Here is a 57,671-nt window from a genome sequence, read left to right as displayed (position 1 = left end):
TATGGATCTATTACCAGGTGAGGACAGCAAATGGTATCCTGACATTGCTTTTGGGGCATTGCTTCAGGCTCCGGATTTTTGGTTTGGTATCAGCAGTAGCCACCTCTCCCGTCCCAATATCGGCTTTCTCGAAGATGGGATAGGAAATAACTTACCTATCAAATGGGCCGTTCATGGCGGTTATGTCAAAAACTTGGATAGAAGGTTGTTTAAAACGGCCGATATGCGAAAGGTTTTTTCTGTCTCATTCAATTATAAAAGACAGGGGACCTTCCAACAAATAGAAGTCATTCCACAAATACAAGTTGAAAACTTTATTGGAGGCTTGGGCTTCCGGAATATCACCAGATTTAATGAGTTGCCTGATCAAAACTCCATCAATGCAGTGCTGGGCTTTAGCCTATTAAATGGCCTCACTATGGCTTATAGTTACGATTATATGTTGAATAAATTTAGCAACCCTGCACATGTTTCTCATGAAGTATCGATTTATTTTACAGACCTTATAAAAAAGCGATTTATGCAAACCATTCTCCCCTGTCCACCCAGTAATGCAGATTGGAGGTATTAAAGAGAACTCAACCCGAGATTTAAAAATTTAATTCTTTTAATTGACTATTAATTTAACCTCAATCCTTTCATCAATAATCAAAGCCCAAAATGACTCTTAAACTGAGAAAAAAACTAAGCTTAGTTGCAGCTTATTTCCTTACCGGCATGCTAAGCATTTTACCTGGACTGGCACAACAAAACCAATCGAAAAATCATAAAGTAAGTGATTTAAAATCCAAAGTAGAGGAAGCTATAAAAAAAGGAGTGTCCTTTTTTTATACTGTCAATACAGAAGGTGGGTACGTGTATTTTGTAACGCCCGATTTGACTAAAAAATGGGGTGAGATACCCCTAGATAATCATACCATAGAAGTACAACCTCCCGGGACACCTGCCGTCGGTCAAGCATTTTTAAGCGCTTATAAGGCCACAGGAGATCAACAAGCCCTCGACTATGCCAAAGAAGCTGCCTATGCATTGATAAGAGGACAAAATAAATATGGAGGCTGGAACCATACCATCAATTTTAAAGATTTGGATATGGATAAAGTGAGCTTTGATGATAACCAAACCCAGTCAGCCATTAGCTTTTTAATGGCGCTAGACCAGGAAGTTGAAGATGAACTAATCCACAAAGCCACTCAAAAGGCATTGAAAATGATGGTTGCCACCCAATTAAGCAACGGTGGTTGGCCTCACAAATACCCTGAACAAGGAAACTATCATGATTATGCTACTTTTAATGATGGAGGAATCAATGATTGTATTCGAGTCATGATAGAGGCTTATCAATTCTATCCCAACGATGAAGCAATTGAAAAAAGCTTGAAGAAGGCAGCGAGATTTATGAATATTTCTCAACTCCCTCCTCCCCAACCCGGTTGGGCACAACAGTACAATGAATTTTTACAACCTGCCTGGGCACGCACATTTGAACCTCCGGCTGTTTGTCCGGCAGTAACCTTAAACAATATCAATACCTTAATTGATTTGTACCTTGCCTTGGGGCATAAAACTATACTTGAGCCTATTCCTGATGCCCTAAGGTGGATGAATGAATCAAAAATGGAAAATGGCAAGTGGGCAAGGTTTGTAGAAATCGGAACCGGCAAACCTCTTTATTATGACAGACCTAGGATTCGTGTAGAAAAATTAGAGGACCTTCACCCGGAACGACGAACAGGATATGGTTACCAATCTGATTTGCAAGCACGTCTTGAGACAAGTACTTCTCGCTACGAAAAAGCAATGACTTTGGGATATAAAGATTTATTAAAAGCAGAAGAAGGTTTACAAACCAAAGAAGAAGTAGCCAAACGTTTGGAAGAAGTCAGTTCAAAAGTAATCCAAATCATCAGCGAACAAGAAAAATCTGGTGCTTGGATTACAAAAAATGACACTTTCAAAAAAAGAATGCCCGATGGGGTCAGATGGAATGGTCAATACTTAACCATGGATCGGATCAGTAGTCAAGTTTTTAATAATAATATAAACCATTTGACCACATATATTGATCTAAGCAATCAACTGGATAAATTTAAATAGTATTAAAACTTGTTTAAATTTGAGAAGGTATTACACAATACATCTATTTAAATGAATTAATTACAAAGGAAGAAAACGCTTTCAATAAATGACTAAAAAAACACTAGGTATAGGAATGGTTGGTGCCCGGTATGGAGCGCGCATGCATCACGCAAACTATATGGGCTTAACTCCTGGTCTGGTTGAAATCAGAGGTATCTGCGCTCTAACAGAAGCAAGCGCTAATTCATTTGCTCAAGATATTGGGGTGTCTTTTATAACAACTGATCTTGACGAATTGCTCGGTAGGGAAGATATTGACCTGATCGATATATGCACTCCACCAGCTTCGCACCATGAGATTGCCATAAAGGCCGCTGAGGCCGGTAAACACATCATCATGGAAAAACCACTCACAGGGTATTTTGGCGAACCGGGAGATGCTGAACCAATAGGTTTTCATGTACCACGAGCAAAGATGAGAGCGGGAGCCAGCAAAAATGCTGAAGCTGTAAGAGAGGCTGTGAAGGCAAACAATGTACTTTTTTGTTATGCCGAAAACTGGGTCTATGCCCCACCAATAGTGAAAATGCGTAACCTGATCGCTGCTTCCAAAGGTTCGGTGCTTGAATTAAGGGCAGAAGAAAATCATTCCGGATCAAATTCCTTCTTTTCCAAAGAATGGAAATACATGGGTGGAGGCGCCTTGCTTAGAATGGGCGCACATGCTGTTGGAGCATGCCTTTACCTCAAGCAATGGGAAGGACAGCAACGCAGAGGAAAAAGTATTTTGCCGGTGTCAGTAATGGCCGATACGGCAGACCTAATTCATACCAAGGCTTCAGAAAATGCCAAAGAGGCCAAGGCCCATCAATGGATCAGCTCTGACCCGGTAGATGTAGAAGACTGGGCCAATGTAGTGATTCGTTTTGATGATGGATCCCGTGCCACTGTATTGGTTAGCGACGTTGGATTAGGAGGACTAAACACCCGTGTTACTGCATTTATGACGGATGGAGTCATCAAGGCCAATATGACTGCGAATGACGTGATTGAAACTTACGCCGTAGACCCCGAAACTTTTGCTAGTGAAAATTTTACAGAAAAATTAGAGACCAAAGCCGGATGGAATCGGCCAAGTTGTGATGAAGACTGGTTTCGTGGATTTTCACGAGAAATAGAGGATTTTATTCACGCAATCCATGAATCACGCGAACCCCTTTCAGGGATAGATTTAGCAGTGGATGTGGTGAATGTAATCTATGCTGCCTATCAATCGGCCGAAGAAGGTAGAGTTATCCAATTGTAATCTATTTTTTTTTATCCGGATGATAATGCCATTGTGGCTTTGGGACTTTGAACCTTGTAAATAGGAACGGCCAAATTAATTGAATCAACCAATCAGCATCAATGATCCCATATTCATTGATGCTGATTGAATAAGATAAAGCTTAAACCTTTTCTCACCTCAGTTAAAGGGCAAATTAGCATATACTTTTGACTAAAAGTTAAAATGATAAATACTGTCCAAAGAGTATTTATCACCATATGTATTGTAAAACTAAAATTTAAATTTCACTTATCTACTTTGATAACCTAATGCATTTAAGGCTCGATTTTTGAGAATCATCTGTTTTGTATGGCAACCCTAACATAAAAGGCAAGGTTGAATAAACTTATCCCTACCAATCCAGTTATTGATATATGGCTTTATTGCAATTCACTGAAAAAGGTATTTATTGTAAAAGGGCAAATGTATACATAGACCCATGGAAACCTGTGGACTATGCCATCATTACCCATGCGCATGCGGACCACTCACGTTGGGGAAACAAGTTTTACCTTTGTCATCATTTATCCAAACCTATTATACAACACCGTTTAGGATCAGATATTCATATTGAATCAATGGAATACCTGGAAAACAAAACCATCCGCGGGGTTTCCTTTAGCTTCTATCCTGCCGGTCATATTATTGGTTCTGCTCAAGTACGGGTTGAATACAAGGGCGAAATTTGGGTAGCTTCTGGGGATTATAAATTGGAAGACGACGGGTTTGCAAGCCCATTTGAGCCTATCAAGTGTAATACCTTTATTACTGAATGTACCTTTGGTTTACCGGTATTTCAATGGCAGGATCAAAAGGAGGTATTCGACGACATCAACCAATGGTGGAACAAAAATCAAGAGGAAGACAAAGTCACCATCCTAACAGGGTATTCTTTAGGAAAAGCCCAGCGCTTAATTCAAGGTATAGATCCTTCTATTGGGAAAATCTTCACGCATGGTGCCATAGAGAAAACCAATGAAATCATCCGAAATATGGGAGTAAAGTTGAACCAAACAACTTATGTAAACCCTGAGATTAATAAATCGGCCTACAGAGGGGCTTTAGTAATTGCGCCCCCATCTGCCTTAGGTACTACCTGGCAGAAAAAATTTCAACCTTTCGAAGTCGGCAATGCCTCCGGTTGGATGAAGCTGAGAGGGCCAAGAAGAAGACGGTCTTTGGATAGAGGGTTTGTATTGTCAGATCATGCCGACTGGGATGGGCTAAATGCAGCCATAAAAGCAACATCCTGTGAAAAAGTAATAGTCACTCATGGATACACCAATGTATTTAGCAAATGGTTAAATGATCAAGGAATAGACACTCAGATTGAAGCTACAGCCTTTGAACCGGAGGCAATGGAAATCGAGAGTAAAGATAATGTAACATGAAAGATTTTGTCCAACTTTTTACTCAACTTGATCAAACTACCAAAACCTTAAAAAAGGTAGCTGCTTTGGTAGAATATTTTGATGGTGCCGAGGAAAACGACAAACTTTGGACCATAGCCATACTGAGTCACAGAAGACCCAAGAGAAGTGTAAGAACTTCCTTACTGCGAGCTTGGGCTGCCTCAGCTGCTAATGTACCACTGTGGTTGTTTGAGGAGTCTTACCATATCGTGGGTGATTTGGCAGAGACCATGGCTTTGATGCATCCTAATCTTGAAAGCAAACATGACAAAAGCCTTAGTGAATGGATTGCATTTATTATCGATTTAAAAAATCTCGAAGACGAGCATCCCACCGAATCGGAAGATGTGTTGGCTACAAAAAAAGAAAAAGTGCTCTGGGCATGGAATCAACTTGATGAAACCGAGCGTTTTATCTTCAACAAGCTAATGACCGGAAGTTGGCGGGTGGGGGTTTCTCAAAAACTGATGACAAGGGCATTGTCCCGGCACAGTGGCATTGATGAAAATACTCTATCCCATAGATTGATGGGCAACTGGAGAGCAGAAACAAGTAGCTATCATCAATTAATCATTGCAACTGATCCTGCAGATAAAATATCTCAACCTTACCCTTTTTATCTGGCTTATGGCTTAGAGACCAATATAGAAGAATTGGGAAAGCCCAATGAATGGCTGGCCGAAAGAAAATGGGATGGAATTAGAGGACAATTGATAATCCGAGAAAACCAGCTTTTTTTATGGTCAAGAGGAGAAGAATTAATAACGGACAAATTTCCTGAATTTGAAATACTTACCGAAGCCCTTCCTCAAGGAACTGTCATTGATGGAGAAATTATTGCTTATCAAAGCGATCAACCACTAGGGTTCAATGTATTGCAAAGTCGAATAGGTCGTAAAAATGTAAGCAAAAGCATCTTGGATAAGGCTCCGGTAATAATGATTGCTTACGATTTATTAGAACTGAATGGGGAGGATATTAGGGAATCTTCTTTGCAATATAGGCGACAAGAATTGGAAAAACTAGTGAAAAACGTAGCCTCCAAAAAATTGCTTATTTCCGAATTGGTGGAGTTTAATGAGTGGGAAGATTTAACCAATGAAAGGGCCGATTCACGGAAATATCATGCAGAAGGCTTGATGCTTAAAAATAAATCCGGCACTTATAAAGTAGGTAGGAAAAAAGGGGATTGGTGGAAATGGAAAATTGATCCATTAACCATAGATGCTGTCCTTTTATATGCCATGAGAGGACATGGAAGAAGGGCCAACTTATATACCGATTACACTTTTGCAGTGTGGAAAGGCATGGAACTAGTACCATTTGCCAAAGCCTATTCCGGCCTAACTGACAAAGAAATTAATGAGGTAGATGCATTTGTAAAACGAAATACCATTGATCGTTTTGGGCCGGTAAGAAGTGTTAAACCGGATTTGGTTTTTGAAATTGCATTTGAGGGAATAGCCAGGTCATCCCGTCATAAATCAGGTGTAGCCTTGCGATTTCCAAGAATGTTTAGATGGAGAAAAGACAAACCTGCAAATGAGGCCAATACCTTAGAAGATTTAGAAAATTTATTGAATTTGTATGGCTGAAACCATATCAAACAAATAAATTAAAAAATATCTTTCCTAGCTCTATTTTTTAGAAAATAAATTCAAAAAAGCGTAATAATAGCAAACTACAAATACAAGAAGTAATATCCGGTGTTTGCACACTTAAGCAACTATTTTTATCTTGATCAAGGCTTTTCGTTAAATAACCAATTAATTTGATACCGAATACTTATAAAAAATGATTGAATCAATACATTAGATTAAAATTCTCTACAATATTTAATGAAATTATCCCTTTCCTAATTTTAGCGCAATTTATGGACCTTAATTCAATAAAAATCGCTCCTATTAATAGCAAGCTTTGCGCAAAACAAAGCCATAGACCCTATGCAGTCTGTTGGATAAAAGAGGGTATTACAGGCATTGAGATTGGCAACCATCTATACGAAAATGTCTCTAATTCTATTTTCTTTTTAAACCCTATTCACCAGTGGGAAATAATTAGAAATAATAATGAATCTACGGGTTTTATCATGTATTTAAGCAAAGAAGTTTTGGATACACCTGTATTAAAAAGCTTACACATCAATAAGGTCAGACTTTTTCATCAGGATGAAATCCCGCTGTTTAAATTAAGTCCGGGAATAGAAAAGAGAATACAGGCAATTCTTGAAATGATTGATGAACTTTCTGGTTCTCAACTTAACCACAAAGAAGAGGCTATTTTGTCTTTACTGAATACATTCTTCGTTTACTGTGATGGGCAGTGTAATATCAAATCTGTGGTTTCAAATAATAATGCCAAAACCAAGATAGTTTATAACTTCAAAAGACTCGTAGACAAGGAAGTTTGCGAATACCATAAAGTAAGTCATTATGCCAGCATTCTAAATATCTCATCAAAATATTTGAATGAATGTGTTCAAGAAATTCTTTCCACAAGTGCAAAAAGTATTATTGTAGAACAATTACTGATGAGGTCACGACATGAATTAAAATTTTCCAACAAAACCTTAAAGGAAATCAGTTTTGGTTTGGGTTTCTCCTCACCTGATTATTTCAGTTTTTTTTTTTAAATCTCATACAGGAATTAACCCTTCCATCCTAAGAAAGGGGTAATTGTTCTTATTATCTAAGGTTTTACCGTACTTTTCACATTGTAAAACATCCATTGCTGCCATAATTTGCATAAAAACTTAAATCATGGACAGGAAAAAATTTATCAAGACTTCAGGCCTAGGATTAGCATTTGTCCTAAAACCGGAAATTTCGCCTTTTCAATCGAATGGCTCAGAAAAAAGCTCCAATGAAAAATCTAAAGTAATTAAAGCTTCAGAAGGGAGCGTTTTAAATGTAATTGGTGATATTCAAACCCACAAATTAGTAGGTATTGAAACCGGCAATCAAATTGTTGAATGGGTAGACAATGTTGAACCCGGCGTAGGAATACCGCCTCATGTTCACAGTAAAGAAGATGAAATATTCCGGATAATTGAGGGTGAAATCGAAATAATGGTGGGGGGTAAAACCTCAGTTTTGAAAGCAGGAGATATAGCGTATGCTCCCAAAAACATCCCGCACTCATGGAAAGTAGTTGGAACAAATAAAGCCAAAATGATCACTTCTGCCTTCCCAGCGGGAATTGAATATATGTTTCAGCAATTAGCAGATTTACCGGAAGGACCACCGGATTTTAATAAAGTGGCTGAAATTTGTCAAAAACACGGGGTTAGTTTCGTTTAGGAAAAATTCTTTAAAAGTAAAATTTTGAGCGATATTGAAACCCGGAATATTCAATTCCGGGTACAATTCCTTTTAATAAAACGCTTCAAGAAAAACACCCATACAGGTTACTTTATGCCCTATTACCATGTCCAGGTCAAAGCGGACATTTGATCCAGCCTGTAATTCCCCACGGAAAGGTGACAATAAAGGCAGAATAAAGGCAATGACGTAATAATACCTACCAACCTATTTCTTGCAAAGATAAATCCAGAATCGTATTTTAGATAACATGAAAAAATAAACAATTAGAATCCCTTCTGATTGACATTTAAAATTTACACCAAAAATATCTTCACAATAAAAAACTCATAAATAGATACAAAAGGTAAATCCATATAAAACTTAAAATCACCCTATATAAACAGAAGCAAAAGTATAGCATAACATTAAGAAATTGGTTTTTCAAATAACGACAATAATTCAAGAAGGACTATTACGATTTTCAGGACCATAATTTATAGCTACTGTTAACCAAATCTTTAACATTTTAAAAAAGCTGGATTTGAAAATCTTTCCTAATTTGCAAGACCAGCATTTTGACCTATATTCACTATTACAAATAAATACCCACCATCGAATCAGCAAAATTTATAACGCTCAATGAAAACCCTAAGCTTTGCCTTTCCTTTTGTAATTATCCTTCTTTGCTCATGTCAACCAAATAAAAATGAAGAAGAAAATACCGTTTATTCCGGAAACCCAGTTTTCTCGGGTTGGTATGCAGATCCCGAAGGAATAATTTTTGATGAAGAATATTGGATTTACCCAACTTTTTCAGATGATTATGAAGATGTGGAGAAAACATCGGAATTGACTGAGCAGCAACTGGAACTTCAAAAAAACACGATCAATCCACAATACCTTAAACAAACCTTTCTTGATGCTTTTTCTTCAAAAGACCTGATCAATTGGGAAAAACATTCACGGGTTCTGGACATCAAAGATGTATCATGGGCAGCCTATTCCATTTGGGCTCCTTCGATCATTAAGGCCAATGAGCAGTATTACTTGTTTTTTGGTGCCAACGATATTCAGAGCAACGATGAAATGGGCGGAATTGGTGTTGCTGTAGCCGACAATCCGGCAGGCCCATTTATTGATGCCATTGGTAAACCCCTGATAAACTCTTTCCATAATGGTGCCCAGCCCATAGACCAATATGTGTTTAAGGATGACGATGGCCAATATTACATGTACTATGGTGGTTGGAAACATTGTAATATTGTCAAACTAAGTGATGATTTATTAAGTCTAGTGCCTTTTGATGATGGAGAAACATTTAAAGAATTGACCCCTGATCAATATGTTGAAGGACCTTTTGTATTTAAAAGAAAAGGTAAGTATTACTTTATGTGGTCAGAAGGAAATTGGACAGGGCCTGATTACAGCGTTGCCTATGCTATAGGAGATAGTCCTTTCGGACCTTTTGAGCGAATAGGCAAAGTATTGCAGCAAGACCCAAATATCGCTACCGGAGCAGGCCATCATTCTGTAATCAACATTCCAAATACAGATGAATATTATATGGTTTATCATCGTCGCCCCTTAAATACTACAAACGGAAACCACCGCGAAACTTGTATCGACAAAATGACCTTTGATAAAGATGGTTTTATTAATCCTGTTAAGATGACTTTAGAAGGAGTAAAAAGAAATTTCTTAAATGATTAAGTTTATTGAAAATATCGAAATATTTAATACATTTTTATAAATTTATTTTATTTGGCATGGTTTTTTATTTAACTGGCAGAAAAAATGGTGAATAATTTTAATATACTTGATTCTATAACTGAATCAATGGCCATTATTAATCGCGAGGGGCAAATTATTTTTACGAATAAAGCCTGGCGCGACTTTTCTGCAGAAAATAGAGGAGATGATGCTAGTACAGGAGTCAACAACAATTATTTATCTACCTGTGAAGCTGTTAAAGGAGAGGAAACCAGAATGGCAATGGATGCTAAAACAGGCATTCAGCAGGTTATCGATAAGGAGCTTGACAAATTTGAATTGGAATACCCTTGCCATTCTCCCACAGAAAAAAGATGGTTTATTTTACGGGTTACTCAAGTGCTGGAAAATCCTAATCTGACCTTAATGGCCCATATTAATATTACCAACAGAAAGATGGCAGAGTTGGAAATTGAAAAAAATTACAAGCAGTCCCTAATTCTTAATGAACGGCTGCAAACAACCTTACAGAAAATTGTCCATGACATTCAAAATCCCTTGGCTTCAATAATGGGATTGATCAATTTATCAAAATCAGAAAATGATAAGGAAAGTGTCAGGGAATATTTGGAACTCATAGGAAAAGGAAGTGCAAACCTAAGGTCCTTTGTCAAAGACACCCTGAAGCATATTGCCTCAATAGGTGATGTACAAGCCATCAGCATGGAGCAAATAGTAACCAAATATTTAGAGACCATACCTCATCTTCTTAAGCAAAACGCCATTGAGTTAAAGTTAGACATACAACAAGACGGCCATTTTTATACCAACGAAAATGAGCTTCAATCCATCTTATCCAATTTGGTAAGCAATGCCATAAAATATTCAGATCCCTTAAAATCTAATAAATTTATTGCCTTGCATTTTAAATCCGATGAAAATAAAGGGGTGCTACAGGTTGCCGACAATGGGCTAGGAATAAAAAAAGAGGACATTCCTAAGCTAATGAATCGCAATTATCAGGTTAACCAAGAATCAAGTGAAGGTGTAGGGTTAGGTTTATTTTTGGTTCAGAAATCGATAAGAAATCTAGAAGGTTTTATTAAAATTAATTCTGATATAGGAGTTGGTACAACGTTCACTATTGAAATTCCAAACAAAATCAAACCTCAAAATTAAAGTAAAAAAAGCGTTACTTATCTCATCAAAGTAACGCTTTTTTAAAGAATTGAATGATTAACTGGCAGGAAAATACTTTGGTACCAATCGCTTGATTTTATCCAATGTTTCTGAAACTGATAATTCGCTCATTCCTCCGGAGGCATTCATATGACCACCTCCATTAAAATTATCTGCAGCCATTACATTAACCGGATTCTCCTGCCCTTTTGAGCGAAAAGAAATCTTCATAATGCCATCTCTTTCTGTAAATACTATGGCGGCCTTCATTCCTTTGATAGTCAAGGCTTGGTTGGCCAGGCTGTCAGTGTCCCCTTTTTGGTAATTATATTTGGCCAATTCTTCTTTTGATAAAGAAATTAATGCCACCTTATGTTCTTCTAGAACTTCCAATTTTTCACTCATTGCATATCCTTGCAAGCGCAATCTACTTTCAGTATTGTTATCACTTAACATTTCATGGATCAAATGATGCTCCACACCTGAAGCCAATAATTTACCCAGTATTTCGTGGGTACGTGGGCCGGTAGAAGGAAACCTGAAGCCTCCTGTATCCGTCAGTATCCCTAAGTATAATGGGGTTCCTATTTTCTTATCAAGTAATGCGCTATTTCCAGATTGTTCAATTAATTCAACGATTAACTCAGCTGTTGAAGAGACTGAAGTTTCTGAAACTAAAATATCCGGAAAATCTTCAGGATCAAGGTGATGGTCAATCATTATCCTTTTGCATTTTAGCCCTTCCAATAAGACTTGCATGTCATGACCTACTCTGTTGGTTCCGTTATAATCAAGACAGAAAACCAAGTCGGTCTTAGAAAAAGCCTCAGCTATCGCTCCCGCTTTATCCGTCATCGTTAAAAATGCTGAAGTATCTAGCCAATCCAAAAACCTTGGAGCAGGATCCGGGTGGCATATGGTGGCATTTTTCCCCAATTTTTCAATAAAATAAAGCAATCCTAAAGAGCTGCCTACTGAATCACCGTCCGGTGATTTATGAGAGGTGATAATTATGTTTGAAGCAGCTTTAATTTCTGCCACTATTTGTTCGTATTTATTCATTTTTTTATAACTATTCAATAATTTATGCATTGAAAATCCATTGCTATAATTGGCTAATTTCCTCCTTCTCGAATCAACTGGATGGCATCAATTCTAATCCGGGCATTAGCGATCAACTCAGTTAACACCGTTTTCTGCTCCAAGGCTGTCTTTATTTCATCCGGTCTGATGGCCTTATTCCTTTTAAACAAATAGGCCAATCTCCCAATCTCATGGTCCATGGTCTGGTTCATGTATTGAAGCCCCATGTCTATTTCTTTGTCCTTCATTTGGTCGGCTATTTCTTCTGCTGTCTTGAGCATTTCAGGAAATATTTCATCTACAAATCGTTCATTGCCTATCAAATCGTTGATTTGTCCGGGTACCAATTGCTTGTTCAACAAACCAATGGGATAACTTTCTGTAACTTCTTCTGCAAGATGGTTTACAATTACGCGCAAAGGTGTATTGGGCAAGAACCTGTCTACATAGACACCTTCTTTTCCTGATGTTTCTAGTACAAAAATCGCTTCCAAAAGTATTCCGGTATTACCTGTACCCTTCAAATGGCCAAAACTAGCGGCTCCCGTACCCATTCCCAGCACCATATCAATGGCTCCAGTCACCATGGGGTGATCCCAACTTATAAAACTGATGTCTTCCCTGCTTAATGCTCGCTTTCGGTCGAAAGTAATCGCGACCCCCTTATCCGGTATGGATGGAAATGCTGTATCGTTGGCCTTACTTGGGCGCAACCAATAGGTTCGTTGGGCCAAATCTTCCATCTCAATACCAAAATGATCAAAAACTTTGGCCATATAATTCTCAAGGTTTAAATCTTTATCCGCAGATCTAATTTTAGTTACCAATTCCTTGGCTACCTTAGGTCTAAAGGAATTCATCTCCAGCAGTCTGTCCCGTCCATTGGCTAAAGTCTGCTTTAGCGCTCCTTGGTAGGTTTCAGTCTCTCTTATTAAAGCTTCTAAATCCGATATAACATCTTTCCTAATTGAAGTCATTGCAAGCTCAAACAAGCGGTCACCAAACATTTGTCCAATTTGGTTACCCCCTTCTATATTTTCCTCAAAAGCATTCAGGCCTTCATGAAACCAACGCGCTAAAATTTCTTGAGTACTCCCTTTCAGGTAGGGTACGTAAATCCGAATGGTTTCCTTTTGCCCTATCCTATCCAAGCGTCCAATCCGCTGTTCCAAAAGCTCGGGATGCATCGGCAAATCAAACAATACCAAATGATGCGCAAATTGAAAGTTTCTCCCTTCACTACCAATTTCGGAACACAGTAATATTCTTGCTCCATTTTCCTCGCCAAACCAAGCCGCATTCCGATCCCTTTGTACAATGTTCAGGTCTTCATGAAACACGCCTACTTTTGCACCGCTAAGGTCTCGCAAGGCATTTTCCAATGCCAATACTTTCGCTTTGCTTCTGCAAATCAAAACCACTTTTTTAGGATTTAACTGATCCAATAAATTGACAAGCCAGGTCACCCGTGGGTCCTTTGAAAAATGATAAGGACGCTTTACATCCCCTGCCGATCCATTGCTTTTGTCCAAAATAAATTCGGCCGACATGCGTTTTGCCCACTCTTGCTGAGAGGGTCCTGTTTTTAAAGGGATTAACTGTACTTTCCTGATAGGAAAACCACTCATTGCCGCTCGGGTATTTCTAAACACTACCCGACCTGGGCCGTGCTGGTCCAGTAAATCTTCTATCAATTGATTTTTACCTATATCCCCTTTTTCCGCTAGTTTTGCTATTCTCTTGTCACCAAATAAATCTTTCAACAGGGTTTTGTCCTTTTTATTTATGGCTTCACTTGATGCCAGTTTCTCCACAATATTGGCAATAGTAGCATGGTCTTGAGATTCATTGATGAAGGTATGGTAATCGGCATACCTTTCAGGATCCAATAATCTTAATCGCGCAAAGTGACTTTCTGCCCCAAGTTGTTCAGGCGTCGCTGTCAATAGTAACAAGCCTTTAGCAACTTTACTCAAAGCCTCAACAATGGCATACTCAAAGCTTATTTTCTTCAATGACCAAGCCAAATGATGAGCCTCATCTACGACCAGCATGTCCCAGTCTGCAGAAATAGCCTGGCCTGCCCTCTTTTGTGATCCAGCCAAAAATGAAGTACTACAGAGCACCAATTGATCATCCAGAAAAGGATTTCCCTTAGGAGCACTATCATCCAATGCGGCACACCTTTCTTCATCAAAAATATGAAACCATAGGTTAAATCGCCTTAACATCTCCACAAACCACTGATGCACCAATGAATCCGGAACCAAAATGATAATCCGTGAGGCTTGCCCACTTAACAATAAACGGTGCATGATTAGACAAGCCTCAATGGTTTTGCCAAGGCCTACCTGATCAGAAAGCAATACGCGAGGAGCATACCTTGAGCTAACTTCATGGGCAATGTACAGTTGATGGGGAATAAGGTCTATCCGACCACCTATGAAACCATTGATGGGTGAAATTCTACGCTTATGGTCATAGGCCAATGTTTTCCTTCGCAAGGCAAAAACAGCCGGTTTATCTACTTCTCCTAGTAAAAGCCGGTCATCCACCCCGTGAGTTATAGTAACTTCCCCCAAATCTGCTTCCGATAAGGTCCCCTTGTTATTAATATACAAGATAAGTTCACCCTTGTCTTGGACACGCTCAATTTCAAAGGGTCGTTGATGGGAATCCATTACTGTATCACCGGGCTTAAATATCACCCTACGCAGAGGTGCACTATCTAATGCATACTGTCTCGTCTCTCCGGCATTTGGGAAATTGACTTTCACTCGATTTTTACTTACTTCAACTAGTATACCGACACCTAAGTCAGGTTCTCCTTCGCTTGCCCATCTCTGATCAGGATAGAAATCCATCATACATGCTATTGATTTAACTTACTTTATTAACAATCCTAAAAAGGGATTTCTAAAAAAATGCAAGTTCTTTAATTTTTAGCCGCTTCACTAAGAACTGAAGCTTTTTATTTTTATTTTGAATTCCATATTCGACCTAATATTTCTAACTAGAAAATATTTCTCTTTATAGAATAGATAAAAAGTCTCCGGTTATTATAAATTTTGAGCCTTAACTTTATCCAAAAAAGCTTGATTTTTGCATTTGACTCGTTCAGGTATAATTATTGCAACATAAAAATTCATTAAAATCCTTAACGTTTTATAGTTGGGTATGTATTTCTAAATTAGGTAATTGGATTTTATCTAACCAAATACTTCTTTAATCTAAACGTTAAGATTAGTAAAGTTTATCCTTAACCTATACCATGGCTCTATTATTATTTTATCTTTTTATTGCCCTATTCATTTCATTTTTGTGCTCCATAATGGAATCGGTGCTGTTATCAGTTCCTGTGTCTTTTTTAAAATCTCAGTCCAAAAGGGGTGACAGAAATGCAAATGCCATGCTTTACCTGAAAGAAGATATCGACAAACCACTGTCTGCCATTTTGTCCTTAAATACTGTAGCGCATACAGTGGGGGCAGCAGGCGTGGGAGCACAAGCTACAGTGCTTTTTGGGGAAGCTTATTTCGGAGTTATTTCTGCCATCTTAACCATTCTAATCTTAATATTTACTGAAATAATTCCCAAAACTCTGGGTGCCAATTACAACAGGGATTTGATTGGCATTACCTCCAAAATCATCAGAGCAATGATTTTCCTTACCTATCCATTGGTTTGGCTGTCTTCTATACTAACAAAATTGCTTTCCAGAGAAAAAACCGTCCTTACTACCAGTAGAGAAGAGATTTCGGCATTGGCAAGTATCGGTACACAAGAGGGTATTTTTGCCGACAAGGAGAATAAAATTATTCAAAATTTAATCAAGCTTAAAAATTTAAAGGTTAAGACGGTCATGACTCCACGGATTGTAGTTGTAACTGCCAATGAGGAAATGACCTTAAAGGAGTTTTTGAAGAACAAAGAATTCTTACATTTTTCAAGGATACCAATATTTAAAGGAAATAAAGACAATATAACCGGTTACGTTTTAAGGGAGTTTGTTTTTGAAAAACTAGCTGAGGATCACTTTGACTTAAAGCTTAAAGACATCAGACGTGAAATTTTAATATTCTCAAGTAATATCAGCCTTTTTGATGCTTGGGAAGAAATGCTTCAAAAAAAAGAACATATATCCTTGGTGGTAGATGAATATGGTGGAATGGATGGAATTGCCACCCTTGAGGACATCATAGAAACTTTGTTGGGTTTTGAAATTGTAGACGAAAAAGATAAAATAGAAGACATGCAGCAATTTGCCATGAAACGATGGAATGATAAACAAAAGAAATACAAAATGCTCAGAAATGATGATTAGCAATTAATGTGCTCCGCACTAGCAATCCTTAATGGCCATGAATTTTTCCATAATAATACTTTATCTCAGCAATTTTACCTACGCTTTACTATCATAATATATTTCTATCCAAAATAAGACCTAAAAAAGTATTCGTTACACTTGTTGGGTGCTTTAATTTACATGGGTGCCTTGAAAAGCAAGTCATAATTTTATTTAGTCAAAAATGCGGGTAAATTAGCACGTTGAATAGTGAAATTTATAATTGCTTTATATCTATAATTCTGCTCAATATCAATCTAATATGCACCAATTGCTTTTTGATTATATTTCTAAATACATGCCCTTGACTGCAGAGGAAAAAAGTGTCATTCAAGAATTGGACTTGTTCAGGGAAGTAAAAAAAGGCACCATCCTGCTCGAGGAAGGGCAACAGTCTGACCTGGGGTATTTTGTACTAAAAGGCTGTATAAGGAAATATTATATTATTGATGGGGAGGAAAAAACCACCAATTTCTTTACAGAATTGCAAGGTGAAGTTCCCGAATGTGCCATTAATAAGAAGCCATCTAACTATTATCTTTCATGTATTGAAGATTCAATAATTTCTGCTTCTACCAGTGAATTGGATGATGAAGTTTTTGCCAAGTTCCCAAGATTTGAATCCCTATGCCGCATTATATCGGAGGAATTGTTGTTAAAAAGTCAAAGCTCTCTTGATAATTTTAAATACTCCCCCCCTGCCAAGCGCTATGAAAATTTGGTGGAAACCAGACCTGATTTGGTCCAAAGGGTTCCTCAACATCAACTGGCAAGTTTTCTGGGAATTACTCCCCAATCCCTTAGTCGATTAAAAGCAAGACTACAGAAAACAAAAAAGAATTAAAATTCATTTGTTAACTTAAGTGAACGTTTTTTAGGGCCTTTCCGCTGCAACTTTGCATTATCTTTTAACTTAAAACATTAAAAAAATGCAAAAATTGATAGTAGTATTTGGCATCATCTTCTTATGTACCTTACCTATCCAACTAAAAGCGCAATATGCAAAACAAGACACCTCTTACAGCAAGTTTTTCATAGGGAGTACATTTTTTATGTTATACAATTTCGTCCCTGACGACAATTCTCCAAAATTTGTACAACTCAACTTAGGTTATCGCTTAGGCCCTAAAGATGCTTTATCCTTAGAGCTTAAAACTTGGGAATATGGCTGGTCTCTAGGAATTCCTTACGGAGATAAATATGAAGCGCCGGAAGAAAAATTTCCCGGAAAGATTAGTGAATATGGATTTGCTTTTGCCTACCAGCATTTTTGGTGGAAGGGATTTTACACCGGTATACATGTGATGAATGCCTTTCAAACATTTAAGAATGAAGAGGGAGCAAAAATTAAAAAAGGATTCCAAATATTCAATACCTACCGCCTTGGATATCAAATCAAACTCTACCATGGTAAATTTTTTATCGAACCCTCCATAGCCATAACCCACAGACCTTACCATTCCAAAATGCCTGATGATTTTAAAGCTTTAGATGATAAATGGCCAAATTATTTCATTGGTGAACCGGGGCTTCATTTTGGTTATAACTTTTAATAGTTTTGGCTGTACGGAAGAATAGCCGGCCTTAGTGTATATTTTGTCAGCATTGTTTCAAAAAATGTTACAATGCTGACAAAATCATGTTTACTCAACTTGCTCTGAATATAAATCAAAATTGACCGTCCCATTAGCATCAGACTTTTTTTTCTAGATCCACATTTTTAATTACTCATTGATCGGTAAACTTACTCCCCATTGCATAAAAGGAACTTGTACTATAAGATAACTCTCTGTATATTAGACCTACAAACCTGAAGATTGCTGATACAGACTAGAATTGAGTCAAGAGAACAGTATCTTCAGGATTTTGCCTTTCAAAAGTGTTATAATAATGCAATAGATATGGCATTCAGCAGTCTACCTATTTTTCTACCATTTTTTGCCAACGAATCACCAATGATTATCCAAGCAGCTACCTTTTAAACTAAAAAAACAACCATGCCAGCAGTAAACCCAAAATCTCAGCAAGTACCTTACGGCCCTAAACAACTTCCATGGAATGATCAGGTACCGGAAGGAGCCGTTGTATCCAAGCCAAGCAATGATCCAAAGGAGGTATATGTTTCGGTACCTCCCAAAGATGTCTGCGGAAACTTTCCGCAAATAAATTACAGTCAGTTCGAAATCCCTCCTACAGGCTTGTCAGATGAGGAACGAGAAATAGCCTTGGCTTCTTTTAAAGAATTTATTGAAACCCAACATTCCCATTTTGCAGGGTTTCAGGGAAATCAAGACCAGAACTATGCAGATCGATTTCCTTACCTTATGGACATGCATGCCAATAATATTGGTGATCCTTTTAGCAGTGGTCGATATACCCTAAACTCTAAATTCTGTGAGCGTGCCGTCTTAGATTATTTTGCTGCCCTTTGGAATAACAATTGGCCCCATACAGCTGCTACTGACCAAAAAGATTCGAGTTCCAGGTATTGGGGATATGTTCTCACAATGGGTTTTACTGAAGGAAATATATACGGTCTTTTCAATGCCAGAGATTACCTTAAAGGCAGAACCATTCTTGAAGATCAAAAAACGAATGCGCAAATTGATGCCTATACCAGAAGAGGCAGGGAAACAAGAGGACAGCATTTTTCTTATAAAGCCCCTATACAAACTGAGGACACTTCTGAAAATGCCTACACCCCTGTGCTTTTCTATTCAGAGGATGTTCATTATTCCATTCAAAAAGCTTCACATTTGTTAGAATTGCCTACATTTCAGAAAATAGGACAAAATAAATATCCCGGACAATGTCCCATTACCAATGATGGAAGTTGGCCTGAAATGGTTCCCTCCCATGATTTTGATAAAGACAATCCCCAATCAGGGTCGGTGAAAATTGAAGAATTAACAAAGTTGGTTCATTATTTTGTCGATAAAGGCTATCCTGTTGTAGTTGTAGCCAATATAGGAACCACGTGGAAAGGTGCATATGATGATGTTCCTGCCATTAATGCCATGTTTGAAAAATTAGGAGAAAAATATCCTTGGCTGTGGGAACGCAAGGTGGTATATGGGAAAGATGAAAAAGGAAATCCATTAATTGATATTCGTAGAGGTTTTTGGCTCCATGTGGATGGCGCCCTCGGTGCTGCTTATTTACCTTTTGTGGAAATGGCACATAACCGAAATCTCTTGAATGAAAAAGGCCCTATGTTTGACTTTCGCAATCCTGCGGTGATGAGCGTAGGTTGTTCTATGCACAAATGGCTTGGAGGTCCCTGGCCTTCAGGCATCTTTATGACACGTAGTGGCTATCAGTTATTACCCCCGGATGCTGCAAGTTCCTTTTTAGGTACTCCTGACACCACACTGGGAGGCTCACGTTCAGCCTTTTCACCCATGATCCTGTGGGATTATTTTTCCAGAATGAGTTATGAGGACAATATGAATAAGGCCGTAGAAACAGAAAATGTCTCGGCCTATCTAGAAACAGAACTGTTCAAGTTTGAATCCGAATTAAAAGCAAAATTTGGTTCTGAGGTCGATTTATGGATTGCCCGATCACGTTTGAGTCTGACCGTCCGTTTTCGATTGGTCAACGAAACATTAAATTACAAATGGTCCTTAGATACGGATAGGCTTTGGGTTCCTTTCAATGAAAAAGAACGCCAGTTACGGTCTTATTCCCATATCTTTATCATGCACTCTGTTGGCAAAGCGCGAATTGATGCCTTTATGGCTGATTTAAGAGAAAATTGCAAAACAGATTGGCATGTAGCCTTTCCCAAGATAGATTATAGCGCAGTACCTCCAGGCCCAAATCCGGAATTTCAAATGGAGTAATATTATTTGGAGAAGATGAGGTTACAAATTTCCACGTTAACTTACTGACTTTCAATGAATAAATAATAAATTGAACATATTGCCATTTAAGGTAAAGAATTTTCACTTAGATTTTCTAAGTGAGAGTTGAAGTTACAAGAATATCTGGCTGATTTCGAATCGATTTCAGCCAGATTTTTTATTTCATATTTCGAGTATATGACCTGCGTTCGTATTCAATTGATAAATTCTACGAAAATATGTTGATCTTTAGCTAAATCATAAATATAGTTGGTAATTGGAAATACCGGTGATGTTGATAGAAGAATTATTATTTTAGATGAAAACTAGCTATATTTTTAGCTGAATTTTGGGCGGCGAAAAGAAAACTTGCAAAAACAAATTGCCCCCCAAGCGCTTCAAAATAACTTCCTAAAAGGAAATTAAAATCATCTATTTATGAAAAGTATTGACGTTGTTGCAGGTATAATCCTCTATAAAAACCGTATTCTATGCGTTCAAAGACCCGAAAGCAAACAGCAATATATTTCAAAGAAATTTGAATTTCCCGGAGGAAAAATTGAAGCAGGGGAATCCCATACAGAAGCCCTAAGTCGTGAATTGTTGGAAGAATTAAACCTATCGACCACCAATCAATCCTACTTTCTGACGGTAGTTCATCAATACCCAAACTTAGAGGTAACCCTGCATGCATACCTATGTCAGGTAGATTCGGATGCACTTACCCTTCATGAACACATAAGCCATAAATGGCTAAAAGCTGAAGAATTGGGCACATTAGATTGGGCCGCGGCTGATATCCCTATTGTAAATAAATTGCTGACCAACAAATAAGACCACAGTGCTACCCTTATTGAAAAATGAATCCTATTTTAAACTTTATAGCGCAAATTGACAAGCAGCATTTATGGGACAAAAAGCTGGAATTGAACCGAAAAGAATACTTAAAGGTCAAGGGAAGCATAGATACAAACCTCTATTTTGTGGTCAGCGGGAGCTTGAGAATCTATGTTTTAGAGGAATTTGATGAGAACATAATAAGGTTTGGTTACAAAGACAATTTTATCGCTGCACTAGATTCATTTATCAGCGAAAAACCTTCTGACCTTTACATTCAGGCAATCAAAAAAACGCAATTGAAGGTAATCAATAAAGAAAGCTTCATGGCCTTTATTGACAGTGCGACCGAAAACACCAAAATCTGGCAAATGATGCTTGGCGATCTGATTTACCAACAAATGGAAAGAGAGCGCGACATTTTAACAAGTTCGCCCCTGGAAAGATACAAAAGGGTTTTGGCCAGAAGCCCTCAATTATTTCAGGAAATCCCAAACAAGTACATTGCCTCCTACCTACGAATGACCCCTGAAACGTTGTCCAGAATCAAAAAGTCTTGATTTAAATCAATGTTTTTTTTCTGATTTAGCGCGAATTTTGACAAAAAAAACGATGAAAATAGCCTCAGAAAAATTAATACAAGATTTAGTGGAACGGACTCGAATAAATATCAAGCAGGTTGAAAGATTCAACACCTTATCTGAAGAGCTACTGAATCGAAGACCGGGACCGGATAAATGGAGCATTTTGGAATGTATAGCGCACCTGAATCTTTACGGGGATTTCTATATTCCGGAAATAACCAAAAGGATAGCAAAATCAAAAACCGAATCGACCAAAACCTTCAAAGCAGGTATTCTTGGTAATTATTTTGCCCAAACCATGTTACCAAAGGAGAAATTAAATAAGATGAAAACCTTCAATGATAAAAATCCAATGGGTAGTTTTCTGGATAAAACAACCCTTCAACGGTTTCTTAACCAACAAGAACAACTTTTAGATCTTCTCAAGATGGCAGGAAAAATAGACCTTAACAAAACCAAAACTGCCATCAGTATCTCAAAATGGATCAAATTAAAACTCGGAGATACTTTTAGGGTCGTCATCTACCACAATGACCGTCATATGGTGCAAGCCAACAAAATTCTACAATAGCCAACTCAGCACTAATCAATAGAAGTTATTTACTCAGAAACTTCCGTTCCATTGTGTACAACATTGTGTCCCCAATCTGCAATGGATTGAACCACAGGAATCAATGTTTTTCCAAAATCAGTCAGAGAATAAACTACTTTAAGTGGGGGTTTACTGGTATAAACCTTCCTTTTGATGATACCATCTTCTTCAAGGGTTTTCAACTGCAAACTTAAAGTTCGCTCTGTAACCGTAGGCATTTCTTTTCTCAGTTCATTGTACCGCATGGGCTCATTTCTTAGGTGAAATAGGATCACTGTTTTCCATTTCCCACCGATTAGCCCCATCGTTAGACTGGCACAGCATGGGTATTCTTTACCTTTAAATTTATACATTCTTTTAAAATTTTATACTATCCTATTTGACCGTTATTGCAAAGTTATAACACTATCTTTACTTTTGCAACTATAAAACTTATAGTATAAAATTATGGACATAAAAAATGTATTAAACTGGCGTTATTCCGCAAAAGAATTTGATCCAAACAAGAAAATCTCAAAAGAAGATTTTGAACAGGTAAAGTCACTTTTAAGGATGAGTCCTTCTAGTACTAATTTACAACCTTGGCATTTTATTGTTGCTTCAACAGAAGAAGGGAAAAAACGCATGGCCAAAGGAACGCAAGGATTTTTCTCATTCAACGAACCAAAGGTTTTAAAGGCTTCACATGTGGTATTGTTTTGTTCAAGAATTACAGCAGATGAGGAATACATGCAACACCTATTGGCGGTGGAAGACCTGGATGGTAGATTTCCTAATGAACAGATAAAACAAGGCATGCATGGAGGTAGGAATGCATTTGCCAACATACACAAGTACGATTTAAAGGACTTACAACATTGGCTTGAGAAGCAAGTCTATTTAAAAATTGGCAATATCTTACTTGGAGTGGCTACACTAGGCATTGATGCGGTACCCATGGAGGGTATTGATGTAAAAGCCTTAGATGAGGAGTTTGGTTTAAGAGAAAAAGGTTTTACTGCCGTCACAGTTGTATCTATAGGTTACAGAACAGAGACTGATTTTAACGCAACAGACAAAACTCCGAAATCCCGACTGCCTGAGCAAGAATTATTTACGCTGGTTTAGGGTTTTCTTTTGTAAATAGGGCTAAAGTAAAAGGATCCGGCCACTTAAAAGAACAAATGCCATTTAGCAAAAAAAATGACCTTCAGCAGGTCATTTTTTTTGTTTGTTAATTTATCCAATATTGAAATCCGAAATAGGCGATAGACCTTCTATTACTAGCTGAATAAATCGCGCATCAACAAAGCCTGGCAAATAAATGAATTTGGTTGGTTTTATAATTGAGTTACAATTTTTTAAACAACTAAAATTCCACTAATTTAGAATGTCACAATACAAATCCTTGTAAAGACTATTCAATAATTCAGTATATAATAGCGCATTTAAACCAATGAAACCCTGCGAAAATATTGCTCATTGCGTGCTAGCCTCCATTTTTATCCTATTCCACTTTCATATAAGTCTCGGTCAAACCTCGCTCAATAAAATTGGCCTTAAACAAGGACCCTATAGTGTAGGTTTTCAACACTATACTAAGGTTGATCGTACCAGAACTTATAGCAGGGTTTATGATTTTAGCAATCAAAAAATTCCTAGACCCATCCCAATAAGCATTTGGTATCCTTCATCCCAAGACTCACCTAATAAGGCTCCTTTGAAAATCCTTGATTATATGGAAATATTAAAGGAGGAAGAAGAATGGGAAAACCTGCCCAACGAACAAATATTAAATTGGTTTTATTATGCCAATAACCCTGCGAATCAGACACACCTTAAGGAAGTTACCAAGGCTTATTTGGACCTAGAAGAAGCGAAAGGTAAATTCCCTGTAATCCTATACAGCCCAAGTTTTCAGGCTTCTTCCGTGGAAAATTTTGCTATGTGTGAATACCTCGCAAGCGAGGGATTTATAGTCATTGCCAGCCCCAGCAGAGGAACAGAAACGAGGTGGTTTGGAAATAACCTGGCAAAGGAAATGGAAACCCAGGCCAGAGATGTTGAATTCCTTATAAAAGAGGCGGGATTAATCGCAAATAGTGACCTCACCAAAATAGCAGTCATGGGTTTTAGCTTTGGGGGACTGGCAAACATCATTGCCCAGATGCGCAATGACAACATTAAAGCCGTCATTAGCCTTGATGGTACGGAAAGGTATCAGTATGATTTATTAAAGAAATCACCCTTTTTTGGTTTACACAAAATGGATGTGCCTTACCTGCATATGGCCCAAAAAGACATACCTGAAAAGGTTCTCAATGAAGACAAGATTGACTCGACGCTCAATACCAAGTTTGTTTTATACGACAGTCTTTCCCTCAACCGAGCTTACCGATTAAAATTCCACGATTTAACCCACTCGTATTTTAGCACCCTAGGGGTTCTTTTTCAAGCTCGAGATGGCAGACAAGACAAGAGTGATCCTGAAATTATGAATGCTTATAAATGGGTTTCAATACTTGGTTTGAGTTTTTTGAAAGCATTTTTATTGGAAGACAGTACAGCAAAAACAGCCTTCAAAAGCCAATTAGAGCTGATTGGAACGAATAAGAACTTGATGAGCTACAGAGAGAAGGGGCAAAAAAGCACTGCCTTTACTTTTAATGATTTCAATGCTTTGGCCTCCGCTCAGCAATACAATAGCCTATGGGAGCTATATGAGGAAAGCAAAAAGAAACACCCCGAACTAAACCTGCCCGAAGGAAACTTAAATACGCTAGGGCTTCAATTAATTTTTAACGCTAAAACCTCAAATCAAGGTGTCAAAGTCTTTAACTTGGCAACCCAATTATACCCCAAATCTGCCAATCTATTTGATAGTTTAGCGGAGGGATTTCTATCCATGGGAAACCATAAAAAAGCCATTGCTAATTTCAAAAAATCATTGGACTTGAATCCTCAAAACCAGAATGCCATTGACAGACTTAAAATCCTTACAGCTACTCCTTAAAAAATTTCATTCCACCCATTTCTAATCCTAATTTTTATGAACATTAAGCAATTGTATAATCCATCCATAATAAGTCTTGCTTTAGCTATTATCACTTGCCTTGGTTGCACTTCAAATAAAAAAGAAATAAAAGAGGAAAGGACGCCAAATATCATTTTTATTTTAAGTGATGATTTAAGTTGGGGGGATCTGGGCTGCTATGGTCAGAAGAAAATCAAAACCCCAAATATTGATAGAATTGCCGCTGAAGGGATGAAGTTCACCAATGCCTATGCAGGAAGTTCGGTTTGTGCACCGTCCAGGTCTTCTTTGATGCAAGGTTTACATCAGGGACACGCCAGGGTGAGAGGTAATTCCTATCAATCTTATCGCGAATCTTTAAAAGAAGGGGATTATACGGTGGCCATGATGCTAAAAGAAGCAGGGTATAAAACGGGCTTGTTCGGCAAATGGGGTTTGGCGCTAGAAAATCAACCCGGAATACCCAACAAAATGGGTTTTGATGAATTCTATGGTTACCTCAACCAGCGTCAAGCCCATACTTATTACCCTGAATTTTTGTATCACAATCAAGACAAGGTCTTTTTTCCCGGAAACAAAAACCATTACGAATATGAAAATTATTCCAAAGCCAGTACTTATGATGAAGAAGGTAAAGTAATTCCAAATGGGATTGATGACCCCTCAAATGCAGTTTATTCTTTTGATATCATCAACGAAAAAGCCTTGGATTTTGTAAAAGAAAATCAGGACCGGCCTTTCTTTTTATACCTTGCCAATACGGTACCACATGGGCCACTGATCGTGCCAGAACTTGGAGAATATAAGGACAAAAACTGGCCGATTCAACACAAAGAGTGGGCAGCAATGGTATCCCGTATGGATGGAGAAGTAGGTAAATTAATGGACTTATTGGATAATTTAGGTTTGGATGACAACACCATTATATTCTTTGCTTCTGACAATGGAAACTCAAGCCAAGGTTATGAGAAAAGATACCTAGACTTACAGGAAGGTCCTACATTAAGTGATTTTTTTAAGCATCGCTCCCCTACCCGAGGACAAAAAAGCAATGAATACAATGGAGGATTTCATGTACCTGCCATGGTAAGGTGGCCAGGGAAGATAAGGGCAGGAACAGTAAGTGATCATATCTGGGCATTTTGGGACTTCCTCCCTACTGCCGCTGATTTGGCAGGCGTTTCCTCTCCTACTTTTATAGACGGGCTTTCTATTTTACCAACCCTTACCGGGCAAGGTGAGCAAATAGCACATGAATACCTCTATTGGGAGCATAAACAAAATCAAGCCATCAGGTTGGGGGAATATTATGCCCACAAAGCCAATGGTGGCCATTTGGAACTGTACAATCTGCTAACTGACCCCCAACAGCAAAATGACATCAGTGCTGAAAACAAGGCTCTGGTGGAAAAAATTGACAAAATGATGGCAGAAGCTCATCGTCCTAGTGATGTCTGGCCTAGCCCGGGAGAAAGTAAGGAAGCTTTTCAGAAAAGATTAAAGGATAATAATATCCCGGAAAGACCTAATAATATCGGCCATTTTTAGTGGGGTTATAGATGGCCAATTTTGGTTTAAAATAATCTGAAATAGCAAAAATGTCAGTTTAATGGATTTATTCTTAATTTCAATAAGACATTTCCAATATTTGGGTTTTGCCTATTTTCCATAATTATTAATAAAATTTGAGTAAAATCGAGGGATTTTTTCCTTTCACCCGTCTAAACCATTAAATGATTCTATTCAATAGCAATTTTTAATTTTAGAAATAATGAAAGTCCCCAATTTATTAACACTCGTTTTTGTAGCAACAAGCCTATTGTTTCCTTCTTGCGCTAGTGATGAGGAAACCTGTAACGAAACTTCATGGTATCAAGACTCAGATGGAGACGGATTAGGAAATCCAAGTGTAAGTACCACCTCATGCACCCAACCCAGCGGATATGTAGCAGACAGCAATGATGATGATGATTCCATTGCAAGCTCCACAGGTAGCACACCTGTAGCAGCCTTCGACGAATTCAATGAGGATGCGGTAACTGTTTCTTTTGACGGGGACGAGATAACCATTGAATCCAACGGACTGCCAAACCACACCTCACCCTACTGGAGTGAAAGCAACAGCCTATACATAGCACCTAGTGTGGCGAATGAAAGTGAAATGTCTCCAGGTACAATTTCAAGCAGGAGTTACACCCTCACTGTGCAAGCTACTCCGGCCAAGGCTTCTTCAACTTCAGCTACCGGATTGGGTGCCATAGGCATTGCCGTTACCGGAGCGCCAATTTTTAATGATGAAGAAGGTCCAAATATCGCTTTATCTTCAAATGTAGCCTCAGGATTTGATTATGCGGGTGCCCATATGGGACCTACTGGTTATCATTACCATTTGGAGGCTTCAAATGTGACGGAAAATACCAGTATGTCCTATGACGATGAGAAGCTTGTTGGAATTCTTCAAGATGGGTTTTTGCTTTATGGAAGGAAATGTGATTCAACAGATGATCACCCTTCAAATCTTGATGCCTCCGGTGGACATATTGCTGCTACCCAACATAGCGATGGTGAAGAATTTTACCATTACCACATCATCAATGAGACCTATATAGGCTCATACATTCTATTATTTGGCGTAGACCTTCAAGGCACTCCAAACAACATCATGTAAGCTTGTCCTTTCTGTTTTACCGGTTAGAAGCTGCCCATCCTTTCGTAGGATGGAATGGGTGTAAAGGAAAATAAAGAAATAACAATGAGAAACTTAATGTATACCCTGCTGATTTCTGTACTTGTCAGCTGTGGACAAGCCTCAGAAAAGGATGTCATCAACCTTGAAAAGGAAACGCCTAGTAGCTTTGAAGTACCCTCCAATACCATTGATAAATCAAAGCTTGTATATCATAACAAGATTTCGATTTGGACATTAGATGGGGAAAAGTTTTCAGGTTATGCAGTAACTTATTTTCCTGACAGCACCTTAAAACAAAAAATAGGCATACTCGCTGGACGAAAGCAAAATAAAACCATCGACTGGTATCCCAATGGGCAAATCAAACACATAGCCCATTATAACAAAGGGAAACTGCATGGAGAAAAGAAAACCTGGTCTGCTGGTGCCTCCCATTTATTAATCTCCCATTTGAATTACAATTCGGGGAAATTACATGGGGTGCAAAAAAAATGGTATTCCTCGGGTGAAATATTTAAAGTTTTAAACATGAATATGGGCAAAGAGGAAGGGATTCAAAAGGCCTTCAGAGAGAATGGGGAACTTTTTGCCAATTACGAAGCTAAAAATGGCCGAAATTTCGGACTTAAAAGGGCCATGTTATGCGTAGGGCTTGAAGATGAAAAAGTCCAATATGAGAATTAGGTCTTAACCGGTTTCTGAACAGAGTCGAAGAAGTAGGTTTAATGGGCAGATATTCCTATGACTTTGGCAAGCTCAGCCGCCGGTAAGGTTTAACCGGTTCCTAAACGGAGTTGAAGGAGTAGGTTTAACGTACACATATCCCTAGGGCTTCGACTCCGCCGCAGGAATGGATTTCCTCCAATTAATCAGCAATTTCGGCTTGGTATTCTAGGTACTGCAGCAACTGGCGCTCTACAAAACTATTTTCATCAGGCACCATCTCACTTAGGGCCTGATTCAGGGCTGCATTTTTTACTTTGTGATGGGTAAAAACCTTTAGCAATTTCCCAAGTTGTGGACCGCTCAATGCTTTAAGAATGGGAATTGAAGCCCCGACAATAGATCCATGTAAACGAGGTCCCTCAAGTAATTTATCAAAAATCATATTTTCAATGCTATAGTCAACCTTACCTAAAAGCCTGAAAAGCTCAAGCTGCAAATGTTCTGATTCCAATTGCTTTGAAGACAATGATTTCAACAACAGGTAAGCTTGAAAATGCTCCCCATCAATGAGTATTTCTTCTAAGACCTCAATTACTGAATTATCTAGATCCCAAAGCAAGGCGATCCTTTCCAGAGCCCAGGTTTGATCACTTTGATCACTGCTTTGAAGAATTTTATTGAACAAAGAGGCATTTAGCTGCTGTGCCGTCAACTCGCTTACTTGCTGCTGAATGGGACCATGGATTATATTCCATAGTTTATGGGTAGTATAGGCTGCACCGGGCACAATGTATTCCATCACATCTTTCATGGTCGCCCCCGAAACGGCATCTAGAGATTGACTGACAGTATCCGGCCTTTTTACCAATTCCTCAAAAGTATAATTGCCCAAGGGCAGAAAGGGGTCTGCCAGCAACTGATGAAGCTGCTCGTACTCCTTATGATTAAAAGGTTCATGGTCATACTTACTCAGAAACTCACCATCCAACAGTTCAAATCCCAAGTACCTGCCGGTAATGTTCCAATAGAGCAAAATGTCAAGTGGACGACACTCATTTTCAAAGCAGACTCCTTCTTTAAGCTCAATAAAATAATGGAGGGGCGTACCATCTGATTTTGTTACCTGCTTGATATCCAGATTTAAAATCGAATCATTTATAGTGCTTATGATTAGATCTGTGGAATCAATTAGGGGAATGGATGAAGATTGAAAGTATCGGATATCCTCTCCATTTTCAAATGAAAATGGGAGCAATAATGCCCCAACCAATAAGCCTTTGATCCAATTGATCATCTATTTATTCTTTGAATGAACAACTTACGCATTGGGTACTATGCCTCCATGTTCCTTTAGCATATTTTTCAATTCTGGAAGAGGTACATCGGCCGGTGTGACATTATGTTGGATGGCCAAAACAGCCGCTGCCGCTGCTGCTTGCCCCATGCCCATACAGGATGCCTGCACCCGAAGCGCAGAATTTGCCAGTCTGTCACTGCTTAGACAACGTCCCGCAACCAAGAAATTTTGGCTGTTTTTGGGTATCAATGCCCTAAGAGGAATGGTGGCAACCACGTCTTCCTTTAGATATTCTTGGTAAATAGACTTCCCATTCCTATGCAAGTCAATCGGGTAAAAAGAATAAGACAGGGAATCTTCAAAAACTTTCCCTGAAACATAGTCATTATGCGTGATTTTATAAAGTCCGTCAATTCGGTAAGTTTCCCGAATAGCCGTCTCAGGTCGCGCATCCATTAATTTTATTTTTTCACACCCTGGGAATGTTCTTAATTTTCTAAGCAACTTCAATAAGGAAGCCCTCCCTTCTATATTGGCTTTGGTATGGAGCTCCGAGGTGGAAGAGTCTGCACCATGAACGTATACATAATTATATGGGGAAGTAGGAGGGAAATTATTCACAGAAGATTCCACTTTTACCTCATTATTTATTAGCATATTTTGCCTAAGCCTCGAATGATATTCCTTGGGAATTTTATCAAGGTCCAGGGAGTCAAAATCATAGCCACCTATCCTAAATACAAATGATCCCGGCTGGGTATCTTCTTCTCTCAAAAGCTTAAACCCAGCTATGGACGCAGCAGTTGCATTTCCGGTACAATCAATGATCTGCTTGCAGATTATTTCATTGCTAATCCCTTTGCCCACTGTCTTCACCATCCATTTTCCATCTTTAAATTGTATGGAGGTAGGAGTTTCATAATAGCGAAGGTCTACCCCTGCTTCCACACACTTTTCCTCCGCAATCATGGCGTAAAGTGCTGGATTTACAGTTACCTGATGCCTCCAGTGACGGATGGTGGTATTGTTGGGGACAATGGAGAAATTGGGCAAAATATCATCGTTTAAGTTGACTGCCTCCATCACCAATTCCCAGCCAATGCCTGCGATGACTTGCTTTCCCCAGGCATGAAAAATCCCCGGAAAGCATACGCCTCCGGTTGTGGTTGTCCCTCCAAGTTGACTGCCACTTTCGACCAGGGTGGTTTTAGCACCCGCTCTGCCCGCCTGAATGGCCGCTATCACACCTGCCGTACCGCCCCCAACGATCAATATATCGGTTTCAATCTTTTTCTCTAGTATCTTATAAGGTGCTTTTACCACTTCTGCTTTGGCAAGTGGTGAAGAGGCTATTCCAAGGGATATGGCTCCCATGGTAGCCATCATCTTTCTACGCTTCATAGTTTAATTTTTTCAAGCTTTATCCCAGGAATTCGGACAAGCATTGTTTTCACAAGCCATTCTTGCTTTGATGCCACAAGTAGGGATTGAATGAAAATGCTGCAAGTTTCAATCTACCTAAATTCCAAGTAGACTAAGGTAGGGATATCCTATGGAAATCTATAGCTCAATTCCTTTGGAAAATGCATTTTTAAATAAAAATCCTCTCCTTCCCTAAATTTTGGTTAAAGCCAGACCAAATATATCACCTTCTGTAAATGGGCTGAAGCACATTCCTATTGAATCGTTTCCTTTGATCAATTGACTCAGACTAAAACATGGATAATTTACATCATCTTTTTTTTCAATAGCCCCAAGCTTTATCTGGAGGGTCAAAAGCGCTAATACAGCTTTCTGGCTTTAGCCAAATCATTAACCTATTGCCGGTGGCTGGGCCTGTCGAAGCCAGCCTGTCGAAACCAAAGGATTTTACTTATTCTCTTTATTTTACAGCAGAATATAAAGACAAAGAATAAAAATTTAGTACATTAATAGCTCCAAAAACGCTATACGACTTTTTCTAACCGCTTTTTTAATTAAAACCAAAACAATCCACAATGAAAACGATGACCTGTAGACAATTGGGGGGTGCCTGTGAACTGACATTTCATGCCAATACATTCGATGAGATGGCCGAACTCAGCAAAAACCATGGGATGGAGATGTTCCAAAAAAAAGATCCTGCCCACTTGAAAGCCATGGAAGAGATGCAGCAATTGATGCAATCTCCTGAGGCCTTGAAAAAATGGTTTGATGACAAACGAAGGGAATTTGATGCATTGCCTGACAATCAATAATAAGTCTCAAACAACAAACCATGTATAAACAAAGAAAAACCCCAGGCGTTTATGTCACGGAAATAGATTCCTATGGGAATTCATTAGTACCAGTAGCCACCGCCATTCCGGCTTTTATAGGCTATACGCAAAACACAAGTTACAATGGCGAGGATTTATGCAATAAGCCGCGGAGGGTAACCTCACTGTCTGAATTTTATACGATTTACGGTAAAGAACCACCTTTGATTCAATTTGAGCTTGAAAAGACCGAGTCAAGTGAAGCCGACTTCATTGGTGAAAACGGGGAAAACTACCTGCTCAAAGCCAATGGGCCGCATTACCGAATGTACAAGGCAGTAAAATTTTTCTATGAAAATGGAGGAGATCAATGTTATATCGTAAGTGTGGGTAATTACACTGTTACTCCAAATTTAGCAGAACTAATAGCAGGAATAGATCTATTGGAAAAAGTACAGGAACCTACCCTACTCCTTGTTCCGGATGCTGTGGAATTATTTGATGAAAGCCAAATCCCTTTGAAGGACAAATTCAAAGCCGCTTATGCCTTACAATCCCATATGGTCAACCATTGTGGAAGCATGGGCAATCGAATGGCCATATTAGACATTCCCTGGGCTTATTGGGAAACTGAAAAAAATCCTTCAGAGAGCATTGATGCCTTTCGAGAAAACGTGAACCCTATCCGTCCCAACTACAATGCTTATGCAGCTGCTTATTACCCCTGGCTTCATACATTGCTGTACCCAAAAGAGGATTATTCTTATAAAAACCTATCTGCCAATGCCCTGAAAACCCTGGACTACTTGCTCCAATTGGAAGCCCCAAAAAAGCCTGAAGTTAATAGAGGTCCATTCTTATTGATGGTATCCCAACTCACAGGCCAAACGGCTGGAGAAGGAGCTGATGATCCTCCAATGACAGACAGCAAAATAAGTAAAGAAGATCAACTAAAGATAGATAAGAAAAATCGGCAAAAGGCAGACCACAACCTCCAATTGATAAGCAAAGCCTATCAATTGCTAAGGGAGGCCATTTTAAAAAAATTAAATTTAACCCCACCTTCCGGTGCTATCGCAGGAATTTATACCACTGTAGACAATGCTGAAGGGGTTTGGAAAGCCCCTGCAAATATAACCATGATTGATGTAAAAGCCCCTGCGATAAACATAAGCCGGAATTTTCAGGAAGACCTTAATGTACCCTTATCAGGAAAAGCCATCAATGCCATTCGCTTATTCCCAAACAATGGACTGCTGATATGGGGCGCCCGAACCCTGGATGGCAATTCCAATGATTGGAGGTATCTCAATATAAAGCGTACGGCCATCTTTCTGGAACAATCCATAAAACTGGCCATTCAGGCCTATGAATATGAACCAAATACCGCAAATACTTGGGTAACAATAAAAAGCATGATCCAAAACTTTTTAACCAATGTATGGAAACAAGGAGGACTTATGGGCTCAAGTCCATCAGATGCCTATGCCGTAAATGTAGGTTTGGGCAGCACCATGAAGGCAGAAGATATTTTAAACGGCAGCTTACGTGTATCGGTAAAAGTAGCCCTCTCCCATCCGGCAGAATTCATCGAGCTTAACTTTGAGCAGGAGATGGGGAGTGGTTAGTGGTTCAGAAAAAAAATGGTACCCTAATTAAAATAGATGAAAATAGAAGTAGCCTTGATGTAATTCTCTACTTTGAAAAGTCAATTTTGGGTAATGAGTGCCATTGAAAACTATTAAAACCAGATAACTTTTATTATTTTTATACTTATGACGATTGAAGAAAGAAAAATAGCACTTATCAACTGGATTACAAACTTGGAGGATGAGAATATAGAAGATTGCATTGAGCACAGCTACCCGTCGCCTGAGCCTGTCGAAGGCAAAGGTTTCGGAAACCCAACCGGCGCCTGAGCTTGTCGAAGGCAGAGGTCTCGGATAACGGGAATATCACCACGAAATGTGGTTTCGACAAGCTCAACCACCGTGGACGTACCGTGGCCTGAGCCTGTCGAAGGCAACGGTTTCGATGAAAACAGAAACGATAATACATAACGTGGTTTCGACAAGCTCAACCACCGGAATCGTAAGCCTGTCGAAGGCAACGGTGTATTGGCCTATTAAATCTATATGAGTAAATATGAAAGGTTGGCTTTACATATTAGAATGTGCCGATGGGACCTACTATACAGGAAGTACCAACAATCTTGATATTAGACTCGAACAACATCAGATTGGAGAAGGGGCCAATCACACAAAGAAAAGATTGCCTGTAAAATTGATATATTCTGAAGAATATCAAAGAATAGATGAAGCCTATTATAGAGAAAAACAGGTACAAGGTTGGAGCAGGAAAAAGAAAGAAGCTTTAATTAATGGAGACCACAATTTATTACCAGCTCTTGCTAAAAATTATACACAGTATCCGAGGAACGTGGTTTCGACAGGCTCAACCACCGTGGACGTACCGGCGCCTGAGCTTGTCGAAGGCAGAGGTCTCGGATAACGGGAATATCACCACGAAATGTGGTTTCGACAAGCTCAACCACCGTGGACGTACCGTGGCCTGAGCCTGTCGAAGGCAACGGTTTCGATGAAAACAGAAACGATAATACATAACGTGGTTACGACAAGCTCAACCACCGGAATCGTAAGCCTGTCGAAGGCAACGGTGTATTGGCCTATTAAATTTATATGAGTAAATATGAAAGGTTGGCTTTACATATTAGAATGTGCCGATGGGACCTACTATACAGGAAGTACCAACAATCTTGATATTAGACTCGAACAACATCAGATTGGAGAAGGGGCCAATCACACAAAGAAAAGATTGCCTGTAAAATTGATTTATTCTGAAGAATATCAAAGAATAGATGAAGCCTATTATAGAGTAAAACAGGTAGAAGGTTGGAGCAGGAAAAAGAAAGAAGCTTTAATTAATGGAGACCACAATTTATTGCCAGCTCTTGCTAAAAATTATACACAGTATCCGAGGAACGTGGTTTCGACAAGCTCTACCACCGTGGACGTACCGTCGTCTGAGCCTGTCGAAGGTGGCAGCTACTGACCAAGATGTCCTAAACAAACTGGGAAGATTAAAGTTAGGTGCAGCCGATATAGCCACCGGAAACGCCTTAATCAATGAATTAGAAAAAGCCCGTACGGAATATTTAAGGGAAAAGGGGGAATCACAAAATGCCCCAAAAATCTACTGATGGTCTCTACTTGTATCACAAAAAAGACACTCTATATCCAATTAGTTTTTAAGGTGTTTTTAGTTTACTAGGTTATTTTGAAGTATAAATTCATTGTAATTGGTTACAAAATAATTCTCCTGCCTGCTCTAAATCCTCTTTAGCGCTATAATTAATTTTTACTGCCGAAAGGAAATGAGTTAAATATTAAACGGAATTATAGATATAGCATGGTTCTTGCCACTTTTAAATCAAATCTAAGTCAGAACTTGTTGAAAAAGGACTATAAAAAGAAGTAAACACTACCATAAAGTTAAAGATTATGAAAAAGTTGAATATTTTGTTAATGTTTGTATTTAGTGCGCTGTTCGCTTTCAGTTGTACTGATGAGGAAGAAGTCCCCGTAAAGGTACAAGTGCAAACATTTGATATTATGCTGGACAATGCCAATTCGATTCCAATGGTGATGGACAGGGATGAAACGGGTGATATTCAAATGAACCTATACGATGACAATACTCTGGAATTTACAATTACAATAAATGATTTATCCGGGTCTGATGCCCTTACCATGGCACATGTGCATACCGGAGATGTAGTGACAGCAGGTGGAGTTGCTATCACCCTGGTTGATGGTACAGACATAGCTTTTTCTGGAAATACAGCCACTGGTGAGATAATATTGACAGATAATGAAGTGGCCACTTTACAGGGCAGTGACGTTTATGTAAATGTTCATTCCTCCGAACAGCCTTCAGGCCTAGTGAGAGGACAAATAAATCAAACTATAGACTATGCCTATAATGTAGCCATGTCTCCTAGCAATGAAATTCCAGCAATTGAAGATAGAAATGAAACTGGAGCTACCTATATCAGAATTGTTGGTACAACCATGTATTATAAAGTAATGGTAGAAGATTTGGATGCTACGGATGCAATAACAGCAGGTCATATCCACGAAGGTTCATCAGCAGTTAATGGTGGTGTGCTAATCAATCTGGAGATAACAGATGGAGAGCAATTGGATCAAACAAAGAGTTTGGAACTAAGTGCTGAAGAGCTAAGTAAGGTAAATAATGATGCACTGTATGTGAATATTCATTCTACCCAACATGGTGGAGGATTATTACGGGGTCAGATTAGATAAATGAAATAGCTGTTGGGATTTGCAATCGTGAGCACTGGACTCAAGGTATCATCTCCCATTAGTGGGAAGGGCAATTAAATAACTACAATTGCCCTACCTTTATATTATTTTTTTAAATCCCCACGAAGACTACACCTTTTTCCGTTATATTGTTTATTCAAAGTTTACCTCCTGTCACGCTAAACCTGCCTGAAAAATGAAAATCCGTAATACCCTAATTAGTAGAGGCTTTATTTTATCAGGCTTAATGAACTTAACGGTACTAATATTTTCAAGATTTTTTAGCAATTCTACCATTCCTGAATATGACCCTATGGTCATGTCCAACTTTGGCTTATTAATGATTGTAATTTGGGGATTAGCCTATATTTCAGTTGCGAAAAATTATGAAAAAGTTAAATGGATAGTTGGTGTTTTTGCGATAGAAAAATCCATATACGGCTATATCTGGATCAATTGGATGTTCAATAATAACGTTTCGGAGGTGTATGGAAAAGACACCATGGCAGGTTTGTTTTATTCGATATATGGATTAAATGACCTTATATTTTGTGCTTTCTTCCTTTTGGTCTTCATCAAAATCACAAACAATCCAGAAGTAAAATAGCTTTTTAATTTTTTGATTCCCCAGAATGCCCATTAGGTTATTTCCTAGATAATTTTCAATTGCTGGCAGCAACCTGATATAGCTATAGTCGTTAATCAATTATTATCTTTGCCCTGATTATACTAGACTATTCTCCTATGACATTTCTTTATGTTTTATTTTTTGCCATGGTTTTTGGGTTTATTGGATTTTACTGGCAACGAAAAAAGCAAAATAAATGGAAGGTCCCTTCCACGCCTTTCCCAATTGAATGGCGCAGCATTTTAAAAGAAAAAATACCCTACTACAGGTCCTTGTCAGCAGAGGATCAACAGCGTTTTGAATATAAGATCCAGGAATTCTTATTGAACTGTAAAGTAACGGGAGTAAAAACGGAGATCAACTTGACAGACAAAATCCTTGTGGCTTCCAGTGCCATAATCCCTATATTCGGCTTTGAGGATTGGAAATACATCAACCTTTATGAGGTTTTGATCTACCCAACATTTTTTAATGAAAACTTCAGCCTGGATGCATCGGACAGAAGAGTTTCCGGAATGGTTGGCAATGGCCCCATGGAGGGGGTGATGATTTTGTCAAAAAAAGCGCTAGAGCTGGGTTTTAAAAATGAAACCGACAAAAAGAATACCGCCATCCACGAATTCATACATTTGATTGATAAAACCGATGGATCGGTGGATGGTATTCCCTCCCTGCTAATGGAAAGACAGTATGCCATACCTTGGCTCAATTATATCAATAAAAAAATTGAAGAAATTCACAAAGGAAAGTCAGACATAAACCCCTATGGTGGTACAAATCAGGCAGAATTTTTTTCTGTGGCCAGTGAATAGTTTTTTGAGCGGCCAAAATTGCTTAAAAGAAAACATCCCAAATTATACGAGTTACTGGAAGGCATTTTTAATCAAGACATGGTATCAAAAAACTTAAGAAAATAGGTTTTAGATACCGGTGATCTAATAAGGATTTAGTATTTATTACTATCAAATAAATTTATATATTTGTGCATAAAGAACAGAACGTCAATATTTAATTTTATTAATCCAAAATAAGTAAAAGGATAATTTATTAAATTACTTTTTAATGTACAAAACACCTAAAGTGTTTTGTTAAATCGGTCTTCGAAAAGATTAAATTTTTAATTCAGTTAGCATGAAAGTTCAATTTTCATTTGTTTTCATCTTAGTACTGATGATGGCATTTCCGTTTGGGTCAGGGTATGCTGCCAAATATTATATATCTAGCGAAACGGGTGATGACAACCGAACAGTGAAAGAAGCGCAAAATCCTGCTACCCCTTGGAAATCCATAGCAAAAGTTAATATTGAATGCAATGCACTGAATCCCGGAGATGCCATACTTTTTAAAAGAGGAGAAACCTTTTATGGTAGCCTACACCTTAGTGCTTCAGGTACTGCATCTTCTCCAATCTTGGTAGGCGAATATGGTTCAGGAACAAAGCCAATCCTAACTTCTTTTCAAACCATTGACAAGTGGAAACCCTTAGGAAATGGGCTTTATGAAAGTACAGAATTCCTTAATACAGCCACTGTACAGGTATTACTTATCAACGGCCAACGCCAGGAAATGGGAAGATACCCCAATGGGAATGCAGCAAATACCGGCTACCTTACCATTGAAAAGGTTGAAACCAATGTCATAAAAAGCGCTCATCTCGAAAGTTCGTCCAACTGGGAAGGAGCCAATATAGTGATCCGCACAAAAAATTGGGTAATAAACAATTACTCGATTCAAAGCCATTCCGGTGATCAGATTAAATACGATGGCAATATTAGCCCATACAAACCCGAAGCAGGCTACGGTTTCTTTGTATCCAACCACCTTGGCACTCTAGATTCATTTGGTGAATGGTATTTCAATCCTTCGACTAAGAAAATCTATGTTCACCTGGGCGAGCAATCCCCAAACAGCTTAAAAATTGAAGTCAGCACGCTTGACCACTTGCTTACCAAGGACTACCGGGACAAATACATTACGATTGAAGGCTTGCATTTTAGAGGCGCAAATAATAATATTATTCATTTGGAGGGAGGGAATAATATCAAAATAGGCAATACTGAAATTGAATTTGCAGGTAATGATGGGATTCATGCTTTAAGTGTGGTCAATCTACTAATCGAAAATAATACAATACGCTATGCCTATAACAACAGCTTGAACTTAAGGTATGGCAATGATGAGGCCATTGTCCGAAACAATAAAATAAGCAACACTGCCACCATTGCCGGAAGAACACAAAACGATGATGCAGCAGGAATAGGAATCTTTGTTGGAGGAGATAATATACTGGTACAAAACAATTCAATTATAAATACGGGCTTCAATGGCATTCAATTTAGTGGTAACTATATCAAGGTTAAGAATAATTATGTGGATAACTTTTGTCTGATCAAAACCGATGGTGGTGGAATTTATACCTTTGGTGGCACCAGTTACCAAAGGTATTTTGGTAGAAAAATTGAAGGCAATATTGTAGTAAACGGCAAGGGGAATCCGGCCGGCGCACCGAAAAGAGATGTGGAATCTAACCTATTGGTAGAGGGAATTTTTTTAGATGACAATTCAAACAATATTGACGTCACAGGGAATACTGTTGGGAATACCAGCAATAGTGGACTTAAAATAGCCAACGGAAATAATATTACTGTTGATAATAATTTGTTTTTTAACAATGGCAATGCCATTAGCCTGGGTAATAGTATCAATGGAAGTGACACAAGGAATAACCTAATAGTAAACAATCAATTTTTCACCAAGTTAGTCGACCAGAATTCTTATTTCATCAATACCTACAAAAACGACATCCCACAGATGGCAAACTTTGATCAGAATTACTTTTTCAGACCCATGGGAGATGAATTCAGTATACGAAATCAATTTCTAAATAACGGTGAGAAGAAGCGCCTGTCACATGACCTAAATGGCTGGAAATCCAAATACAATAAGGATCAAAATTCAACAAGTAATACAGTTGATGTTTCTACCTATACGGTACATAGGCTTATTGGAGATAGCAAATATGCCAATTCTTCTTTTGATGAGCACATCAAGGACTTATCTTGTAGCAATTGCCAGGAAAGTTGGGATGCCAATAGTAAACTATCCGGAGGAGCCCTAAAAATATCCAACTCCGATCAAAGTGCTATTAAAGTAAACTTGGGCAATTTAAAGCAAGATAAAACCTATCTATTGTCCTTTAAAAGTTATGCCAGCAAACCTACTCACCTGGCTTTTAATTTAAGGTTCTCAAACAGCCCTTGGGAAAGGCTTTCCCCAATCAAAACCTTTAGGATCAATGAACAAGTGGGCACCTATGAAATCCCTATCTCTCCTTATCAAGATGAAAATGAGGTTTCCTTAATGATTCATTACACTTCTGATGAACGCATAACCTATTGGCTGGATGATTTGGAGTTTGTAGAAGCAGAAGTTACCCAAATTGATCCTGATGAGTTAATGCTATTCGAATACAACCCAAGCAATACCAACAAAACAATTAACTTATCCGGAACCTATGTTAATGCAAAATTGGAGCAATATTCCGGAAAAATTATATTGCCTCCTTATAATGCCTTGGCACTTTTCCGTACTTCTGACACCAATACACCCAATGGAAGCCAGCATGAATTGTATTACCATACGGGAGAAGGAGGCCCCATTGAATTCGATGGTCAAACCTTTGAGAGAATTAAAAGCGATTTTATAATCAGTTCCAACAGCAGTACCTTTAAGAACACCAATGCAAGCAATGAGCAGCTTTTTCAATCCGAAAGATTTGCCAATGAGTTAACCTTCCAAATACCGGTAGAAAATGGGGCCTATACCATCAAAACTTTCCATAATGAGCTTTACTTTGGTAAAGGTGGGGCTACAGCCAAAGAAGGAAACAGAGTTTTTGACATTTATTTAGAAGAGGAATTGGTGAAAGATGCTTTTGACCTATTTGCCTACAGCAACAATGCGGAGGAGATACTTACTTTCGAATCAGTTGAAATAACAGACGGTCTGCTTGACCTCAGACTTATAGCCAGCGCCAATAATGCCACTATTTCAGGAATTGCTATCATTTCGGAAAATAAACCAGACAGTCCGGACGCAGACTTCACCTTCTTTTTAAATACCGGAGGCCAGGATGATGCCACACTAATAGGTGAAACCTTTGTAGCTGAAACCGCTCATGCTACTTACTATAATGCCGGCTCTTCTCGATTTGAAAACAGTGATTTAGATGTTGAACCAATCTTTCAAACAGAAAGAAATGGGAAGCATGTGATTTATTCAATTCCGGTTCCCAGTGGCAACTATACCCTTTTCACCTTTCACAATGAGCTTTGGTTTGGCCATAATGGAGTTCAGGAAAAAGAAGCAAACAGGGTATTTGACATTACAATCGAGGAAGAAATCATGAAAAGTAACTTAGATCTTTTTGTGGAAAACTATAATTCCCCTACCCTATTTTCTTTTGAAAACCTCTCAGTAACAGATGGTTATTTAACCCTCGAGATGACTTCGAAGCTTAACAAAGCAAGCATTTCCGGAATTGCCATCATCGGTAATGGAGCAAATAATAGTGAATTGATCGAGGAATTGAAAAACCTACAGTCCTATTATTACAATATAACCGATAAAGAAAAACCAAGCGAAGAAGTTAGCTATCGGATTTTTCCAAATCCGGCAAAGGGTGAAACAAATTTAGAAATTGACGTTTATGTGGAAAAAGGAACCGTTGTGATATACAATAGCAATGGTCATCTTGTCAACAAGTTTGAATGGAACAAACCAACCGGAAATCAACTAAGCATTCCCTTAGAAAATTTATCCAAGGGCATTTACTTCATAAGTGTCAATGACGAGCACAACCTTCTTTTCAGGCAAAAATTAATTGTCAGCCCCTAAACTAACCGATGCTGCCGATGCTCAATTGAAGATTAAAATTATGAATAATAATCTTAAGAAAGCACTTAGAAATTAGATGGCTTGTTATCTTTATGACCCTAACAATATTGCCAAATAAACCAAAACAAGCGCCGAATGAGATTTATATTTTTATTGATTGCAATTTTAACGACCATGCCGATTATGGCACAGGATAATTTCCCATTGTGGAAACCAAGTGAGAAACTTCCTGAATTAAATGAAATCTCCATCATTGATAATATTGAATTTTCTGTCATCAAACCCTTTGAGTTTGCCAAAGACGGCTACAGATTTTTACACGGTGTGGCCTTGATCTGGCACAAAGACAAACTTTACGCATCTTTCGGTCACAATAAAAACGGAGAAAACACCGTAACTGAAGAGGCCAATTACCGGGTCAGTGAAGACGGGGGCAAAACCTGGGGGCCGCTAAAAAATATTGGAGGTGGTGGACAGGTTGCTGTAAGCCATGGCGAATTTCTATCTCATAATGGGCAATTATGGGCTTTCCATGGTGAATATGATGGCATTATGGAAAACTTACGTATGCGGGCTTACCTACTCGATGAGAACACAGACACCTGGACCGATAAAGGCATCGTGGCGAGGGATAATTTTTGGCCGCTAACAGCTCCTGAAAAAATGGACAATGGCAACTGGATAATGTCCGGCTTTCAAGTAAATGAAACTGGAAGTGGCAATAACCCTCCGGCTGTAGCCATAAGCAAAGGTGATGATTTCACGAACTGGAAAGTGGTGGTAATACCTATGGATACAAAAAAAGTCTGGGGGGAAAGTTCAATATTAATTGATGGCGCCAATATCATTAATATTGCCCGCTGGGGCGAAGAAGCCATTGCATTGGCCTCAAAAAGTGCTGATTATGGACAAACTTGGTCTAAGGTTAGCACAAGTAATTTACCCATGTCCACCTCAAAGCCATATTCCGGCCAATTGAGTACTGGAGAGTATTTTTTAATTGGCGCAACTTATGATGGAGTCAATAAATCAAGAAAAACCTTAACCATTGCACTTAGTCAACCCGGCGAGTTACTCTTTTCAAAGGTTTTTGTAATCCGACATGCTGATTTCCCGGAAGGTGTAGGAGAATCCCACCCCAATGCAGCTTTGGCCTATCCTCATGCTGTAGAACACCAAGATAAGCTCTACATTGGCTACTCCAACAGTGGTGGAAAAGTGGGTCGGCCTGAAGGAAAAGGTAGAGAGTTATGGAACAACAACAGTGCTGAGATGGCTATTATTCCCATAGAAAGACTTACTCAACCCTAATAAATTTTTAATGTTATACATCAAGTTCAATAATCAATCTCCTTCCAAGTTCGAAGATTTTTTTAAGCTCTACCAACACATGGTGACCGTTCGACAACCCAATTTTAGTTTTAAGGAAGAAGAGCCTGAACCCATCGAATGGGAAAAATTATCGCAGGATGAAGTCGATAAGGCAGTAGAAAAGTTATGTGATTTTATATTTGAAGATCCTGCAGCAAAAAGGTACCAAAGGTTAATCCCTGAATACGCAAATGGGATTTTAATGGAGTACTTAAAAATTGATAATGAAAGATTAGGAGAGCTAGGAATTGAAGAAACTTTATCCATATTCAACTATCTGGAGTTCGGCTTTGAAGTGGATTTCACAAACCTGGAATTCAACGTGGAACAACAATGCATCATCGAATTCTCAACATTGGATTACCCTTTTGGCGGTATTGACCGGTTTTTGATTGTATTAAAGGCATTTGATATCCTCCCTACGGAGTGTTTTGACGGTTTTAACGTTTTTAGATTTGACTGGACTAATAAGTTCGAATACAATGCCATTGACTTGCCGGAAAGAACCACAGCGTACATCAAAAGATACGAAACTTAAAAATGATCATGATAAATGAAAATGACACAGTTGGATCAATTCTAGTTCGAGACTTTAGTAACAAATCTGTTGACCTCATAAAGAAATACCAAGACAAACCGCTTTTGCTTATTATCTATAACAACCAATGTTTGGGCTGTACCGGCAGAGCAATCCCTTTGGCCTATGAATTACAAAAGGAAAATAAAGAGGTACAAGTTATTGGCATTCATACGAGCTTCAATGCAAACCAAGTGACAGAAAGCGATATTAAAAGCATTTTTACAATTGACGAGCTTCCCTTTCCAATTTTTATAGACAATGGAAGAACGGTTTATGACCAATTTGATTCATCCGGCACCCCTCAATGGGTTTTAATTTCAAAAGAGGGTAAATTGTCACGCACCCTATTCGGTTCCCAAGAAGGTGCCCAGAACCGATTGTATTATGCAATTGAGCAGTTAAAAGGGAAATAGCTTCCAAATCATTCGCATTTATGAAAATGTATATTATTGTAAAAGACAATATCCCGGATAAATTAATTCCCGTCATTACGGCACATGCATCTTTGGCTTGTTATAAAAAATTTGAGGAAAATGAGCAAATGAAACTATGGATGAGTGGAGTATTTAAAAAAGTAGTTTGTTTGGTAAATGAGGCTACATTTAACAAGCTTAAAACTGAACCCGAACACATTGTGATGACGGAGTCCAGCCTAGGCGACAAGGAGGTTTGCCTGGCTTTCTGTCCAAGAAAAGAATACCCAAAAAAATTCAAATTTTTAAAGATGTGGGCACCTCAAGGAATAAAATAAATGGAAAACCGACTATTCAATTTGTTTCTCAAGAAAGGAAACATCGTTATTGATAAAAATGATTACAAGATACGCCTACAACTCGACTATGAAAATGGGGATCACTGTCTATTGGCACCTAGCGATACCCAGGATCTCATTCAACTATTAACAAGTCTTTCACAGCAAATATGGGAGGATGAAAACTATGTAAAAACGCCCTATGTAGCCCAATTATTCGTCGAAAATCAAAATACTTTCCTTTGGAAAATTGATTCTTCAGAATTGAGCATTGAATACAATGAACCAAAAAATGGCATTGAGCTTAAATACAAAGGCTATAACCCTTTGGATTTAGAAATAAACCAAGTCATTGAAATCGTGCAAATTCTGGAACGATTAAACAATTAACCAAGCTTTTTGAATGCTTATTTACATTTTCGTAGGTAACTTGCTTTTTATTATTTTAACAGTTTAAATAGATTAACTCGGATTACACCATCGGATTCTTACAGGCTTTACCCTGTTAACGGGAAATTTACAATCCGAAGAAGAGCTGGCTAGTTGGATATTCGGGTCAAGTATTTCAAGATAAATTTGAAAGCACCCCCACCTACCTGCTGGGCTACTGATCTACACATCGTTAGAAAAAAGACATAAAAATAATGGGATTAAATATTGTACTAATCGAGCCAGAGATACCCACGAATACAGGGAATATTGGCCGATTGAGTTTGGCTTCCGGCTCAACTTTACACCTTGTAAAACCTTTCGGGTTTGAATTAAGTGACAAAAGATTAAAAAGAGCAGGACTAGATTATTGGAAGCATGTGCCGCTTTTCATTTATGAAAACATTAATGAATTCTATGAAAAAAATGCAGGAAAGAATTTTGTTTATTTCTCAAGTCATGGAACCAAAGATTACTGTTCAATTGATTACCAAGAAGACATGTTTTTGGTTTTTGGCAAAGAATCTACTGGCTTACCGCAGGGTATCATAGAGAAAAACAGGGACTTGATTTACACTATCCCCATCTACTCCCCCCATATTAGAAGTTTAAATTTGGCGAATGCCGTGGCCATTACTGTGTATGAAGGAATTAGATCTATGAAAAACCAATAATTCATGACTTCGCCAAATCAAGATAAAGGAAGACTGCATCCCAGAAATAAAAACCTTAAAAGGTATGATATTGATGCATTGGCTAAGGTGGTACCGGCATTAAAAAATCACTTGACCTCTAGTAAGAAAGGCAACCTCACCATAGATTTTTCCAATCCAGCGGCTATAAAATTATTAAATAAAGCAATTCTAAATCACTATTATGATATAAGCTATTGGGAATTTCCAGAAGAAAACTTATGTCCTCCCATTCCCGGAAGAGCAGATTATCTGCACCATATGGCTGATCTATTAGGGAATAGTAATGAAGGTAAAATTCCCATGGGCGATAAAATAAACTGTTTGGATATTGGGGTGGGTGCCAGTTGTATATATCCCATCCTTGGTATAACGAGTTATGAATGGCATTTCACCGGAACGGATATTGATCCAAAATCAATTGCTTCCTCCAAAAATATCGTTAATAAAAATGCCATTTTAACCAATAAAATAGCATTGGAGCTTCAAGAAAATTCAAGAGCCATTTTTCATGGAATCATAAGATCTGAGGATAAATACGATTTGACTATTTGTAATCCTCCCTTCCATTCCTCTTCAGCTGAAGCACAAAAAGGGAATTTAAGAAAAGTAAAAAACTTAAGTGGCAAAAAAGCAAAAACACCACATCTTAATTTTTCAGGTACTTCCCAAGAACTAATTGTTGAAGGTGGCGAACTAAAATTTATTCAACAAATGATTAATGAAAGTCAAAGGTTTCAAAATAATGTTTTTTGGTTTTCATCCCTTGTTTCCAAACAATCAAACCTTAAATCAATCTATAAAACGCTGGAAAAAGTAGGTGCAAAAATGTACAAAACAATTCCCATGGGTACGAGTAATAAGTCCGGTAGAATTGTGGCCTGGACTTTTCTTTCTGCTAGAGCGCAAAATGATTGGGTAAATAGCCGTTGGTAAAATTTCATTTTTTATAGCAAGGCATTCTCCTCACTATTGACATCTCTAAAGAGTAACCCTTCTCATTTTGTCACTTTACAATATACCTACTATAATGGTCAGCAATTACTTCTAAATTTGGGTGTAAGACCTTAAAATAAAAACACAGTTATTTAACATTCCCCAAGTGAAAATATTTTTTTGGCTACTTACCTTTGTGCCAGTAACTAAAAAACCCTTTATCAACCTAGTTAAATATGGTCTTTTCAGTTGTTTTTTAGTATTGATATTAAACATTGGATTTTTCAAGTCTCCAAAAAAGTAAGCTCAAGTTATTTTAATTATAAAAGTCAAATACAAGTATCCTTATGAAGTGCCTATTTATTGTTTTATTACTAATTTTATTCCAAACCAACCTTTTTGGACAAAGCATAGAAGGTACAGTTTTGAACAACAAGAAAGAGTTGATTACCAATGCCCAAATATTGAATCTTACCACAAAGAATCACACCCATTCGGATGAAAATGGTAAATTCCTGCTTCAAAATTTTTCAGTTGGAGATTCGCTTAAATTGTCACACATTGGATATGAAGCTAAATACACAGTTGTTCAATCTTTGACCGCTCCCCTTTCTGTAGTAATGGAAGAAAAAGAGATTTCCTTGGAAGGAGTGGTAATTTCTCCAAAAACAAATGCCTTACACCTAATTACTAAAATAGATCTGAAGACGAATCCAGTAAGTTCATCTCAAGACATTTTGAGACAGGTCCCGGGACTTTTTATTGGTCAACATGCCGGAGGAGGAAAAGCTGAGCAGATATTTTTACGAGGTTTCGATATTGATCATGGAACAGATATAGGTATTACGGTAGATGGTTTGCCGGTTAATATGGTTTCCCATGCCCATGGTCAAGGATATGCGGATTTGCACTTTGTTATCCCGGAAACCGTGGACAATATAGATTTTGGAAAAGGACCGTATTACGCCGATAAAGGTAATTTTACAACGGCGGGATATGTGAATTTTAAAACCAAAAGAAACCTAGAAAACAGCAGTATAAAATTAGAGAAAGGGCAATTCAGCACCAACCGAATTTTGGGGATGTTTGATGTATTGAATACTGCAAAACATGATGCCTACATTGCCGCAGAGCATCTAACCACAGATGGTCCTTTTGATAGTCCACAAAATTTCAAAAGGATCAATTTGTTTGGAAAGTACACCGGCAATATTACACCTTTAGATAAAATAGGTGTCACTTTCTCTCATCTTTCAAGTAAGTGGGATGCCTCAGGACAAATTCCTCAGCGAGCCGTTGACTCAGGTTTGATTGGTCGCTTTGGAGCCATAGATGATACTGAGGGTGGAAATACCGGAAGAACAAATGTATTGGTCAATTATGAGAAAGTTTTAACGGATGATTCCTACATAAGAAGCAGTTTGTATTACAGTAAGTATGATTTCGAATTGTTTTCAAATTTCACCTTTTTCCTAGATGACCCGGTCAACGGGGACCAAATCAAACAAAAAGAAGATCGGCAAATTTATGGTCTTACCAGTGAATATTTTAAATCATTTGATTTAAAAGATGTAAAGGCTACTGTTCAAGTAGGTATCAATCTAAGGAATGACCTAAGCAATAACAATGAGCTTTCTCACACCTTGAACCGTACTATGACCCTATCTCAGATACAATTTGGGCACATCAATGAAACCAATTTTGGAAGCTACCTCAACACCAATTTTTACTATAAAAAATGGACTTTTAATCCATCATTTAGGATAGATTATTTTGACTTTCAATACAATGATGCTTTACCGGAAATTTACCAAACCCAAACCTCTACAAAAACCATTGTTAGCCCAAAGTTGAATGTATTGTATGATTACACCCCAAACCTCCAATTGTATTTGAAAGGAGGTAAAGGATTTCATTCCAATGACACCCGAGTAATTCTTTCTCAAGCTGCAAAAGAAACGTTACCGGCAGCTTACGGGTATGATGCAGGCCTACTTTGGAAACCTGTACCTAAACTTCTCCTTAATGCCGCCTATTGGTATTTATTTTTAGAGCAAGAATTTGTTTATGTGGGGGATGCAGGTATAGTGGAACCAAGTGGAAAAACCAGAAGGCAGGGAGTAGATTTGAGTATTCGCTACCAGCCATTGAAATGGTTATTTTGGAATTTTGACACCAATTATACCCATGCCAGAGCAATTGAAGAAGAAGTCGGGCAGGATTATATCCCATTGGCTCCGGATTTTATACTTAAAAGTGGACTGAATGCCATTCATAAATCCGGCATATATGGTGGGGCAAATCTACGCCATATCAAAGACAGGCCTGCCAATGAAGACAATTCCATCGTTGCTGAAGGTTATACCGTAGTAGATCTTAATTTGGGCTATAAATGGAAAAGATTGGACTTTGGTTTTCAGGTTCAAAACCTATTTGATACCGCATGGAACGAAACGCAGTTCGCAACAGAATCCAAATTGCAAAATGAATCCAGCCCTGTAGAGGAAATTCATTTTACCCCCGGAACACCCTTTTTTATAAAAGGGGTGATTGAGTTCAAATTTTAAATATTCCACCAAATACATTCCAGGCATAAAAGTAGGATTCTTTTATGCCTGTTTTATTCAAAATTAGGTTCCCAATAAATAGGAAAACCATTCTCTAGAAAAAAATAAGTATTCAACGAAACGCATTATTCTTTATTTGTGTGAATTTCAAACTAAAGTCAACCTGTCAAAATTATTCGCTCCACATGGCTGAGGTTATACCACAGACGATTTCTTTTAGTTATATTTACTTTAGGATTTAATATAAACAAAGGTATATCTAGATAAAACCTACAGCAATGGCAGCAGATAAACCAAGACTAGCTAGATTAACGGCAATGCTGACTCAATTGCAAGCAGGAAAAATTGTTACAGCGAAAGAAATTGCCAATAAGCATCGGGTAAGCATAAGGACAATATATCGAGATATTCGAACGCTTGAAAAATCAGGCATTCCTATTTTAACCGTAGAAGGAAAAGGCTTCTCTATCATGGAAGGTTATAAAATCCCCCCGGTTTTATTTACCCAAGAAGAAGCCAATGCCCTTATCACTGCAGAACAATTGGTAAGAAATAACAAAGACTATTCTCTAACTACTCAGTTCGAAAGTGCCATTACTAAAATAAAAGCTGTTTTAAAATACAGTCAAAAGGACAAGACAGAATTTCTCTCCAGCAGACTTCAGGTAAGGGATAACCATAAGAAAAATATAACCAGTAATTACCTTATCCAACTCCAATCTACGATCACCAATTATCAATTGTTAAGGATCAAATATTTATCATTAGACAATATTCTAAGCCACAGAGAAATAGAACCCTTTGCACTTTATACTACGCAAGGGCATTGGATTCTTATTGCTTATTGCCAGTTAAGAAATGATTTTCGCGCATTCCGATTGGACTGTATACAGCAAATGGAAATATTACAGGTTAATTTTCAGCCACATAAGATAACTTTAGAAGAATACTTAGAACAGTGTAGAAAAAAATACCTGACTACCCCTGACATACCTATGTCAAAAGCCTAAATTATATTTGCACCGTACCTAAACAAAAAAAGATGCAGACAGTAATAATTGAGCCATTTAAAATCATAGGGATTTCGATTCAAACAACCAATGAAAACGATCAAGCTCCAAAAGATATTGCAGCTTTATGGGGTAGGTTTATGGAAGAAAACACCCTTACTAAAATCCCAAATAAAATTGAAAATGATATCTATTCCTTGTATACTGCATATGAAGGTGACCATACTCAACCTTATACCACCATTCTAGGCTGTAGGGTGAACAAGCTGGATGAGATTCCGATTGGAATGATCGGCAGGTCATTTGATGGAGGCAAATATTATAAAACAAGCACTAAGGGTGATTTGATGCAAGGATTAATTGTTAAACAATGGGAGAAAATTTTTGAAATGGACTTGAATAGATCCTATGTGGCTGATTTCGAGATTTATGGTGAAAAAGCCCAAAATCCTTCTGCTGCTGAAGTGGATATATATGTAGGAATAAAAGATTAATTATCAGTTGATCATGAAGCTAAAGACAGATCCTAAAGTTGAAACGGTTTTTAATAATTATCCGGATCATGTAAAAGAAAAAATGCTCACCCTAAGGAAATTAGTAATTGAAACTGCTAAAGAGACGGAGGGCATTTCCGAACTTCATGAAACACTGAAATGGGGAGAGCCAAGCTTTGTTACGAAAATCGGTAGCACCCTTCGAATGGACTGGAAACCCAAGAATCCCGATCAATATGCCATGTATTTTCAATGTACCAGCAGGTTGGTTCCTACTTTCAAATTGATTCATAAAGAGCACTTTTACTTTGAGGGAAATCGTGCCATCGTTTTTACCATGGACCAAACAATCCCTACGACTGCTTTAAAAGAATGCATTAAAGCCAGCCTTACTTATCATAAAGTAAAGAACTTAATGACATTAGGAATCTGAACAACCCTAAGTTTATATTAGTTAAATAAATTTTTTATTTTGAAAGAAATCAACAAAATATTACAAGAACATTTTGGTAGGCTGTCAACCAGGGAATTGGAAATAATTCAACCATATTTTCAGGAGGAAAAGCTTCTCAAAAATAATTTTTTCACCTTATCAGGCAAGAAATGTGATCGCTTAAGCTTTATAAAATCGGGCATGCTTAGGATTTACTGCATTGCTGATGGCAAGGAAGTAACGCAGTGGATTTCTACAGAAAACTATTTGATCACTGAAGTGATGGGTTTTTTCTTTGACAAGCCAAACCGTTGGAACATTCAGGCCTTGGTAGATACTTCTTTGATTACCATTAGTAAACAAAATTACCTTAAACTTTGTAATGAATTTCCCAGATGGAATAGTTTAGAAAAAGATTTTATAGTAAAGTGTTTTGTAATGCTTGAAGACAGGTTTTTTTCGCATATTTCCATGACCGCGGAGGAACGGTATGATTTGTATTATAGGCAGAACAAAGAACTTTTCAACCAGGTCCCCTTACAGTACATTGCCTCTGTGCTAGGTATGTCGGCCGAAACCCTCAGTAGAATAAGAAATCGTAAGCGCACAAGTTCTTGATTTAAGTCAAGGAGAATCGAATAAAATATGTTGAAATTTGTAAACAACAAAACGATTCAAAAACCATGACGGAAAAAATGAGTATCCTATTGAAATTTGAGGAATTAGGGCAGTTATTGCTCGCAATCTCATTGTTTACTAATTTAGATTATGCCTGGTGGATTTTTCCGGCTTGTATTTTATTGCCGGACTTATCAATGTTAGGCTATTTAGCCAATCCTAAATATGGCGCTTTTCTATATAATTTTTTCCACCATAAGTTAACGGCAATAATACTATTTATCTTAGGTACCACAGTAAACATACCTATATTAATTTTAGTAGGCATCATTTTATTTGGCCATGCTGCAATGGATAGAATTTTTGGCTATGGGCTAAAATTCACTGACAGTTTTAAACATACACATTTGGGTGAAATAGGAAAGTAAAAAGTATTGGACAAGACGTTTTAATAAGGACAAATTAAACATCGGATAAAAATTCATTCGAGTCCTCTCCTTGCTTATTAAAACACCATAATACACTTCCAGTAAGAACATTTCGATTTTTTTACCTATTTTTATTAATAACATTTAGATGTTGCAAAAAACCAATCATGCCTAAGCACATCAGAATAAAACCAACTACTATTTCAAAGCCTTAACTGCATTCTATTTCCTCTATTTTATAAGTCCATAAGGATTGCTGGGCTTATTGGCAAATATTTATCAACTGCCATATGTGCTGCAGTAAATCAACCCCTATGGTTGGAAATAACTTTAACTTTAAAAACATGAATATTAGTTTAGATATTGCCGCTTTGGCCAGTGCCATTCTTTACCCTTTGGTATTATTGATTGTTTTAATCCTTTTTCGTAAAGAAATTCCTGAATTTATTAAAAGTTTGTCGGGCCGCTTGACAGGACTATCATTTGCAGGAATTTCTTTAGATTTAGCAAAAGCAGAGGCATTCTCTCCCAATTGGGTGGTTCAGGGAGCATTGGACTTGAGACAAAAAGCAGAGGCTGCAAATGTGAATGATAGTACAGCCGGTAATTTTAACGCTATTCTTGAAACTTCCGGTGAGGTGGACTATGTTATCATTAACCTAGGCCGGGGAAAAGAATGGTTGGCTTCCCGCTTGTACATTATGTCCATTATTTTTGAAAATAGGAAAGGAATAAAAGGAGTTGTATTTTTAGAATCTACGATAGATACCAGAAAAAAATACATTGGCTGGGCAGAACCGCAGAAAGTAAGGTGGGCATTGGCCAATCATTTTCCATGGTTTGAAAAGGCATATTCGGACGCTTATTCATTAATATTAGACCAAGGTGCCAAAATTGTTAACCATCAAGGAAGGTTAGGATATAGCTATGACCCGTATAGCTCAAGGTCCAGCATCACCTTATTGGAAAACTTTCTAAAAAAAATTCAGTCTCCTCCAGAAAACCCTCCGATCCCTGAAGAAGAAATGGAGTGGGTAAATTTACCTTCAGATCCCTTGAATCCGAGCTATACTCAAGAACATACAAGTTGGCTGAATGCCGAAAGCTTAGAAAACTCACTGGATAAAGTATTGATAACAGAAAACATCAACCCCTCCAAACAATCTCCCGAAGAAATTGAAAAACAAGTGAAAAAGGCCTTGATTTCATCTCAAAAGTTCATAGCAGTGGTGAACGAGGAGAAACAATTCTCCTACATGGTGAAGCGAGAAAAACTATTGAAACAACTTCTGCCAGGTTAAATTAATTGAAATAAAAAAAGAAGAATGTTAACTTTTATTTAATCAGGTAATAAATAAACTATTAAGTTTATTTTAAATGTGTTAGTCTTTCTGCATTTTGTGTTACTTTTTTTAATGTAAATCGGTAAAATTTGAGCTTGAAATAACAAAAAAAATGAAAGAAGATATATTTCATATAAAATCCATTAGCGAGCTACACCAATTACTAGGATTCCCCAAGCCATCACATCCTCTAATCAGTATCTTGGATGTAAGTCAACTGGAAATAGGTCCTCAATGGGTCGGTAAAAAGATGGTTACTGATTTGTATTCCATAGCCTTAAAAGATGCCAGTTGCGGCTTGGATTATGGACGAAACACTTATGATTTTAATGAGGGCGTGTTGATTTTCACAGCGCCCAATCAAGTTACATCCACCCAAAAGGAACAGCAACTTAATGAAATTCACGGATGGATGCTATTTATTCATCCCGACCTAATTCGCAATACCGAATTGGGAAAAGGGATAGATGATTTCGGTTTTTTCTCTTACGATGTGCATGAAGCACTTCACCTTTCCGACGCAGAACAAAAAACCTTGAACGAATGTGTCAGATTGATTCAAACCGAAATTGATGAGCGTATCGATAACCACAGTCAAAGGGTTATAGTAAGCACATTAGAATTACTACTGAATTACAGTCTACGTTATTATGAGCGCCAATTCAATACCAGAACAGCTCAAAATATTGATATAGTAAGTCAATTTGAGGCTTTGCTAAAAGATTATTATAAAAAAGGGAAGTTTGAGGCACAAGGCCCTCCTTCTATTGATTATTTTTCAGAAGCCATTCATCTTTCTTCCCATTATTTAAGTGATTTATTAAAAAAAGAAACCGGTCTAAGTACCAAAGACCATATCAATCATTTTATAATAGAGAAAGCCAAATTGCTCTTATTAAATAATTCGGAAACGATAAGTGGTATAGCTTATCAATTAGGCTTTAACTATCCACACTATTTCAGTCGCATGTTTAAATCCAGGACAGGTTTAAGTCCTAATGAGTATCGAAACAAAGCCTCTTTAAACTAATTTTAAATGAAAATAATTATTACAGGGGCTACCGGAATGGTAGGCCAAGCCGCACTAATAGAAAGTCTGGATTCCCCAACAGTTTCGGAAGTATTGATTATCAATCGAAAGCCAATTGAGAAAAAACATCCCAAACTTAAAGAGCTCTTAATCACCGATTATTCGGAGATCCCTTCGCATACCGACAAATTGGCCGGGTATGACGGATGTTTACATTGTATGGGTATCTCAGCATTAGGCATTGAGGAAGTTGATTATACAAAAATAACTTTTGGCTACAGTAAAATTCTATTTGACTCCCTATTTAAAATAAACCCCAACATGAAAATAATATATGTTTCGGGGGTAGGAACGGATAGTACAGAGAAGGGTAATTATATGTGGGCAAGAGTTAAGGGCAAAACCGAAAATTACCTTTTAAACCTTGGCTTTAAGGATGCCTATGCTTTTAGACCGGGAATAATTTTGCCAGAAAAAGGAGTGAAATCAAGAACCGGATGGTATAATACAATGTACTCACTTCTTCGGCCTGTTTTCCCAATAATTAAAAAAATGAAAGGTACCATTGGAAGTAGTGACTTAGGCAAGGCCATGCTATTTCTCCTTAAAAGCCCAATAGAGATAAAAATCATTGAACCGAAACAAATTAAAAATTTGGTGCCTCGTTAAACCATAAATGATTTATGGGAATTGATATCATATATATAAGTTATTTTATAATAAAAGGTTAGCGTAAATCACCTTACTGCTCACATTGATTATATGCTTTTCGCAGATTCAATAAGTTGCCTCACCTATTGAGGCTTAAAAATTCAAAAGTAGATTAAATCCTAGATTTGTGTTTTTCCTTCCGGATTTTGTGTTAGCCATTCCCCTATATTTTTATGAATTTTAACCCAAAGAAATCAATAGACTTTCTATTATTTGTAATAATTGCTTCAAAAGCAGCTACTTCGATGCTCTTTTCAATTTCATCATAGCGATTTGATTTAAAAAAATTCTGCAAAGAGCCTGATATTTTTCGATTGAAACACTTTCTAAGAAAGTTCAGGAAAGGTATCAGGCATGCTTTGACATAATCCAATTTAAACTATAATAACTAAAAAAAATGACTACAATAGATAAATCTAAACCAGTATTGGTAACAGGGGCCAATGGATACGTGGCCAGTTGGCTAGTAAAAAAATTGTTAGATGAAGGAATAACAGTGCATGCAGCGGTTCGAGACCCTAGCAATGACAAGAAGGTTAGTCATCTAAAAGTGCTAGGTTCCAAGGCAAAGGGAAACATCAAATTTTTTGCCGGTGACTTAATGAAACCGGGTTCTTACAAAGCAGCCATGGAAGGTTGTGATTTAGTTTATCATACAGCCTCCCCATTTACTATGGATATAAAAGATCCACAAACGGAATTAATAGCACCTGCCGTAAGTGGTACAGCCAACGTTTTAAACACTGCTAAAGAAGTAAGTAGCGTAAAACGCATCGTTGTTACCAGTAGTTGTGCTGCCATATATACGGATGCCATTGACACGGTCAACGCGCCTGAAGGTAAAATTACTGAAGAGGTTTGGAATACTACAGCATCTATCGACTATCAACCTTATTCTTATTCGAAAACTTTGGCTGAAAAAAAGGCCTGGGAATTAGAAAAATCACAAAATCAGTGGGACTTGGTGACCATTAACATGTCCCTTGTACTGGGTCCGGCATTGAACCTTGGCAATACAACTTCAGAAAGCATAAACATACTGAAAATGCTTGGAAGTGGGGAACTCAAAATGGGGGCACCTAAAATGGGGCTTGGTGTGGTTGATGTTCGTGATGTTGCAGAAGCACATTATAAAGCAGGATTTACCCCTGAAGCAAAAGGGCGTTATATAACATCTGCTTATGATACAAACCTATTGGAAATGAGTAAAATTCTGCTACCTAAATTCGGGGACAAATATCCTTTACCCAAAAGAGCGATGCCAAAATGGCTTCTGATGTTGGTAGGGCCAATGGCAAATAAACTCTTTACAAGAAAGTATATTAAAAACAATGTCAACATACCATTCCATGCTGACAATTCTAAAATCAAAAAGGAGTTGGGCATCAAATTTATGCCTTTGAAAAAAACAATGGAGGACTCATTTCAAATGATGATCAATGAAGGAATTTTTAAATCCAAATAGAATATCCATTGTCACTGAAACGGAAAATATAAGCATAGTAAAGAGGTCCAATTGGACCTCTTTACTATGCTTATTAATTAAGGGTTAAAGTAGACAATAAAGATGTATTGGATATTAAATTCACTTTTCAATATCTACAAAGTAGCTGAATTTGAACCATATATTGGTCGTAATGAAAGGCCTATTGCATAGCTTACCTTAAAAATGCATGTCAGCAAAATCCAGGTATTGTTGCCAATCGTAAGGCAACAAGCCATGCCCACCGGAGCGAATGTGGTAACCGATGCTTCCCATCACCGGATGATCTAAAGGAGGGAGTACTGTTGCAGGCATCCCCTTTTTACCAAATAATTCGTAGGCCGGAGAAGCAGCGACACAAGACAAAAATTCTCCTTTGGGATCTGCCCATTTATCCTCTACACCACTTGCAACATATAAAGGTCTAGGGGCCATTAAAGCCAATAACTGGTGTTGGTCTACTGGCAAATCACTTTCGCCTTTATTATAAATCTTAAAACTGTCTGAGAACCAATAAGGAATCACCTCAATCATTCGACCAACAGTCTCTCCATAAGCTCTACGGGATAGGGCCGCTCCGCCACAACCCGAATTATTGGAAATAACCATCCCAAACCTATTGTCGGTCGTGTACTGAAATAGGTTGACACAATTTAATTAAAAATTGTAAACCTATAATCGGACAAAATGAGTGAATTACAAAAGTTCTCCGAAGATGCAAGGAGAAA

General features: G+C 37.9%; 51 protein-coding genes and 1 pseudogene (1 of these 52 running past the window's edge). 46 read left to right on the top strand and 6 right to left on the bottom strand.

Annotated elements, in window-relative coordinates; all coding sequences use genetic code 11:
• The 9 genes from ACYVHJ_RS11045 to ACYVHJ_RS11005 all read left to right on the top strand — a co-directional run.
• Positions 1-571: the 3' portion of a PorP/SprF family type IX secretion system membrane protein gene (locus ACYVHJ_RS11045; RefSeq protein ID WP_460514736.1), read on the top strand. It extends 461 nt beyond the left edge of the window; 571 of the gene's 1,032 nt are visible here — the last part of the coding sequence; the start codon falls outside the window, past its left edge; its stop codon occupies positions 569-571.
• Positions 572-660: 89 nt separating this feature from the next.
• Complete coding sequence (locus ACYVHJ_RS11040) at positions 661-2,097, top strand: pectate lyase (protein ID WP_460514734.1); 1,437 nt, start codon at positions 661-663, stop codon at positions 2,095-2,097.
• Between the two features lie 88 nt (positions 2,098-2,185).
• Positions 2,186-3,385 (top strand): Gfo/Idh/MocA family protein, encoded by a 1,200-nt coding sequence (locus ACYVHJ_RS11035; RefSeq protein ID WP_460514732.1) that lies wholly within the window; start codon positions 2,186-2,188, stop codon positions 3,383-3,385.
• Positions 3,386-3,780: 395 nt separating this feature from the next.
• A complete protein-coding gene (locus ACYVHJ_RS11030) occupies positions 3,781-4,797 on the top strand; it encodes a ligase-associated DNA damage response exonuclease (RefSeq protein WP_460514730.1) in 1,017 nt (338 codons plus the stop codon).
• The gene (locus ACYVHJ_RS11025) at positions 4,794-6,413 is read left to right on the top strand and encodes a DNA ligase-like domain-containing protein (protein ID WP_460514728.1); all 1,620 of its coding nucleotides are present in this window, start codon (positions 4,794-4,796) and stop codon (positions 6,411-6,413) included. The genes ACYVHJ_RS11030 and ACYVHJ_RS11025 overlap by 4 nt, the downstream gene beginning before the upstream one ends.
• A 278-nt stretch (positions 6,414-6,691) precedes the next feature.
• Positions 6,692-7,450 carry a helix-turn-helix domain-containing protein gene (locus ACYVHJ_RS11020; RefSeq protein ID WP_460514726.1) on the top strand — a complete coding sequence of 253 codons (759 nt, stop codon included), beginning with the start codon at positions 6,692-6,694 and terminating at the stop codon, positions 7,448-7,450.
• Between the two features lie 127 nt (positions 7,451-7,577).
• The gene (locus tag ACYVHJ_RS11015) at positions 7,578-8,117 is read left to right on the top strand and encodes a cupin domain-containing protein (RefSeq protein WP_460514724.1); all 540 of its coding nucleotides are present in this window, start codon (positions 7,578-7,580) and stop codon (positions 8,115-8,117) included.
• 642 nt (positions 8,118-8,759) lie between these two features.
• Entirely contained in the window at positions 8,760-9,830 is a 1,071-nt protein-coding gene (locus tag ACYVHJ_RS11010; RefSeq protein WP_460514722.1) for a glycoside hydrolase family 43 protein, read from the top strand.
• 84 nt (positions 9,831-9,914) lie between these two features.
• A complete protein-coding gene (locus ACYVHJ_RS11005; protein WP_460514720.1) occupies positions 9,915-11,009 on the top strand; it encodes a PAS domain-containing sensor histidine kinase in 1,095 nt (364 codons plus the stop codon).
• A gap of 57 nt (positions 11,010-11,066) precedes the next feature.
• Here the strand turns inward: ACYVHJ_RS11005 and ACYVHJ_RS11000 are convergent, their stop codons facing one another.
• Entirely contained in the window at positions 11,067-12,071 is a 1,005-nt protein-coding gene (locus ACYVHJ_RS11000; RefSeq protein ID WP_460514718.1) for a DHH family phosphoesterase, read from the bottom strand.
• Between the two features lie 53 nt (positions 12,072-12,124).
• Complete coding sequence (gene rapA, locus ACYVHJ_RS10995) at positions 12,125-14,959, bottom strand: RNA polymerase-associated protein RapA (RefSeq protein ID WP_460514715.1); 2,835 nt, start codon at positions 14,957-14,959, stop codon at positions 12,125-12,127.
• Between the two features lie 404 nt (positions 14,960-15,363).
• On the opposite strand from rapA, the gene ACYVHJ_RS10990 reads away from it, so the two are divergent.
• From ACYVHJ_RS10990 to ACYVHJ_RS10960, 7 genes are all read left to right on the top strand, one after another.
• Entirely contained in the window at positions 15,364-16,416 is a 1,053-nt protein-coding gene (locus ACYVHJ_RS10990) for a CNNM domain-containing protein (RefSeq protein ID WP_460514713.1), read from the top strand.
• Between the two features lie 283 nt (positions 16,417-16,699).
• Positions 16,700-17,281, top strand: coding sequence for a Crp/Fnr family transcriptional regulator (locus ACYVHJ_RS10985; RefSeq protein WP_460514711.1), 582 nt, complete (start codon positions 16,700-16,702; stop codon positions 17,279-17,281).
• A gap of 85 nt (positions 17,282-17,366) precedes the next feature.
• A complete protein-coding gene (locus ACYVHJ_RS10980; RefSeq protein ID WP_460514709.1) occupies positions 17,367-17,990 on the top strand; it encodes a hypothetical protein in 624 nt (207 codons plus the stop codon).
• A gap of 444 nt (positions 17,991-18,434) precedes the next feature.
• A complete protein-coding gene (locus ACYVHJ_RS10975) occupies positions 18,435-20,282 on the top strand; it encodes a PLP-dependent aminotransferase family protein (protein ID WP_460514707.1) in 1,848 nt (615 codons plus the stop codon).
• Positions 20,283-20,720: 438 nt separating this feature from the next.
• Entirely contained in the window at positions 20,721-21,116 is a 396-nt protein-coding gene (locus ACYVHJ_RS10970) for a (deoxy)nucleoside triphosphate pyrophosphohydrolase (RefSeq protein ID WP_460514705.1), read from the top strand.
• A gap of 26 nt (positions 21,117-21,142) precedes the next feature.
• The gene (locus ACYVHJ_RS10965; protein ID WP_460514703.1) at positions 21,143-21,679 is read left to right on the top strand and encodes a Crp/Fnr family transcriptional regulator; all 537 of its coding nucleotides are present in this window, start codon (positions 21,143-21,145) and stop codon (positions 21,677-21,679) included.
• Between the two features lie 52 nt (positions 21,680-21,731).
• Complete coding sequence (locus tag ACYVHJ_RS10960; RefSeq protein ID WP_460514701.1) at positions 21,732-22,274, top strand: DinB family protein; 543 nt, start codon at positions 21,732-21,734, stop codon at positions 22,272-22,274.
• A gap of 29 nt (positions 22,275-22,303) precedes the next feature.
• Here the strand turns inward: ACYVHJ_RS10960 and ACYVHJ_RS10955 are convergent, their stop codons facing one another.
• Positions 22,304-22,648, bottom strand: coding sequence for a winged helix-turn-helix transcriptional regulator (locus ACYVHJ_RS10955; RefSeq protein WP_339905926.1), 345 nt, complete (start codon positions 22,646-22,648; stop codon positions 22,304-22,306).
• Between the two features lie 94 nt (positions 22,649-22,742).
• Between ACYVHJ_RS10955 and nfsB the strand changes: the two genes are divergently transcribed.
• From nfsB to ACYVHJ_RS10930, 5 genes are all read left to right on the top strand, one after another.
• Complete coding sequence (gene nfsB / locus ACYVHJ_RS10950) at positions 22,743-23,402, top strand: NAD(P)H-dependent oxidoreductase (RefSeq protein WP_460514698.1); 660 nt, start codon at positions 22,743-22,745, stop codon at positions 23,400-23,402.
• A 328-nt stretch (positions 23,403-23,730) separates the two neighbouring features.
• The gene (locus tag ACYVHJ_RS10945; RefSeq protein ID WP_460514696.1) at positions 23,731-25,287 is read left to right on the top strand and encodes a dienelactone hydrolase family protein; all 1,557 of its coding nucleotides are present in this window, start codon (positions 23,731-23,733) and stop codon (positions 25,285-25,287) included.
• 36 nt (positions 25,288-25,323) lie between these two features.
• Positions 25,324-26,856 (top strand): arylsulfatase, encoded by a 1,533-nt coding sequence (locus ACYVHJ_RS10940; protein ID WP_460514694.1) that lies wholly within the window; start codon positions 25,324-25,326, stop codon positions 26,854-26,856.
• A 223-nt stretch (positions 26,857-27,079) separates the two neighbouring features.
• Positions 27,080-27,976, top strand: a complete 897-nt coding sequence (locus tag ACYVHJ_RS10935) for a YHYH protein (protein ID WP_460514692.1) — start codon at positions 27,080-27,082, stop codon at positions 27,974-27,976.
• An 84-nt stretch (positions 27,977-28,060) separates the two neighbouring features.
• Positions 28,061-28,681, top strand: a complete 621-nt coding sequence (locus ACYVHJ_RS10930) for a toxin-antitoxin system YwqK family antitoxin (protein ID WP_460514690.1) — start codon at positions 28,061-28,063, stop codon at positions 28,679-28,681.
• Positions 28,682-28,862: 181 nt separating this feature from the next.
• Here ACYVHJ_RS10930 and ACYVHJ_RS10925 read toward each other — a convergent pair whose 3' ends face one another.
• Positions 28,863-29,957 (bottom strand): hypothetical protein, encoded by a 1,095-nt coding sequence (locus ACYVHJ_RS10925; RefSeq protein WP_460514688.1) that lies wholly within the window; start codon positions 29,955-29,957, stop codon positions 28,863-28,865.
• Between the two features lie 24 nt (positions 29,958-29,981).
• Complete coding sequence (locus ACYVHJ_RS10920; protein ID WP_460514686.1) at positions 29,982-31,361, bottom strand: FAD-dependent oxidoreductase; 1,380 nt, start codon at positions 31,359-31,361, stop codon at positions 29,982-29,984.
• Positions 31,362-31,957: 596 nt separating this feature from the next.
• Here ACYVHJ_RS10920 and ACYVHJ_RS10915 point away from each other — a divergent pair.
• The 25 genes from ACYVHJ_RS10915 (at position 31,958) to ACYVHJ_RS10795 (ending at position 56,925) form a co-directional block, all read left to right on the top strand.
• Positions 31,958-32,197: a DUF1059 domain-containing protein gene (locus ACYVHJ_RS10915; RefSeq protein ID WP_460514684.1), complete on the top strand. Its 240-nt coding sequence runs from the start codon at positions 31,958-31,960 to the stop codon at positions 32,195-32,197.
• Positions 32,198-32,217: 20 nt separating this feature from the next.
• Positions 32,218-33,825, top strand: a complete 1,608-nt coding sequence (locus ACYVHJ_RS10910; RefSeq protein WP_460514682.1) for a phage tail sheath family protein — start codon at positions 32,218-32,220, stop codon at positions 33,823-33,825.
• 517 nt (positions 33,826-34,342) lie between these two features.
• Complete coding sequence (locus ACYVHJ_RS10905) at positions 34,343-34,708, top strand: GIY-YIG nuclease family protein (protein WP_460514680.1); 366 nt, start codon at positions 34,343-34,345, stop codon at positions 34,706-34,708.
• 198 nt (positions 34,709-34,906) lie between these two features.
• Positions 34,907-35,269, top strand: a complete 363-nt coding sequence (locus tag ACYVHJ_RS10900) for a GIY-YIG nuclease family protein (RefSeq protein ID WP_460514678.1) — start codon at positions 34,907-34,909, stop codon at positions 35,267-35,269.
• Positions 35,270-35,718: 449 nt separating this feature from the next.
• Positions 35,719-36,543 (top strand): CHRD domain-containing protein, encoded by an 825-nt coding sequence (locus tag ACYVHJ_RS10895; protein ID WP_460514676.1) that lies wholly within the window; start codon positions 35,719-35,721, stop codon positions 36,541-36,543.
• A gap of 196 nt (positions 36,544-36,739) precedes the next feature.
• Positions 36,740-37,150, top strand: coding sequence for a hypothetical protein (locus tag ACYVHJ_RS10890; protein ID WP_460514674.1), 411 nt, complete (start codon positions 36,740-36,742; stop codon positions 37,148-37,150).
• A gap of 137 nt (positions 37,151-37,287) precedes the next feature.
• Complete coding sequence (locus ACYVHJ_RS10885) at positions 37,288-37,983, top strand: M90 family metallopeptidase (RefSeq protein WP_460514672.1); 696 nt, start codon at positions 37,288-37,290, stop codon at positions 37,981-37,983.
• 319 nt (positions 37,984-38,302) lie between these two features.
• Entirely contained in the window at positions 38,303-42,067 is a 3,765-nt protein-coding gene (locus ACYVHJ_RS10880; RefSeq protein ID WP_460514670.1) for a malectin domain-containing carbohydrate-binding protein, read from the top strand.
• Between the two features lie 135 nt (positions 42,068-42,202).
• Positions 42,203-43,378: a sialidase family protein gene (locus ACYVHJ_RS10875; RefSeq protein ID WP_460514667.1), complete on the top strand. Its 1,176-nt coding sequence runs from the start codon at positions 42,203-42,205 to the stop codon at positions 43,376-43,378.
• 10 nt (positions 43,379-43,388) lie between these two features.
• Entirely contained in the window at positions 43,389-43,976 is a 588-nt protein-coding gene (locus ACYVHJ_RS10870; RefSeq protein ID WP_460514665.1) for a hypothetical protein, read from the top strand.
• 2 nt (positions 43,977-43,978) lie between these two features.
• Positions 43,979-44,431: a TlpA family protein disulfide reductase gene (locus ACYVHJ_RS10865; RefSeq protein ID WP_460514663.1), complete on the top strand. Its 453-nt coding sequence runs from the start codon at positions 43,979-43,981 to the stop codon at positions 44,429-44,431.
• Positions 44,432-44,451: 20 nt separating this feature from the next.
• On the top strand, positions 44,452-44,769 hold the full coding sequence (locus tag ACYVHJ_RS10860; protein ID WP_460514661.1) for an aminoacyl-tRNA hydrolase: 318 nt from the start codon (positions 44,452-44,454) through the stop codon (positions 44,767-44,769).
• Complete coding sequence (locus ACYVHJ_RS10855; RefSeq protein ID WP_460514659.1) at positions 44,770-45,159, top strand: hypothetical protein; 390 nt, start codon at positions 44,770-44,772, stop codon at positions 45,157-45,159.
• A gap of 254 nt (positions 45,160-45,413) precedes the next feature.
• A complete protein-coding gene (locus tag ACYVHJ_RS10850; protein ID WP_460514657.1) occupies positions 45,414-45,872 on the top strand; it encodes a tRNA (cytidine(34)-2'-O)-methyltransferase in 459 nt (152 codons plus the stop codon).
• Positions 45,873-45,875: 3 nt separating this feature from the next.
• Positions 45,876-46,826: a 23S rRNA (adenine(1618)-N(6))-methyltransferase gene (gene rlmF / locus ACYVHJ_RS10845; RefSeq protein ID WP_460514655.1), complete on the top strand. Its 951-nt coding sequence runs from the start codon at positions 45,876-45,878 to the stop codon at positions 46,824-46,826.
• A gap of 347 nt (positions 46,827-47,173) precedes the next feature.
• Positions 47,174-49,393, top strand: coding sequence for a TonB-dependent receptor (locus ACYVHJ_RS10840; protein WP_460514653.1), 2,220 nt, complete (start codon positions 47,174-47,176; stop codon positions 49,391-49,393).
• A gap of 278 nt (positions 49,394-49,671) precedes the next feature.
• A complete protein-coding gene (locus ACYVHJ_RS10835) occupies positions 49,672-50,403 on the top strand; it encodes a helix-turn-helix transcriptional regulator (protein ID WP_460514650.1) in 732 nt (243 codons plus the stop codon).
• A gap of 32 nt (positions 50,404-50,435) precedes the next feature.
• Positions 50,436-50,897, top strand: a complete 462-nt coding sequence (locus tag ACYVHJ_RS10830; protein ID WP_460514648.1) for a GyrI-like domain-containing protein — start codon at positions 50,436-50,438, stop codon at positions 50,895-50,897.
• Positions 50,898-50,910: 13 nt separating this feature from the next.
• The gene (locus ACYVHJ_RS10825; RefSeq protein ID WP_460514646.1) at positions 50,911-51,330 is read left to right on the top strand and encodes a DUF1801 domain-containing protein; all 420 of its coding nucleotides are present in this window, start codon (positions 50,911-50,913) and stop codon (positions 51,328-51,330) included.
• A gap of 39 nt (positions 51,331-51,369) precedes the next feature.
• Complete coding sequence (locus ACYVHJ_RS10820; protein WP_460514644.1) at positions 51,370-51,948, top strand: Crp/Fnr family transcriptional regulator; 579 nt, start codon at positions 51,370-51,372, stop codon at positions 51,946-51,948.
• A gap of 65 nt (positions 51,949-52,013) precedes the next feature.
• Positions 52,014-52,376 carry a DUF4260 domain-containing protein gene (locus ACYVHJ_RS10815; RefSeq protein WP_460514642.1) on the top strand — a complete coding sequence of 121 codons (363 nt, stop codon included), beginning with the start codon at positions 52,014-52,016 and terminating at the stop codon, positions 52,374-52,376.
• Positions 52,377-52,720: 344 nt separating this feature from the next.
• Positions 52,721-53,677: a hypothetical protein gene (locus ACYVHJ_RS10810; RefSeq protein WP_460514640.1), complete on the top strand. Its 957-nt coding sequence runs from the start codon at positions 52,721-52,723 to the stop codon at positions 53,675-53,677.
• Positions 53,678-53,831: 154 nt separating this feature from the next.
• Complete coding sequence (locus ACYVHJ_RS10805) at positions 53,832-54,749, top strand: helix-turn-helix domain-containing protein (RefSeq protein ID WP_460514638.1); 918 nt, start codon at positions 53,832-53,834, stop codon at positions 54,747-54,749.
• A 6-nt stretch (positions 54,750-54,755) separates the two neighbouring features.
• Complete coding sequence (locus ACYVHJ_RS10800) at positions 54,756-55,418, top strand: Rossmann-fold NAD(P)-binding domain-containing protein (RefSeq protein WP_460514636.1); 663 nt, start codon at positions 54,756-54,758, stop codon at positions 55,416-55,418.
• 439 nt (positions 55,419-55,857) lie between these two features.
• Positions 55,858-56,925 carry a Rossmann-fold NAD(P)-binding domain-containing protein gene (locus ACYVHJ_RS10795; RefSeq protein WP_460514634.1) on the top strand — a complete coding sequence of 356 codons (1,068 nt, stop codon included), beginning with the start codon at positions 55,858-55,860 and terminating at the stop codon, positions 56,923-56,925.
• A gap of 198 nt (positions 56,926-57,123) precedes the next feature.
• Here the strand turns inward: ACYVHJ_RS10795 and ACYVHJ_RS10790 are convergent.
• Positions 57,124-57,558 (bottom strand): annotated as a pseudogene (locus tag ACYVHJ_RS10790) (glucuronyl esterase domain-containing protein); the annotation flags it as partial.
• Between the last annotated feature and the right edge of the window lie 113 nt (positions 57,559-57,671).

It is taken from the genome of Cyclobacterium sediminis, assembly GCF_054781075.1.
Note: the sequence above shows the minus strand (reverse complement) of the source record. Positions and strands in the feature narration are given on the sequence as shown.

Coding starts and splice junctions, on each gene's coding strand:
- ACYVHJ_RS11040 (WP_460514734.1), top strand. CDS start 661: ATGACTCTTAAACTGAGAAAAAAACTAAGCTTAGTTGCAGCTTATTTC.
- ACYVHJ_RS11035 (WP_460514732.1), top strand. CDS start 2,186: ATGACTAAAAAAACACTAGGTATAGGAATGGTTGGTGCCCGGTATGGA.
- ACYVHJ_RS11030 (WP_460514730.1), top strand. CDS start 3,781: ATGGCTTTATTGCAATTCACTGAAAAAGGTATTTATTGTAAAAGGGCA.
- ACYVHJ_RS11025 (WP_460514728.1), top strand. CDS start 4,794: ATGAAAGATTTTGTCCAACTTTTTACTCAACTTGATCAAACTACCAAA.
- ACYVHJ_RS11020 (WP_460514726.1), top strand. CDS start 6,692: ATGGACCTTAATTCAATAAAAATCGCTCCTATTAATAGCAAGCTTTGC.
- ACYVHJ_RS11015 (WP_460514724.1), top strand. CDS start 7,578: ATGGACAGGAAAAAATTTATCAAGACTTCAGGCCTAGGATTAGCATTT.
- ACYVHJ_RS11010 (WP_460514722.1), top strand. CDS start 8,760: ATGAAAACCCTAAGCTTTGCCTTTCCTTTTGTAATTATCCTTCTTTGC.
- ACYVHJ_RS11005 (WP_460514720.1), top strand. CDS start 9,915: ATGGTGAATAATTTTAATATACTTGATTCTATAACTGAATCAATGGCC.
- ACYVHJ_RS11000 (WP_460514718.1), bottom strand. CDS start 12,071: ATGAATAAATACGAACAAATAGTGGCAGAAATTAAAGCTGCTTCAAAC.
- rapA (WP_460514715.1), bottom strand. CDS start 14,959: ATGATGGATTTCTATCCTGATCAGAGATGGGCAAGCGAAGGAGAACCT.
- ACYVHJ_RS10990 (WP_460514713.1), top strand. CDS start 15,364: ATGGCTCTATTATTATTTTATCTTTTTATTGCCCTATTCATTTCATTT.
- ACYVHJ_RS10985 (WP_460514711.1), top strand. CDS start 16,700: ATGCACCAATTGCTTTTTGATTATATTTCTAAATACATGCCCTTGACT.
- ACYVHJ_RS10980 (WP_460514709.1), top strand. CDS start 17,367: ATGCAAAAATTGATAGTAGTATTTGGCATCATCTTCTTATGTACCTTA.
- ACYVHJ_RS10975 (WP_460514707.1), top strand. CDS start 18,435: ATGCCAGCAGTAAACCCAAAATCTCAGCAAGTACCTTACGGCCCTAAA.
- ACYVHJ_RS10970 (WP_460514705.1), top strand. CDS start 20,721: ATGAAAAGTATTGACGTTGTTGCAGGTATAATCCTCTATAAAAACCGT.
- ACYVHJ_RS10965 (WP_460514703.1), top strand. CDS start 21,143: ATGAATCCTATTTTAAACTTTATAGCGCAAATTGACAAGCAGCATTTA.
- ACYVHJ_RS10960 (WP_460514701.1), top strand. CDS start 21,732: ATGAAAATAGCCTCAGAAAAATTAATACAAGATTTAGTGGAACGGACT.
- ACYVHJ_RS10955 (WP_339905926.1), bottom strand. CDS start 22,648: ATGTATAAATTTAAAGGTAAAGAATACCCATGCTGTGCCAGTCTAACG.
- nfsB (WP_460514698.1), top strand. CDS start 22,743: ATGGACATAAAAAATGTATTAAACTGGCGTTATTCCGCAAAAGAATTT.
- ACYVHJ_RS10945 (WP_460514696.1), top strand. CDS start 23,731: ATGAAACCCTGCGAAAATATTGCTCATTGCGTGCTAGCCTCCATTTTT.
- ACYVHJ_RS10940 (WP_460514694.1), top strand. CDS start 25,324: ATGAACATTAAGCAATTGTATAATCCATCCATAATAAGTCTTGCTTTA.
- ACYVHJ_RS10935 (WP_460514692.1), top strand. CDS start 27,080: ATGAAAGTCCCCAATTTATTAACACTCGTTTTTGTAGCAACAAGCCTA.
- ACYVHJ_RS10930 (WP_460514690.1), top strand. CDS start 28,061: ATGAGAAACTTAATGTATACCCTGCTGATTTCTGTACTTGTCAGCTGT.
- ACYVHJ_RS10925 (WP_460514688.1), bottom strand. CDS start 29,957: ATGATCAATTGGATCAAAGGCTTATTGGTTGGGGCATTATTGCTCCCA.
- ACYVHJ_RS10920 (WP_460514686.1), bottom strand. CDS start 31,361: ATGAAGCGTAGAAAGATGATGGCTACCATGGGAGCCATATCCCTTGGA.
- ACYVHJ_RS10915 (WP_460514684.1), top strand. CDS start 31,958: ATGAAAACGATGACCTGTAGACAATTGGGGGGTGCCTGTGAACTGACA.
- ACYVHJ_RS10910 (WP_460514682.1), top strand. CDS start 32,218: ATGTATAAACAAAGAAAAACCCCAGGCGTTTATGTCACGGAAATAGAT.
- ACYVHJ_RS10905 (WP_460514680.1), top strand. CDS start 34,343: ATGAAAGGTTGGCTTTACATATTAGAATGTGCCGATGGGACCTACTAT.
- ACYVHJ_RS10900 (WP_460514678.1), top strand. CDS start 34,907: ATGAAAGGTTGGCTTTACATATTAGAATGTGCCGATGGGACCTACTAT.
- ACYVHJ_RS10895 (WP_460514676.1), top strand. CDS start 35,719: ATGAAAAAGTTGAATATTTTGTTAATGTTTGTATTTAGTGCGCTGTTC.
- ACYVHJ_RS10890 (WP_460514674.1), top strand. CDS start 36,740: ATGAAAATCCGTAATACCCTAATTAGTAGAGGCTTTATTTTATCAGGC.
- ACYVHJ_RS10885 (WP_460514672.1), top strand. CDS start 37,288: ATGACATTTCTTTATGTTTTATTTTTTGCCATGGTTTTTGGGTTTATT.
- ACYVHJ_RS10880 (WP_460514670.1), top strand. CDS start 38,303: ATGAAAGTTCAATTTTCATTTGTTTTCATCTTAGTACTGATGATGGCA.
- ACYVHJ_RS10875 (WP_460514667.1), top strand. CDS start 42,203: ATGAGATTTATATTTTTATTGATTGCAATTTTAACGACCATGCCGATT.
- ACYVHJ_RS10870 (WP_460514665.1), top strand. CDS start 43,389: ATGTTATACATCAAGTTCAATAATCAATCTCCTTCCAAGTTCGAAGAT.
- ACYVHJ_RS10865 (WP_460514663.1), top strand. CDS start 43,979: ATGATCATGATAAATGAAAATGACACAGTTGGATCAATTCTAGTTCGA.
- ACYVHJ_RS10860 (WP_460514661.1), top strand. CDS start 44,452: ATGAAAATGTATATTATTGTAAAAGACAATATCCCGGATAAATTAATT.
- ACYVHJ_RS10855 (WP_460514659.1), top strand. CDS start 44,770: ATGGAAAACCGACTATTCAATTTGTTTCTCAAGAAAGGAAACATCGTT.
- ACYVHJ_RS10850 (WP_460514657.1), top strand. CDS start 45,414: ATGGGATTAAATATTGTACTAATCGAGCCAGAGATACCCACGAATACA.
- rlmF (WP_460514655.1), top strand. CDS start 45,876: ATGACTTCGCCAAATCAAGATAAAGGAAGACTGCATCCCAGAAATAAA.
- ACYVHJ_RS10840 (WP_460514653.1), top strand. CDS start 47,174: ATGAAGTGCCTATTTATTGTTTTATTACTAATTTTATTCCAAACCAAC.
- ACYVHJ_RS10835 (WP_460514650.1), top strand. CDS start 49,672: ATGGCAGCAGATAAACCAAGACTAGCTAGATTAACGGCAATGCTGACT.
- ACYVHJ_RS10830 (WP_460514648.1), top strand. CDS start 50,436: ATGCAGACAGTAATAATTGAGCCATTTAAAATCATAGGGATTTCGATT.
- ACYVHJ_RS10825 (WP_460514646.1), top strand. CDS start 50,911: ATGAAGCTAAAGACAGATCCTAAAGTTGAAACGGTTTTTAATAATTAT.
- ACYVHJ_RS10815 (WP_460514642.1), top strand. CDS start 52,014: ATGACGGAAAAAATGAGTATCCTATTGAAATTTGAGGAATTAGGGCAG.
- ACYVHJ_RS10810 (WP_460514640.1), top strand. CDS start 52,721: ATGAATATTAGTTTAGATATTGCCGCTTTGGCCAGTGCCATTCTTTAC.
- ACYVHJ_RS10805 (WP_460514638.1), top strand. CDS start 53,832: ATGAAAGAAGATATATTTCATATAAAATCCATTAGCGAGCTACACCAA.
- ACYVHJ_RS10800 (WP_460514636.1), top strand. CDS start 54,756: ATGAAAATAATTATTACAGGGGCTACCGGAATGGTAGGCCAAGCCGCA.
- ACYVHJ_RS10795 (WP_460514634.1), top strand. CDS start 55,858: ATGACTACAATAGATAAATCTAAACCAGTATTGGTAACAGGGGCCAAT.